Genomic DNA, 57671 nt, shown 5'->3' with positions numbered 1-57671 from the left:
GCTTCATCTTCGGTGCAGGTATCTTCCAGACACACGCCTCGAAATCGAATTCAGACCACTCCGCCTTTCTCAACTCGCCTGGTCGCACAAACAGGTGGGGGGAGATCTTCAGGGCCAGCCGGGATGTCATGAAGCCCTCGGTCGCCTCGATATCGCGAAGCAGCTTGCCAAATGCAAGGGGCTCTATGATCGCCGCGTGATGCTTGACCTTCGGTGAGGCGAGCGCGCCGGACAAACTGGCTGCTGGATTGGTCCTAGACCGGCTGGTGATGATGGCGAGGTTGAAAACCCTGCAGGCAAATTCGCACAGCCTCTTGGCAGTCTCGCGGGCACCGCGACGCTCGACGCGCTTGAGGATGGTCAACACTTCGAACGGCTCAATCTCCGTGATGGGGCGTTTGCCGAGTTCCGGCATCAGTTGCTTTGCCAGCCAGCGGTTTTTGACCATGGTCATCTTAGAGCGGCCGTCGCTCTCCTGGAGATCTAGGAATTCGTCGCATATGACGCCGAAGGTACTGGCCGCTGAAAGCTCGGCCTCGAGCTTTTGCCGCTTCTTTTCGGCGCCGGGATCGATGTCATCAGCCAGCAGCTTTCGGGCTTCGTCGCGTTTGCGACGCGCATCCTTGAGCGCGATGTCGGGATAAGTGCCCAGCATCAGGGTCTTCGCAATTCCGCCAAAGCGATACTTTAAGCGCCACAATTTACTGCCGGACGGCTTTAGAATCAGGAACAATCCGCCCGTATCGTAGAGCTTCGTATCCTTCTTCTGGGGCTTGGCATTTTTGATGGCGGAATTGGTAAGACTTATTTTGGGGGTCTCGGCCAATGGGGGTTTTCTTCGAGACCCCCAAAAAGAACCCCAAATGCTCCCGGAAGTGGTCGGAAGCCGTCGGATTTCGTCGGACGTCATTCCACCAAAGTATCAGATTTTATTGAAAAAATAAATCAATTCCGGACGTTATCGGAAGAGGCGCTGGTGCCGGCTACAAGAATTGAACTCGTGACCTGATGTTTACAAAACAACTGCTCTACCATCTGAGCTAAGCCGGCACTAGCGGATCGCCCTTATGCCGATGGCGGAGCGGCTTGTCCATATCCTGCGAGCGGATTTTTTTGAAGAAATAGCGATCATCCCTATATTTCAACCGCCAAAATGGTTTATGACCACGGCCTTCTCATCATTAGAGAGCTGAAAGAGCCTTATGTCCCGCATCCTGATCACCTCCGCGCTTCCCTATATCAACGGCATCAAGCACCTCGGCAATCTGGCCGGTTCCATGTTGCCGGCCGATGTGTTCGCCCGGTTCCAGCGCGCGCGTGGGCATGAGGTCTTATATATTTGCGCCACAGACGAGCACGGCACGCCGGCCGAGCTGGCTGCCGCCAAGGCCGGTCAGGACGTCCGCACCTATTGCGACGAGCAGCACCTGATCCAGAAAAACGCTGGCGAGGCCTTCGGGCTCAGCTATGACTGGTTTGGTCGCTCGTCCTCACCGGAGAATCGCCAGCTTACGCAAGCTTTTTGCGAGGCGCTGGATAAGAATGGCCTGATCGAAGAACGCGTCGACAAGATGGTCTACTCGATCGATGATGGCCGTTTTCTGCCGGATCGCTATGTCGAAGGCAGCTGTCCGCATTGCGGCTACGACAAGGCGCGTGGTGACCAGTGCGATAACTGCGGCCGTCTGCTGGACCCGACCGACCTGATCAATCCCTATTCGGCGGTTTCCGGTTCGCGTAATCTCGAAGTGCGTGACACCCGTCACCTTTACCTGTTGCAGACCAAGGTCGAGCCGCAATTGCGCGCATGGATCGCCGGTAAGTCTGAGTGGCCGCAACTGGCGCTCTCCATTGCCAACAAGCATCTTGAAGAAGGCCTGATCGACCGTGGCATCACGCGCGATCTGAAATGGGGGGTGCCGGTTACGAAAGATGGCAAGCCGCGTCCCGGTTTCGAGGACAAGGTGTTCTATGTCTGGTTCGATGCGCCGATCGAATATATCGGCTCGACCAAGGAATATTTCACCTCGCAAGGTAATCCGGACGGTTGGCAAAAGTGGTGGCGTCTCGATCAGGGCGCCGAGGATGTTCGCTATGTCGAATTCATGGGCAAGGACAATGTCGCCTTCCATACGGTCAGCTTCCCGGCCACAATTCTGGGCTCGGGCGAGCCATGGAAGATGGTCGATACGCTGAAGGCCTTCAACTGGCTCAACTGGTATGGCGGTAAGTTTTCGACCTCCATGAATCGCGGCGTCTTCATGGATCAGGCGCTGGAGATCCTGCCGGCCGATTACTGGCGCTGGTACCTGATCGCCAATGCGCCCGAAAGCTCGGATTCGTCGTTCACCTGGGAGCAGTTCCAGGCGACGATCAACAAGGATCTGGCCGATGTGCTCGGCAATTTTGTCAACCGTATCCTGAAGTTCACCGAATTGAAGTTTGACGGCGTGGTGCCGGAAGGCGGCGAGGCGGGACCGCTGGAAGAGAAGCTCTATGCCGATGTCTCGGCGCTTCTGGTCGAGGCGGCGGAAGCTTTCGAAGCTATGGAAATGCGCAAGGCCGCTCAAGCCGTGCGTCGCATATGGGTGCTGGGTAATGAATACCTGCAGGAAGCCGCGCCGTGGACGGCCTTCAAGACCGATACGGTACGGGCCGGCGTGATCGTGCGCCACGGCCTCAATCTGGTACGGCTTTACGCTGTTCTTGCGCAGCCGATCATTCCGTTTGCCGCACAAAGCATCGCGGACTGCGTGGGTGTTCAGTTGCCGCTGGCCTGGCCTTCGGATGACGCCAAAGCCGAACTGACCAAACTGGTGGCAGGGACGCAGGTTCAATCGGGCGAGGTGCTGTTCAAGAAGATCGACGACGATATGGTGGCCGAATGGACCGCACGCTTCGGCGGCAGCGAAACCTGACGACTTCTTAAGTTTACGAAGTGTGTTTTTATGGCTAGCTTCGAGGTGCGGCTTCAACCCTTCGAGGAATTGATCATGAATGATTGGAAAAATGTACTCTTCAGCGCTAAGGGCCGCATTCGCCGCCTGCATTATTGGTTATGGTCGCTGGGGATCAGTCTTGTCTTTGGTGTCGGCATAGGCGCCGTTGGGGGCGCAACGGGGGCTTTCAACAATCTGGAGCGTGGCGAGTTTCCGCCTCTGTTTGGGCTGGTGTACCTGATCAGTGTTGTGCTTCTGACATGGATCGGTGTTTGTCTGGTATCCAAGCGCTGGCATGACCGCAACAAATCGGGCTGGATGTATCTTATCCTGTTTATCCCGATTATCGGAGGTCTTTGGACCTTCATCGAGTGCGGTTTCATGGATGGAACGCAGGGACCGAATAAGTACGGTCCGTCCCCGAAAGGCATTGGTGGCTCACCAGACGTTTTTTAATGAGTTGACAAAGAGGGCTTGGCGGCCCTCTTTTTTATTTTCCAAATCCGGAGAAGAACTCTTTCCACCACACCACGACTTCATGCGTCATGACCGGCACACACTTGAGCGTGGCGTCGCAGTGGCCGAATTCCCAGATCTGGTGACCGCCTTCCCAGATCATCTTCAGCGCCACGAACAGCACAACCGCCACGCCGCCAAAGGCGATCCAGCGATACTTGTGCAGAACCTTGGCGATCAGGTTGGCGGCCACGCCCATGGCGGCGATGGAGAGCAACAGACCGAAGACGAGAATTTCAACATGGTGCTGCGCGGCGCCGGCAACCGCCAGCACGTTATCGAGCGACATGGAGATATCGGCCGCCAGGATCTGCAGGGTGGCGGACAGAAGGGTCTTGGTCTTTTTGGTTGATACTTGTTTGGGCTGGGTGTCGCGCTCGGCTTTCTCCGCGTCGGTCAGGTTGGCATTGCCGGCCATAATGAGCGCTTCGGCCTGCTCGGTCTCGTGGTGCTCGTGCAGTTCGCGCCACATCTTCCAGCACACCCACAAAAGCAGGATACCGCCGGCGAGCAACAGGCCGACCATGGCCAGCAACTGGACAGTGATCAGGACGAAGCCGACGCGCAGGATGACGGCGCCGATCAGGCCATAGATGATGGCGAGACGGCGCTTGTCGGCGGGCAGGCCGGCGGCGGCGATACCGACGGCCACGGCATTATCGCCCGCCATCACGACGTCGATGAAGATGACCTGCACAAGGGCCAGGCCTTGAGACAGCAGGACAGGATCGATAGTCATGAAAGAGGTCTCGAGCGCCACGGGATCACCTTAAAAAGAGCTGTTTACCCTAGATAAGGGATAGGCCGCGCATGTCAATTCTTACCGACGCGCGCAGACCTCATAAAGCGAAATCGAGGCGGCGTGACTGACATTGAGGCTCTCGAAACCGCCCGGCATGGGGATGCGCGCCAGATGATCGCAGTGTTCGGCCACAAGGCGGCGGATGCCTTCGCCTTCGGAGCCAAGCACCAGTACCAGCTTTTTCAGCGATTTGCCCCAGCCTTGCTGCGCCAGAAGCTCATGCAGGTTGAACGCGCCTTCGCCGGCAAGACCAACGCTGACATAGCCTTGCTCATTCAGGGCTTCCAGGGCACGAGAGAGGTTGGTGACGCGCGCAAAGGGCACCATGTCGATGGCGCCGGCCGCGGTCTTGGCCAGCACGCCTTGCAGGGGCGGGGAGTGGCGGTCCTGCATGACCAGCCCCTGCACGCCGAACGCGGCGGCCGAACGGAAAATGGCGCCAATATTCTGTGGATCGGTGACCTGATCGATCATGAGAATGACCTGAAGGCTATTCTTCGTGTCGCCCTCCATCAGGGTTTCCAGCGAATTGCCTTCCAGCACCGGCGCGTTCAGGGCGATGCCCTGATGCACCGCGCCTTGGGGCAAGAGACGCGAAATATCGCTCATCGGTAACACCGAGATGCGAATTTCTGAGCGCTTCGACCACGCCGGCGGCACCGATTTGCCGCGTTCCTCGCTTAAAAACAGCTTTAATTGGCTGGCGCGCGAAGAATTTTTCAGCGCTGCCTCTACCGCGTGAACGCCCCACAACCAGCCGTCATCACTGATCTTAGAACGTTGATTGTTATTGTGTTTTGGTCGCTTATCATCCTCGCGCCTGGCCACATGAGCAGGCTTGCCCGCAGGGGCTTTCGGCCTGTCCACAAAATTTTGTGACCTGTTTTTGCCTTTATGGGCTTTGGGGTCGTTGCGTTCACGAAAAGAGGACACTATAAGACGCGCTCCGATTTGAGGCCTTGAGAGGCTTTTAGATGATCTGGCGCAGTCCTTTAACGGCTAAACCTATTTATCCAAAAGTTTTTTTCACATTTGGGCTTGTCCTTTTTCGAAAGGTCGAGTTTAAGGCGTCCGGCAAATGACTTTGTGAGTGTTTGGGGGAATGTCCCGAGCGGCAAAGGGGGGGGACTGTAAATCCCCTGCGTAAGCTTCGCAGGTTCGAGTCCTGCTTCCCCCACCATCACTCACAGTCATTGTCAGACAGTCCTCACATCACAAGATATGAAGCGGCGCTCAAGCTTTGGGCGGCAATTCTTTAGCCCTTTTGGGCGGGTATAGCACAAAGGTAGTGCAGCAGCCTTCCAAGCTGAGGATGCCGGTTCGAGTCCGACTACCCGCTCCAAATACAAACCGCCCGAAAGGGCACCTGATTTTAACCCCTTGCCCGACTGGGCGATACGGAGCCTTAGACCTATGGCCAAGGAAAAATTCAACCGCTCGAAGCCTCACTGTAACATCGGCACCATTGGTCACGTTGACCATGGCAAGACGACTTTGACGGCCGCGATCACGATCACGCTTGCCAAGTCCGGCGGCGCGACGGCAAAGAACTATGCCGACATCGACGCTGCGCCAGAAGAAAAGGCCCGCGGCATCACGATCAACACGGCGCACGTCGAATACGAAACCGCCAACCGCCACTACGCCCACGTCGATTGCCCGGGCCACGCCGACTATGTGAAGAACATGATCACTGGTGCGGCTCAGATGGACGGCGCGATTCTGGTCGTTTCGGCCGCTGACGGCCCGATGCCGCAAACGCGCGAGCACATTCTGCTGGCCCGTCAGGTCGGCGTGCCTGCTCTGGTCGTTTACATGAACAAGGTTGACCTTGTTGACGACGAAGAACTGCTGGAACTGGTTGAAATGGAAGTTCGTGAGCTTCTGTCGTCCTATCAGTTCCCCGGCGACGATATCCCCATCACCAAGGGTTCGGCCAAGGCCGCGACCGATGGCGTGAACCCGGAAATCGGCGAACAGTCGATCCTGGCTCTGATGCAAACGGTTGACGAATACATCCCGCAGCCGGAGCGTCCGGTTGACCTGCCGTTCCTGATGCCGGTCGAAGACGTGTTCTCGATCTCGGGTCGTGGTACGGTTGTGACGGGCCGCGTCGAGCGCGGTATCGTTAAGGTCGGTGAAGAAGTCGAAATCGTCGGCATTCGTCCGGTTCAGAAGACGACCTGCACGGGCGTTGAAATGTTCCGCAAGCTGCTCGACCAGGGTCAAGCTGGTGACAACGTCGGCGTTCTGCTGCGCGGCACCAAGCGTGAAGACGTTGAGCGCGGCCAGGTTCTCTGCAAGCCCGGCTCGATCACGCCGCACACGAAGTTCGTGGCTGAAGCCTACATCCTCACCAAGGAAGAAGGCGGTCGTCACACGCCGTTCTTCACCAACTACCGTCCGCAATTCTACTTCCGTACCACCGACGTGACGGGCATCATCCGCCTGCGCGAAGGCGTGGAAATGATCATGCCTGGCGATAACGCCGAGCTGGACGTTGAACTGATCACCCCGATCGCCATGGAAGAGAAGCTGCGCTTCGCTATCCGTGAAGGTGGCCGCACCGTCGGCGCCGGCGTAGTCGCCAAGATCGTGGAATAGTTGAAGGCGAGGGGCCGCCGGCCCCTCGACCCCGATACACGACGGCGGTTAGATAACGACCGATAAAACCAAAAGAGACCTCCGGCTTTAGGGCCGGGGGTCTTTTTAGTTTTGCAGGCTGCTAATTAATCTCTGTCGCGTTATGGGATCAAAGGGCCGGCGGCCCTTTGCCTTCAATCTTACTCAAGACCGGCTCTACAACCTGATCCCAAATATCACCACCGGAACGCCCCATGGCGCCACCGTGATTGATGGTTTCCAGCGGGCCGTCTGACATGTAGATATGCAGCGGCACGTAGCGCATATTGAGCGGGCCTTCCTCGATCTGCACAGCCGGGAAATCCAGGCCGAATTTCGTCAGGTCGGGCTCCAGGCGCAGGTGCAGCGCTTCATCGAGATAACCGTCTGTGAAATCGAAATGGCTGCGCATCCGCCAACTCACCACATCGGAGACGTGCGGCAAGATGCGGCGGGTATTCTCGGCCGCCACGAAAGCCGGCAGGAACTGCGTGATCGGATCGTAGCCCCATTGCTGGAGCGCCACGGTGGCGTCCACTACACCATAAGGCGGAATCACCACCCAGGCATGGCCCAGAACGGCATCCTGGAAATCCTGAAAATCGTGCCGGTAAAACCCGCAGCACAGGCCACGGGGCAGGACTTCGAAAGTGGTCGAGCCGATCACGCTGAAACTCCAGATGCCAAGCCGGTCGAGCATCCGCGCCATCATGGTCGAGGCCTCGACGCAGCCGCCGTGCCAGTTGTCAGCCTCAAAGGCGGAAATGATCAGTTCGCACAGCTTGGGCACGACGGTTCGCACATGCGCCTCATAGGCTGCGTCACGCGGACGAAGCTGCACCCAGCGCGCATAGGATTCGCGCAAGCTGGTCGGATTGAGGCTTGAGGGCTGATCGTAAAAACCGAATTGCGAGGTATCGACGCCGGCCGCGCGCAACTCGGCATCGAGCTTATGAAACTCGTTGTCTGAGTTGGCCAGGGGAGAGGAGGGTTCCGGCCCTGACGCTTGCATACACTTGCCTTTTAAAGAGGGAATATGGCGGTTAGCCTGTTCGAAGGATGAAGTCCACCACGATCAGAAATCCATGCGGTTCGCTGCGACGATAAGTTCTGTTTGGAGATGAAATGGCTATAGGCGCAGGGCAGGTTTGGCGCTATGGTTTGCACATGCGAATACTTTTCATGTTGGCGGGTTTGTTGTTTGTCGGGCTGGGCATTGTCGGGGCCTTCCTGCCGGTCATGCCGAGCACGGTGTTTTTCATTATCGCCGCCGTTTTCTTCGCGCGCTCCAATCCGGCGTGGGAGGCGAAGATCATGAACCATCCGAAGATCGGCCCGCCGATCCGCGCCTTTCGTGAGCGCGGCGCCATCACCCAAAGCGCCAAGATCGCCGCCGTTTCGGCCATGGCGGTCAGTTCCGTCCTGTCGGGCTACCTTATGCGCCACCACGGCTATTGGGCTTTCGTGCCGGGTATGGTTTGTGCCCTATGCGCCGTCTTCATCCTGACGAGACCCTCCCAATAAGAAACCTGATCCGCAACCACAATCCGGAAACAAACGGCGCACGCTAAAAGGAAATTGGTCGTATCGGCTGCAACCGCTTGACGCAGGCGTCAGGCACGGACTAGCTTCGCCGCCTTGGCCTATGTTGGGAGCGCGCCTGTGAAATTCGTCCGTTTACCCCTGATCCTGATGGGATCGTTTTTGATGACCACCACCATGATGACGGGAGCCACGATGGCGCAGACACCAGTCGCCAGCGCGCAACAGGCCTATCTTACGCCAGAGCGCGTTTTCGCCGATCCGGCGCTTTCCGGTCCCGGCGCCGGCGGCGTCAAGCTATCGCCCGACGGCACTCTGTTGACCTGGCTGAAGCCCAAGGATAGCGATCATAACATTCAGGACCTGTGGGCCGTGCCTGTGAAGGGCGGCGAGCCGTTTCTCTTGGTCGACGCCAACAGCCTGTCCTCGGCGGACAAGGCGCTTTCCGAGGCCGAGAAGTCGCGCCGTGAGCGGATGCGCGTGTCGGCGCGTGGCGTCGTGGCCTACGAATGGTCGGAGAACAGCCAGTCGATCCTGCTGCCGCTCGATGGCGACATCTATCTCGTCGATCGCGCCAGCAAAAAGGTCAGCCGCCTGACCGAAACCGCCGGGGATGAGGTGGACGCCAAGCTTTCGCCCAAGGGCGGCGCGGTCGCCTTTGTCCGTGACCAGACCCTGTACCTCAAGGATCTGAAGGGGGGAACCGAGACTCAATTGTCGCCGAAGGGCGAGGGCACGACTACCTACGCTACGGCCGAGTTTATCGCCGAGGAAGAACTTGATCGTCACACCGGCTATTGGTGGAGCCCGCTGGCGACCCAGATCGTCTACCAGAAGACCGACGAAAGCGGCGTCGATATCGCCCAGCGCGTCGAGATCGGCGGCGAAGGCGTCAAGATTATTGATCAGCGTTATCCGTTTGCCGGCAAGCCTAACGCTGTGGTCGAACTGTACGTCAAGACGCTTGGCGGCGGCGATGTGAAGGTGGATCTCGGCAGCAATCCGGATATCTATCTGGCGCGGGTCAACTGGGCAAAGGATGGCAAGAGTTTCTACGTTCAGCGCCTGAGCCGCGACCAGCACACGCTGGACCTGCTTCAGGTCGATCCGGTGACTGGCGTTTCAAAAGTCATCCTGTCGGAGGAATCTGACACCTGGGTTGAACTGCACGATGATTTCCGTCTGCTGGCCGATGGCAGCTTCATCTGGTCGTCCGAGCGCGATGGCAACAAGCACGTCTATTCCTATGGCTCAGACGGCAAACTGATCCGTCAGGTGACACATGGCGACTGGCCGGTCGATAAACTGGCCGATATCAATGAAAAGACCGGCGAGCTATATTTCGAGGCCTCGAAGGAGACACCGATCGAGCACGGCCTGTACAAGGTCAGCTACAAGACGCCGGGTGAGCCGGTGGCCCTGACAAAGGCCGGCGGCTGGTGGGCGGCTTCGGTCTCCGGCGGCGGCGCGGCCTTTATCGGCAGCTATTCCGATCCGCAGACCCCGCCGCAAAGCGCGCTTTACGATGGCACGGGCAAGCGCCTGCGCTGGATCGAGGAAAACAAGCTCGATGCCAAACATCCCTATTATCCGTACAAGGACGCCTACAGCCAGCCGGAATTCGGCGAACTGACGGCGGCCGATGGCGAAAAGCTGGAATACTACCTCCTCAAGCCGCGCGGTTTCGACCCGGCGAAAAAGTATCCGGTCATCGTGTCGATTTACGGTGGTCCTGCGGCCAAGACGGTCAAGAAGACCTGGGTCTCGCCGGCCACGCGTCTGTGGCAGGAAGCCGGCTATATCGTCTTCTCGCTCGATAACCGCGGCACCCCCGGTCGTTCGGTCAAGTTTGGTCGCTCGATCTACAAGTCGTTTGGCGGGCCGGATATCGATGATCAGATCATGGGTGCCAACTGGCTGAAAACCCTGCCCTATGTCGATGCTGACCATATCGGCATCACCGGCTGGTCACAGGGCGGGTTCGTGACGCTGATGGCGATGACCGCCAAGGATACGCCGTTTGCTGCCGGCGCCGCGGGTGCGCCGCCGTCGCAATGGCAGCTTTATGATACCGCCTACACCGAGCGTTACATGTCGACGCCGCAGGATAATCCGAAAGGCTATGCCGGCGGCGATGTGCTGAACCGCATCGATAACCTCAAGCCCGGTGCGCTGATGCTGATGCACGGTATGGCCGATGACAATGTGCAACTCACCAACTCGACACGGGTGATGGCGGCCCTGCAAAAGAAGGGCGTACCGTTCGAACTGATGCTCTATCCGGGCGAGCGGCACGGCCTCAAGGGCAATGAACGCAATTTGCAGAAGTTCCGGCTGCAGCTTGATTTCTTCAATCGCAAGCTCAAAGCTCGTTCGTAAAACATATCAGGCGGGTCCTTCAGTGGCCCGCCTTTTTCATATCTGAGATTACAAACGCTTCATGACAGCTAATTAAGTTGTATCCGGCGTTCCCTGTGACCAAAATGTGTTCATAGCTTCCGGAGAGGAGGCACCACAAAGGAATGCGAGCATGAAAACTTTTGCCCTGATCACCACCGCTTCGGTCTGCGCCCTGGGCCTGATGGCCGCCAATGCTGCTTCGGCCCATACCGAGGTTGAACTGACCAACATCGCCGCCCGCGTTGTTGTGACGCCGGAAAATCGCGATGATGTCGAGTTGAAGGTCGTCTACGGCACGGCCAAGGTGCCGGTCATCATGGTGCGCACCAAGGGCAATACGCTGGTGGCCGATGGCAAGCTAAAAAGCCGCAATCTGAACTGCAAGGCCGGCGGTGTGACGATCGCCGGGCTGGGGCCGGTGGCCAATGCCGATCTGCCGACCGTCTATATCAAGGTGCCTCTCGACGCCAAGGTCTCGGCCGGCGGCGCCACCTACGGCACGGTTGGCGCCAGCAAGACGCTGGAATTCAGCGAAGGCGGTTGCGGTAACTGGCAGATTGCAAGTGTGGCAGGTCAGGCCCAGGTCAATATCGGCGGTTCCGGCGACATCAATCTGGTCGATACGGCCGACGCCGAAGTCAATATCGGTGGTTCTGGCAACTTTACCGCCAACTCGGTGGGTGCGCTTGAGGCCAATATCGGCGGCAATGGCGATATCGCCATCAATAAGGTCAATGGCCCGATCTCGGTCAATATCGGTGGTTCCGGCAATGTGAAGCTGGCCAGCGGAACGGCACCGAGCATGGAAGTCAATATCGCCGGCTCGGGTGATGTCCGCTTTGGCGGTGAAGCGAAGGGGCTTGAGGTCAATATCGTCGGTTCGGGCGATGTGCGAGTCCGGTCGGTGAGCGGCAATATCGAGAAGTCGATCATGGGCTCGGGTAATGTCATCGTCGGTCAATGGTAACTCCAAGCTGCATGAACATGCAGCTTGGCAAGGGCAAGGCCCGTCCGAGCTTATGCGAGGAGCCAAGCGGCGCTTGAGCTAAAAACAATGAATTTCTCCCACCGGATAAATCCTTGCTTTAGCCCTTTACAGGCTTAACCCCTGTGTTAACGATTTAGCCCGGCGGAGCGACCCTCTGCCGGGCTTGAAGTTTTTTGGGGGCGGAAAACGTGTTTGAGGAAGAGGTCAGGCGGCGCATACATTTTGCTCCTGAGCCCGCATGGGTCAAGATTTAGGATTTCAAGCGCCCGGCCACGCTCGATCAATCCAAGGCGCCCTACGGTTTCTATACCTGGCTGGTTGATGATCAGTCGCGACTCGATCTGCATCCGCACCGCTATAACCGCACCATCGAAGAGGTGGTGAACCTCTCGGCCATGAGCTATCTGGCCAATGTCACTCTGCCGTTCAATCCCTATTATGACGACCTGACCATCCACCATATCCGCATCCTGCGCGGCGATGAGGTGATCGAGGTCGACGTCAAATCACGCTATATCGTCATGCGCCGCGAGCGCAGTTTCGAACGTCTGGTGCTCGATGGCCGCTGGACCATGGCCATCACCCTGCCGGACGTGCGGGTGGGGGATATCATCGACACCGCCATGACGCTTGCCGGTGATCCGGCCTGCTTTCAGGGCGAATTTTCGGTACCGGTGATGTTGCAGAACGTCATCTACTGGGACAAGCGCCACGCCCGCCTGCTGGTCCCGCCGCAGCGCCAGATCTATATGCGGCCGTTTCCGCTCGGCTGGACCGAACCCAAGGTCAGCAAACTGGACGATGGCTACAGCGAAATCCTGTTCGAGGCCGAGCATATCCGTGAGTGCGACTACGAGTTCGACAGCCCCGGCTGGGTGATGCCGGTGCGCGGCGCCTATGCCTCCAGTATCGACAACTGGCCGCGCGTCGGCGATGTCATGCGCACCGGCTTTGAGGGCGATAACAACTATCCCGAAGGCCTGCTGGCGGTCATCCAGCAGATCGAGGCGGATCACGACAAGGTGGCCGATCGCATTGTCGCCGCCGTGCGCTGGGTGCAGGAAAGCATCCGTTACTTCGCCTTTTCGTTCGGGGAGGGCGGTTTTGTGCCGCGCACCCTGAAGGAGATCTATGCCGACCGCATCGGCGACTGCAAGGACGTGTCGAAAATGATCGCGGCCATGCTGACCAAGATGGGGGTGGAAAGCTGGCCGGCCCTGGTTGATACCAAGCGCGGCTTCGACCTGATCAACACCCAGCCGCGGCTGGGGTCCTTCAACCACTGTATCTCCATGTGCGTTCACGAAGGGCGCATGTACTGGTTCGAGGGCACGTCGGATGTGGCGCAGGGCGGCGATCTGGCCCATATGGCGCAGAATGATCTCGGCTACGCCCTGATCCTCAAGCCGGGCGGCGACCTGGTCCGTATGATGGACAAGCAGCCGGCGCTGGATTACGAGGTTCGAGAGGTTATCCATCTGCCCGAAAAGAAGGGTGAGGAGACCCTCATTGAGATCGACTACATCTATCGCGGTGCCCGCGCCGATGGCGTGCGACGCGAGTTGCGCCATCAGAGCCTGACAAGCTATGTCGAGGATCGCTGCGCCCTGTTCAGCTATATCTACGGTATGAACATGTGCGCTATCCCGCAGATGATCGACGATCGCGGCCTCAATGAAATCACCATTACCACCCTGGTCACGACCGATAACCCGTGGCACCGAGGCGGTGGCGACAAGGTCTTCTTCAGTCCGGAATCGGGTTTCGACTATGTGCTGGAAGAGCCGGAAGGCCACCGGCGCTTTCCGTTCGATATCGGCGATGTCCGCGAAGGCCGGATCACCACCCTGATCAAAACCGGCCTGACCCTGGTCTGGCCCGAAAAAGCGAAGGTATGGGATTTCGGCGGGCTTCGCCTCAGTTTCACACCACGGCAGACGGCCGAAGGCTATGAGGCGGTACGTGACTACACTGTCGTCAGGCCGTGGCTTTCCGCCGATGAGAAGATGGCGCTGGATCGCGCCTATAGCGAGATTGGCACCTATGATCGCATGAGTATCTGCGTGCCGGCGCAACCGGCGCTCTCATGGCTGCCGGGCTTTATCACCCGCGCTGCGATCTGGGGCGGTCTTCCGCTGGCGGGTGTCGCCATCTGGCTCATCGCCCGTTTACTGTAGGCGTTTGACACACCTGACATAATCTTCTTACATGGCGTCAAGAGGCGCACCAAGCGCCTCATGATAAGATCACGGGAGAAGATTATGACGCCAGTTAACCGCCGGTCGCTGTTGTTTACGGTTGCCGCCTCGTCTCTGGTCGCGGCCTGCGGCGGTGGAGGCGGGGGTGGCAGTTCCAGCGGTGGCGGTAGCAGTTCGTCTTCCTCTGCCTCCAGTTCATCCTCAATTCCGGGCCGTGTCTTGCCCGATCCGGCCAGCGCGCCGGCGCTGAAGACCTTTTTCGCCGGCAAGTTCAAAATCGGCATGGCGGCCGACTTCGGCACCGCCAATGAGACGGGCGCCAAAGCGGTTCTGCTCAAGCACGCCAACAGCCTCACCGCCGAGAGCGTCATGAAGGCCAGCCCGATCGGCGTCAGCCCCGGTGTTTATAATTTCGCGCCGGCCGATGATCTGATCGCTTTCGCTCAGGCGAATGGAATCGAGGTGCGGGGGCACGCGCTGGTGTGGCACCAGACGTCGCCGTCGTGGTTCTTCGATGGCGACCGCACGGATATGACCGCTTACAAGGCACTGGTGCGGGCACGTCTCGAAACCTACATTACCGACGTGGTCACCCACTTCAAAGGCAAGGTCTATTGCTGGGATGTGGTCAACGAGGCAACGCGCGATGATGCCTCGGGCACCTACCGTGACTCGGAGTGGTATCGTCTGTTCGGGTCTGATTTCATCGACTACGCTTTTCATGCAGCCCGCGCCGCTGATCCTGCGGTGCAGTTGTTCATCAATGACTATTCGACGGAAGATGCCGGCAAGCGCGGGCGTCTGATGACCATTGTTCAGGGCATGATCGATCGTGGTGTGCCTGTTGATGGCGTTGGGCATCAGATGCACATCAGTATCAGTTATCCATCGGCGGCGCAGGTCGAAGCCGCCCTGGCCGATGTCGAGGCCAAGGGATTGATCAACCACATCACCGAAATGGATGTATCGCTCTATAACGATCCGGGCAGTTGCTTTGATACACCATCGACCTGTCTGGCAGCGCTTGCGCCGGGCACGGCGGCCTATAATTCGGCGCTTCAGGCCCAGGCCTTGAAATACCGCGAACTCTTTACGGTGTTTGCTGCCCATGCCTCCGTCAAGTCGGTGACGACGTGGGGTATAACGGACAAGAGTACGTGGCTAAATACCTATCCGGTCACACGCGCGAACTGGCCCTTATTGTTCGATACCTCGGCTAATCCTAAGTCTGCCTTGTGGGCGATCGTTGATCCAGCGTTTGCGCCGTAATCAAAGCGCCGGCCATGATGACCTGGGGCACTGCCGGATTTGCTGTGAAAAATGCTGAATAATTGCTGCTTTGCCTGTTGCACGTTCGCCCAAGCACTGATAAACCGCACGCCTCCCATGGATGTGCCAAGGCTTACGCACTGGTCTTCCTTGAGAACTGCAGGGGTGTAGTTCAGCTGGTAGAGCGTCGGTCTCCAAAACCGGATGTCGTGGGTTCGAATCCCTCCGCCCCTGCCAATCTCCTTCGGAACGCATCCGAAAAGTGTCGTACAAATGACTTTGTGCACTCTTCTATGCGGGCCCCATAATTTGGAGGCTTGAAAATTCGTTTTCGAGCCTCATTTCTGTTGTTCGGAAGTCGCGCAATGCGGCGCTAACATAAGATAGGCGTTTTGACGGTGAAGAAACCAGAGACCAAGACAAAGACCGTTGAGCCGGGCCGCAAGGTCGCGATCGGCAAGATTGCACCGGCGGCTGCCAGTGGTAATGCCGCGACGGCGGATGCGGTCAAGACGCCGAAGAAGCCTTTCAATCCGGCGAAGTTCTTCAAGGAAGTTCAGAACGAGGCCAAGCGCATCACCTGGACGTCGCGCAAGGAAGTCTGGATCACCACCGTGATGGTGCTGATCATGGTCGTGCTGGCCGGTGTTTTCTTCTTTGTTATTGACGGCGCTCTCGGCTTCCTGACAAACTATGTCACCAAAATCGGCCAATAAGGACTAACTTACATGGCAAATCCTGCTCCCGCCGAAACGGCTGTCACGTCCAACCCGAACCACAAGTGGTACATCGTCCACGCCTATTCCAACTTCGAGAAGAAGGTGGCTGAGGCGCTGCGCGATCAGGCCAAGAGCCAGGGTCTGGAGGACAAGTTCTCGGAAATCCTCGTACCGACCGAAGAGGTCGTCGAGATTCGCCGTGGCCGCAAATTCAATTCTGAGCGCAAGTTCTTCCCCGGCTACGTGCTGGTGAAGATGCAGCTTTCCGATGAAGCCTATCACCTCGTCAAGAACACGCCGAAGGTCACCGGCTTCCTTGGTTCGGGCGCGAAGCCCATGCCGGTGTCGCAAAAGGAAGTCGATCGTATCCTTGGCAACTCGGCCGCCGCGGTTGAGCGTCCGAAGCCCGTCCTGTCGTTCGACATCGGCGAAAAGGTCAAGATTACGTCCGGCCACTTTGCCTCGTTCGATGGCGTTGTTGAGTTGGTCGATCAGGAACACGCCCGTCTGCGCGTTTCGGTGTCGATCTTCGGTCGCGCCACGCCGGTCGAACTGGAATACGCTCAGGTCGAGAAGACCGGCGTTTAATCCAGTCTGGATTATCTTTCAAAAAAAGCGCTCCGGTTTTCCGGAGCGTTTTTTTTATCATTTTGACGTCAGGTCGGGTCGGTCCAGATCCAGTTCGCTTTGCGGAATAAGCTCCGCCTTTGGCAGGGCCGTACCGATGGCGTCCCCCATCTTCTTGCGATCCCCGACGATGATAACGCTGGCAGCGGCGGGGGCGAGGTGGGTTTTGGCAAAGGCGCTGACCTGTGCCGGCGTGACAGCCGTAACCTTGGCCGTATAGCGCTGGATTTCGGTCAGATCGATACCGTAGAAGGCCAGGTCGCCCAGCACATTGGCCAGTCCGTCAGCGCTGCTTAAGGCGCGGCCATAGCCACCCATCAGCACCGATTTGCGCGCCGTCATCTCGTCCGCCCCGACAGGCTCGCTCCCCAGACGCGTCATCTCGGTCTTGATCAGGCCCACCACCTCGGCTGCCGATTTGTTCTTGGTCTGAGTGGCCGCCGTGAAACCACCAGTGGTTTGGCGTGGCGACAGGCCCGAACTTGCGCCATAGGAAAGCCCTCTCTTGATGCGGATTTCCTGATTGAGGCGCGCTGAATAACCACCGCCGAGCACCGTATTTGCCACCAGTCCGGGATAGTAGTCGACGGCCTTGCGTGAAATGGCTGTTTTGGCGACGAAAACCGCCGCCTGGCCGGTGCCTGGCAGATCGATGATGAGATCGCGCGGTGCGGCGGTCGGGGTGACGGCCGGCGCGGTCCGTGCGGCGCCGGCGGGTGCTTTCCAGTCGCCAAAGGTCTTGCGGGCGAGCGCGAACCCTTCCTCCGGCGTGATATCGCCGGTCAACACAAGCACGGCATTATCCGGACGCCAGGCCGAGTCATGGAAGCGCACGAGGTCGTCACGCCCGATCTTCGGCAGGGAATTCGGTGTGCCGCCGATGACGTGTCCCATCGGCGTGCCGGCGTAGAGCACCGGGGCGGAAATATAGCCCGCCAGGGTACTGGGGCGTTGATAATTGACTTTCAGGTCATCGAGCGTTTGCGTGCGTACCCGCTCGATCTCCTCGGCGCTGAAGGCCGGGTGTTGGGCGACGTCGGCCATGATATCGAGGGCCGGCACCAGGTTCGTCTTCACGACATTGAGGCGCAGCGATGATAACTCCCAGTCTGAACCGGCCGAAAGCTCGGTGCCGAGCGCCTCGCTTTGCACCGCGATGTCCTGCGACGAACGGGTAGCGGTACCTTCGGTTATGACATTGGCCATCAGGCTGGCGGTTCCGCCCTTGCCGGCCGGGTCGGACGAAGCGCCCGCCTTGGCCAGCAGTCGCACCGCGACCAGCGGCAGATCGGAACTATGGGCGACAATGACCTTGAGGCCATTGGGCAAAACCTGTTCGCTTGGCACCGGCAGTACCGGGTCGACGGCCTTGCCAAGTGGCGGCATCGCCTCACGTTGGTCGGCGGGACGCAGGGCATAGACCTCGCCGGTAAACTTGACACTGGCGACTGTCGGAACGATCGGCGTTGCTTCTGTTTCTCCCTTCGGGCGCTCGGACTCCGAAAGATAGCGAATGGTGGTCGAGCGGTTGGCCGCCAGATATTTACGCGCGGCCGCCTGAACATCGGCGGCCGTCACCGCCGACAGTTCGGCGACGGCGCTATTGGCGCGGGCGGCGTCACCCTCAATCAGCAGGGCGGCGCCAAGTGCAAACGCGCGATCATCGATGCTTTCACGATTGCGCACAGCGGCGGCGATGAGTTCCGTCTTGGCCTCTTCGAGTTCGCTGGCGGATACGGGCTTATCACGCAGTTCAGCGATCTGGGCGGCCAGCAAGGCTTCGCCTTCGGCGGGTGCCTTGCCATCCGACATGATGGCGCCGAAATAGATCAGACCGCCCTGCGCCGACATGTCGCCGTTTGACAGCACTTCAGTGGCGACCTGCTTGTCGTAGACGAGGCTGTTATAGAGCCGCGAAGACTTGCCGCTGGACATGATGGCATTGAGCACCTTCACGGCGGCGGCATCCTTGTCGGAAGCCTTAGGTCCAAGCCAGGTCATAACCACGGCGGGCAGAGGGACGTTGGGACCATAGGTGGTGACGGTTTTGGCGGCTGTACGTTCCGGTTCCACCGTCGTGACGCGGGGCAGGGGCGTCGACGGGTTTTTCAACTTGCCGAGATACTGATCGATCCAGAGATTGAGCTGGCTTTCGTCGAAATTGCCAACCACGATCAGGGCGGCGTTATCCGGGCGATAATAGGTGGCGTGGAAAGCGCGCACATCATCTATCGTCGCCGCGTCCAGTTCTTCGATCGAGCCGATGCCGGGGCGCTTGTAAGGATGCACAGCGTAAGAATATTGCGGAATATACAAGGAGAACAGGCGGCCATAGGGCTGGGCCAGCACCCCCTGGCGCAGTTCTTCCTTCACCACATCGCGCTCGGAGACGAAATTGGCCTGATCAACCACCAAGGCGCCAAGGCGTTGCGATTCCGCCCACAGAAGACGCTCCAGATGCTGGGCGGGCACCGTTTCAAAATAATTGGTGAGATCATCCCAGGTCGAGGCATTGTTGTTACCGCCGACGTCCTCGGTCAGGCGGTCCAGACTTTCGGGAGGCATGTCGCGGGTCGCCTTGAACATCAGGTGTTCGAACAGGTGGGCGAAACCTGAGCGACCGTTGGGATCGTCCTTGGAGCCGACGCCATACCACATCTGAATGGTGACGTTGGGCGTCGTGGTGTCGCGCGAATAGAAGACCTTCAAGCCGTTTGGCAAGGTGCGTGTTGTGTAAGGGATGGCCGGCACGTTTATCGGCGCTGTCGCGGGCGCCGCTTGCGCCGTGACCGTGGCCGGTATAGCCGCCATCAGCAGGGCGGCTATGGGCCAGGCAAGGGGCGAGCGGGATAGGTTGGTCATAAGCCTGGATTTCGTCATGTCTTGCCTGCTGGTGAAGGTTGAGAGTGGAACTATTCTCATGCCCGCGATATATGTAAAGACCCAAGTGCGGATAAGATTTGGCCTTATCTTGCAAGGGGATGGCTTGCCAAGCGGTATCAAACCCGCTATAGCGCCCGCTCTTCGTATCACAACGAGGATAAAACCGTGGGAGGAGAGATCCACACCACGGCTCACAATGTGCCTTTCCTTGGCACTCTAGGAGATATCTAATGGCTAAGAAAATCCTGGGCTATATCAAGCTCCAGGTGAAGGCCGGCTCTGCCACGCCTTCGCCCCCCATCGGTCCTGCACTGGGCCAACGCGGCGTTAACATCATGGGTTTCTGTAAGGAATTCAACGCCCGTACCGAAAACGTGGAAAAGGGTACGCCCCTGCCGACCATCATCACGGTCTATCAGGACAAGTCCTTTACCTTCGTCACGAAGACGCCGCCGGCGACCTTCTTCATCAAGCAAGCCCTGAACCTGAAGTCCGGTTCGAAGCTTCCCGGCCGCGAAGTCGCCGGTTCGATCACGCGCGGTCAGCTGCGCGATATCGCCGAAAAGAAGATGAAGGATTTGAGCGCAATCGACCTGGACGCCGCCACCCTGATCATTGAGGGTTCGGCACGTTCCATGGGCCTGAAGGTGGTGGATTAATATGACCAAAACTGCAAAACGCATTCAAGCCTGGAATGTCGACGTCAACAAGTCCTACGGTCTGACCGAAGCCCTCGGCGTGGTTAAGGCCAACGCCAAGGCGAAGTTCGACGAAACCGTTGAAATCTCCATCAATCTGGGCGTTGACCCACGTCACGCTGACCAGCAGGTCCGTGGCGTTGTCAACCTGCCGTCCGGCACCGGCAAGGACGTTCGCGTCGCCGTGTTCGCCAAGGACAAGAAAGCTGAAGAAGCTCTCGCTGCTGGCGCTGAAGTCGTTGGTGCCGAAGACCTGGTCGAAAAGATCATGGGCGGCTTCATGGATTTCGACCGCGTCATCGCGTCCCCGGACATGATGGCCCTGGTTGGTCGCCTCGGTAAGGTGCTTGGTCCCCGTGGCCTGATGCCGAACCCGAAGGTTGGCACCGTGACCCCGAACGTGGCTCAGGCCGTCAAGGACGCCAAGGGCGGCGCCGTTGAGTTCCGTGTCGAAAAGGCCGGTATCGTTCACGTCGGCGTCGGCAAGGTGAGCTTCACCACCGAAGCCCTCGAACTGAACGTCAAGGCTCTTGTTGATGCGCTGGTCAAGGCGCGTCCGTCGGGCGCCAAGGGCATGTACGTCAAGAAGATCGCTCTGTCTTCGACGATGGGCCCGGGCGTGAAGGTCGATACGGCCTCCGCTTCCTAAGCTGATCTTGCGACGGGGCGACCTGTTGTAAACATTTGAAAGCCGCTTCCGATCCGTCGGAGGCGGCTTTTTCTATGCCGAAGAGATTTCTAAATCAAAGCGAGTGTTCAAATTTGCAGGTCTTTGCAAAAAAGACGTGTGCAATATTACTTTTAATTCACTCGACTTGAATAAGCATTTATAGCATTTTTAGATCACGATATTTCGCCTTTGGATAACGTTGTTGTCTTTTTTAGTTTTCACGACATCTATAATTTAGGCGATGCTAGATAGTTTCAATTCTATATTTGAAACGCAGGGTTTATCTGAGTGAACTTCCTCTCCGGGTTGCCGCAGCTCAGGTAATGTGGGGGAGGGTGTAGGCGCACCTTCCCCTTTTTAGTATCCATCACCTGAAAACAGCAAACTCCTGGGCGGTTTGTGTAAACTGCGTCACAATATGCCTGTTTTGTCATTATTTACTCTGAACCGCAAAGTTCTGCTATAATCATAAAATCTGCATCCGCGCTCGAAGTCTCATCAGAATCAGCCCATCGTCTGGCTCTCTTATTTATGTAAGCGCAGGCTAGGGGCTGACATGTCCGTCTATGAAGCCATCTACAAGGTGATGCTGTCCGTTCCGAGCGGAACGGGTGAGATGCTGCCGCAGGTCAAGGACATCATTCGCACGACCGCCAGCCATAATCGCCAGGTCGTGCTGGCGTTTCCGCCAAAGGTTGGCGGCACCTTCATGCGCACCGCCTTGCTCCACCTGATGAGCAACAATTACCAGAGTTATCTGTCACGCGGCTCGTATGCCAATCTGGATCAGGCGCGCGATCTTTATTTCCCCACTGTGCTCAGCCAGCATATCATGCAAACGCCGCGTCCGTCTGCGGCGGTCATGCACCTGCATGTCTATCCCAATCGTCATGTCACCGACATGCTGGAAGCCTTCGACATTCCGGTGGTTCTGTCATCGCGTGATATTCTTGATACCCTGATCAGCAGCATCAATATGACCGATGATATGGAGATGGATCCCGACGTTTTTATCGATGATTCTATTATTACCAATGGCAAGCCGTTTCGTGAAATGTCCTCTGATGAGCGTCGCTACAGTGTGGTCCATTATGTGTCGCTGTGGTATGCGCGCTTCTATGGTCAATGGCTGCGCTATGACCGCGAATGTCGCGCCCAGGGCAAGCGCCCTCCGCTATGGCTGACCTATGAAGAACTCAAAGACGAGCCCCAGATGGTGCTGGCACGAATGGCGCGCCACGTTGATCCGAAGAACCACTATTCGGAAGACGACATCCGCAAGGCGCTGGCGCTGAGCATGATCGATAAGGAAGCCGTTCGCATCAACAAAGGGGTATCAGGACGCGGCAGCACCTACTTTACCCCTGAAGAGCAAAAAACGATCTTCGATATCGTCGGCAAGGCGGGCGAGGCCGATCTCATCCGCATGGGCGTCCTCAACGAAGACGCTCTGGCCAGGGTCGCCGCGTCGGCACGCAAAAAGGCGGAAGCTTAGGAGGCGCGGCTGAAGGTTTGTCGGTAGGCCGTGGGCGTCGTGCCCATCTGTTCGCGGAAATGATGGCGCAGATTGGTCGGTGTGCCGAAGCCGGTATGCTCGGCGATGCGCTCGATACTGACATCGCTGGTTTCCAGATGATCGCGCGCTTCGCATAGCCGCACATGCAGCAGCCACTTGGCCGGCGTCATGCCGGTGGCTTCGCTGAAGCGGCGCAGGAAAGTGCGCTCGCTCATGCCGGCGCGGCGGGCGAGATCGGGGATGCGGTGTTCCTGATGCAGGTTTTCACGCATATGATCGAGCAGGGGGCCAAGCCGGCCACTTTCATAATCAGTCGGCACGCTGCGCTCGATGAACTGGGCCTGACCACCATCGCGGTGCGGCGGCACGACCAGGCGACGCGCCACCTTATTGGCGGCCACCGGACCGAAATCGCGGCGGATCAGGTGCAGGCACAGGTCGATACCAGCAGCGCTGCCGGCCGAGGTCAGAATCTGCCCCTCATCGACATAGAGCACATCGGGGACGACCTGGATATCGGGATAGGCGGTCTTGACGTGATCGGTGTATTTCCAGTGCGTGGTGGCGCGTTTGCCGGTCAGCAGACCGCTGGCCGCCAGCACATAGACGCCTGAACAGATGGTCAGGATACGGGCGCCGCGTTTATGGGCCGAGAGCAGCATCTGAAGTCAGTTCGACGGGCACAGGGCGATCGACCGGCCAGCCCGGGATGATGACCGTGCCGGCGTCAGCGAAAGCTTCCAGTCCCGCATCGACCGCCACGCGAATACCGGCCGTGGTGCGCGCCGGCGCTCTTTCAAGGCTTGCAACTTGAAAGCTATACCAGTCGGAGCCCATTTCAGGGCGGTCAAGCCCGAACAGTTCGACGGCAATGCTGAACTCGAACAGAGGCATGCCATCAAAGGCGAGGAGGGCGACTTTGCGATTGAGTGCGGGTGTCTTTGGCATGATCTGTTTTATAGTTGTCATTTACGCCATCTTCAAGCGACAATCCACCGATGGCATGGTGAAGCGTCAACAGGAGACTTTACCATGCCAACCACCTATCCCGCCGCCACACCCGAAGATGTCATCACCGTCTACAGCGCCAGACTGGCCATGGAGACCGATTGCGCCGATGTTCATGCCGCCCTGTCACAAGGCGTGACCGATTTCGTTCTGCTTCATGCCGTGGGCACACTCGAAGCCTTCAACCGCCGCCATATCCCCGGTGCGCATCATTTGCCGCATCGCCAGCTTTCGGAGGCAGCTCTGGCAAAATGGCCAGGCGATAAACTGTTTGTCGTCTATTGCGCCGGACCGCATTGTAACGGCGCCGATCAGGCCATGCTGAAACTGGCCAAACTCGGGCGTCGTGCAAAGCTGATGATCGGCGGACTGACCGGCTGGGCCGACGAGGGCTTTGCCTTTGCGGAAAGCGCGTGATGCTGGAGCTGCGTCCGAATTGCGAGGGCTGCGACAGGGATCTTCCGCCCGACGCACGCGACGCCATGATCTGTACGTTTGAATGCACCTTTTGCAGCGCCTGCGTGGAAGCTATATTGCAGGGCGCCTGTCCGAACTGCGGTGGCGGCTTCGAGCGCCGTCCCATTCGTCCGGCGGGAAAGCTTGTGCTTTATCCGGCCTCGACGCAGCGCAGGGGCAACAAATCGCTTCTCGCCCCTTGATTTACGACAGCTTTGCTTGTAAAGGGCGCACCTCGGCTTGGAGAAGCGTACTCCGGCTTCGAGGACCTGGACGCCTAACAGCGCTCAGGCAGCGAAGCGGTAGCGCAACTTTAATGTCGTTCTGTCCGAGACTTTCGACGATCAGGGGTCGCCTGGTCATAATATCTGAGAGCCCTCAGGTTTCGAAATTAGACGGGACGCGAAACGCCATCGAAGTTTACCTGTCTTTCCTTAAGTGTGGAAGTCTGGTGCCTTTGGGTGATCAGCATCTCATCTCGACAGCGACTATAGCGTTTGGGGATTTCCTCAGGGGCTTATGTCATTTGTTTTGTCTTTCCGGATTTCCCCGGGAGACGTCACCCCATGGAGGCCAGCAATGGACCGCGCAAAAAAGGCTGAGTTGATCGAGGAGCTCAAGAGCGTCTTCGCCGATAACGCCACCGTGGTTGTTACCCAGTATACGGGTATGACCTTTGTGGAAATGTCTGATCTTCGTACCCGTCTTCGTAAAGAAGGCGCCGTGCTGAAGGTGTTTAAGAACCGTCTGGCTCAAAAGGCCCTGGCTGGCTCGGCTGGTGAAAAGGGCGATGCCCTCTTCAAAGGCCCTGTCGCTCTGGTCTATTCGGCTGATCCGGTTACCGCTGCGAAAATTTCGGCCCAATACGCCAAAGAAAATGACAAGCTCAAGATCATTGGCGGTCTGTTCGGTACGGAAGTTCTCACGGCTGACGGCGTCAAGGCTCTGGCCACGCTTCCGTCGCTCGACGAACTGCGCGGCAAGCTTGTCGGCCTGCTTCAGGCACCTGCGACCAAGATCGCCGGTATCCTGGTGGCGCCGGCTGGTCAATTGGCCCGCGTGGTCAAGGCCTACTCAGACAAAGCCGCTTAAACAAACTCATTCATTACACATATCCAACTCTAAACCTTTTAAGGAAATCACATGTCCAAGTTAGACCAATTGGTTGCCGACCTGTCGGCTCTGTCCGTTCTGGAAGCCGCTGAGCTCTCCAAGATGCTCGAAGAAAAGTGGGGCGTTTCCGCCGCTGCTCCGGTTGCCGTTGCTGCCGCCGGTGGCGCTGCTGCTGCTCCTGCCGAAGCTGCTGAAGAGCAAACCGAATTCACCGTCACCATCGTTGATGGCGGCGACAAGAAGATCAACGTGATCAAGGAAATCCGTGGCATCCGTGCCGATTTGGGCCTGAAGGAAGCTAAGGACCTGGTCGAAGGCGCTCCTGCCGTCGTGAAGGAAAACATTTCGAAGCAAGAAGCTGCCGACATCAAGAAGAAGCTTGAAGACGCCGGCGCCAAGGTCGAAGTGAAGTAATTTTGGCGTTTGCCAGAATTTAAAAGAACAGGCCCGGAAGTTCGCTTCCGGGCCTGTTTTTATGTGTTTCGAGGCCCAAGAATAAGCATCAGGCAATTCCTGCTTGACTCTTTCAAAATAATTCAGCCTTGCCCCTTTACAGATGGGGGTAAACGGGGTACGTGACGCTCCCCCTTAAGGCGTATTGCGCTTTGAACGGGGCCCGCATGCCGGCCTTATGCTCTTTCTGCCGGCGAAGGGACTGATCCGAACAGATGGATCACTTACAGCGTCTTTGGTCTAATTTTTCTACGGAAAATGGCGACTAAAAAAGAGCAGGCGCAAGGCAAATTTTTCGTCCCCGGAAATGGGACAAAACCCAAACCTTGAAGCCCCCGCAGTCTAACTGCATATCGACCACATATTTTAGCGTCCATGACGCCAAGGAAAAACGATGGCCTTATCGTTCACCCAGAAGAAGCGGATCCGTAAGTCATTCGGCCGTATCCCCGAAGCTATCCAGATGCCGAACCTCATCGAGGTGCAGCGCTCATCGTATGAGCAGTTCCTGCAGCGCGATGTCCGTCCGGCCAACCGTATCGATGACGGTTTGGAAGCTGTGTTCAAATCGGTGTTCCCGGTGAAGGACTTCAACGAACGCGCCACGCTGGAATACGTGTCGTATGAGTTCGAAGAGCCCAAGTACGATGTGGAAGAGTGCATCCAGCGCGACATCACCTATGCTGCGCCGCTGAAGGTCAAGCTCCGCTTGATCGTGTTTGAATCCGATGAAGAAACCGGCGCTCGTTCGGTAAAGGACATCAAGGAACAAGACGTCTATATGGGCGATATCCCGCTCATGACCGACAAGGGTACCTTCGTCGTCAACGGCACCGAGCGCGTCATCGTTTCGCAGATGCACCGTTCGCCGGGCGTCTTCTTCGATCACGACAAGGGCAAGACCCACTCCTCGGGCAAGCTCCTGTTCGGCGCCCGCGTCATTCCTTACCGTGGTTCGTGGCTCGACTTCGAGTTCGATGCCAAGGACGTCGTCTACGTCCGTATCGACCGTCGCCGCAAGCTGCCGGCCTCGTCCTTCCTCTATGCCCTGGGCATGGACGGCGAAGAAATCCTCACGACGTTCTACGATGTCGTGCCTTACGAAAAGCGCGAAGGCGGCTGGGTCACGCCTTACAAGCCTGAGCGCTGGCGCGGTGTGAAGCCGGAATTCGACCTGATCGACGCCGATACCGGCGAAGTGATCGCGGTTGCCGGCACCAAGATCTCCGCCCGTACCGCCAAGAAGCTGGGCGACACCGTCAAGTCACTGCTGCTGGCCGCCGATGCGCTGGTCGGCCGTTACCTGGCCCGCGACGCTGTCAACTTCACCACCGGCGAAATCTACGCCGAAGCCGGTGACGAACTCGACGCCGCCTCGATCAACGTTCTGGCCGAGCAGGGCTTCACGACCGTCGACGTGCTCGATATCGACCACGTCACCGTCGGGCCTTACATGCGCTCCACCCTGCGCGTCGACAAGAACAGCAGCCGTGAAGATGCTCTGTTCGACATCTACCGCGTCATGCGTCCGGGCGAGCCGCCCACGATCGAAGCCGCTGAAGCGATGTTCAACTCGCTGTTCTTCGACATGGAGCGCTACGACCTGTCGGCCGTTGGTCGCGTCAAGATGAACATGCGTCTTGAAGAGAACGTGGCGGATGACGTGCGCGTGCTGCGCAAGGACGACATCCTCCAGATCCTCAAGATCCTGGTCGGTCTGCGTGATGGCCGTGGCGAAATCGACGATATCGACAACCTCGGTAACCGTCGCGTCCGCTCCGTCGGCGAACTGCTGGAAAACCAGTACCGCGTCGGCCTGCTGCGTATGGAGCGCGCCATCAAGGAGCGCATGTCGTCGGTCGATATCGACACCGTCATGCCGCACGACCTGATCAACGCCAAGCCGGCAGCGGCTGCGGTGCGTGAATTCTTCGGTTCGTCGCAACTCTCGCAGTTCATGGACCAGACCAACCCGCTGTCGGAAATCACCCACAAGCGCCGCCTGTCGGCCTTGGGACCTGGTGGTCTGACGCGTGAGCGCGCCGGCTTTGAAGTCCGCGACGTTCACCCGACGCACTACGGCCGTATCTGCCCGATTGAAACGCCGGAAGGCCCGAACATTGGTCTGATCAACTCCCTGGCCACCCACGCCCGCGTCAACAAGTATGGCTTCATTGAATCGCCTTACCGCAAGGTGATCGACGGCCAGACGCAGGAAGAGGTCGTTTATATGTCGGCCATGGAAGAGTCGAAGCACGTCATCGCTCAGGCCAACATCACCCTGAAGGATGGCCACATCGTTGACGATCTGGTTCAGGGGCGTGTCAACGGCGAACCCGGTCTGCAAATGTCCGCCACCGTCGACTATATGGACGTGTCGCCGAAGCAGGTTGTGTCGGTCGCCGCCGCGCTGATCCCGTTCCTTGAAAACGACGACGCCAACCGCGCCCTCATGGGCTCGAACATGCAGCGTCAGGCCGTGCCGCTGGTGAAGGCCGATGCGCCTTTCGTCGGCACAGGTATGGAAGAAGTCGTGGCTCGCGATTCCGGCGCCACCGTTGCGGCCCGCCGCACCGGTGTGGTCGAGCAGATCGACGGTACGCGTATCGTTGTCCGCGCCACCGAAGAAGCCGATGCGAACAAGCCGGGCGTCGATATCTATCGCCTGTCGAAGTTCCAGCGTTCCAACCAGAACACCTGTATCAACCAGCGCCCTATCGTCCGCGTCGGCGACAAGGTGCAGGCCGGCGATATCATCGCAGACGGTCCCTCGACCGATCTTGGCGATCTGGCGCTTGGCCGCAACGTCCGCGTCGCGTTCATGCCGTGGAACGGTTACAACTTCGAAGACTCGATCCTGATCTCCGAGCGCATCGTGCGTGATGACATCTTCACCTCTATCCACCTGGAAGAGTTTGAAGTCATGGCCCGCGACACCAAGCTTGGGCCAGAAGAAATCACCCGCGACATCCCGAACGTCGGCGAAGAAGCCCTGCGCAACCTCGACGAAGCCGGCATTGTGGCCATCGGCGCCGAAGTCCAGCCGGGCGATATCCTGGTCGGCAAGGTGACCCCGAAGGGTGAAAGCCCGATGACGCCGGAAGAAAAGCTCCTGCGCGCCATCTTCGGTGAAAAGGCTTCCGACGTCCGCGACACCTCGCTCCGCCTGCCGCCCGGCGTTGCCGGTACGATCGTCGAAGTGCGTGTGTTCAACCGTCACGGCGTTGAAAAGGATGAACGCGCCCAGGCTATAGAGCGCGCCGAAATCGAACGCCTCGGCAAGGACCGCGATGACGAACTGTCGATCCTGGAACGCAATATCTACGGCCGCCTGAAGGAAATCCTGCTGGGCAAGGTCGCCATCTCCGGACCTAAGGGTATGGGCCGCGGTGAAGTGACCGAGGAAAAGCTGGCCGAAGTGTCCAAGGGCCTGTGGTGGCAGATCGCTCTCGAAGACGAGAAGATCATGTCCGAGCAGGAAGCCATGAAGCGCCAGTTCGAAGACGCCCGCAAGCGTCTCGACCGCCGCTTCGAGGACAAGGTCGAGAAGCTGCAACGCGGCGACGAACTGCCCCCAGGCGTCATGAAGATGGTCAAGGTGTTCGTGGCGGTGAAGCGCAAGCTGCAACCGGGCGACAAGATGGCCGGCCGTCACGGCAACAAGGGGGTTATCTCCAAGATCCTCCCGGTCGAAGACATGCCGTTCCTCGCCGATGGTGAGCACGTCGATATCGTTCTGAACCCGCTGGGCGTGCCTTCGCGCATGAACGTCGGTCAGATCTTCGAAACCCACCTGGGCTGGGCCTGTCACAACATCGGTCTGCAAATCGCGGCTCTGCTCGAAGACTGGCAGAACGGCGGCCAGAAGCAGGCGCTGATCGATCACCTGCGTGGCGTTTACGGTCCCGATCAGGAGCTTCCGGAAGAGGAAGAAGACCTGATCGACCTGGCGAAGAACCTGTCGCGCGGCGTGCCGATTGCGACACCGGTCTTTGACGGTGCCCACATCAACGACATCGAGGACATGCTTGAGTTTGCCGGTCTCGATCGTTCCGGTCAGTCGATCCTGTACGATGGTCTGACGGGTGAGCAGTTCAAGCGTCCGGTCACCGTGGGCATCATCTACATGCTCAAGCTGCACCACCTGGTCGACGACAAGATCCACGCCCGTTCCATCGGGCCATACTCGCTCGTTACCCAGCAGCCGCTGGGTGGTAAGGCGCAGTTCGGTGGTCAGCGCTTCGGGGAAATGGAAGTCTGGGCTCTGGAAGCTTACGGCGCAGCCTACACCCTGCAGGAAATGCTCACCGTCAAGTCCGACGACGTGGCGGGCCGCACCAAGGTTTACGAAGCGATCGTCCGCGGCGACGACAGCTTCGAGGCCGGTATCCCGGAAAGCTTCAACGTGCTGATCAAGGAAATGCGTTCCTTGGGTCTGAACGTCGAGCTGGAAAACGGGACGACATAAGGACGGCGAGGGGGCAAGGCCCCCTCGCGCTCCCGGCCTATAACCGGGGGGCGTTCCCTTCGCGTCTTTTGAATTTTTTCGGGCCAAGCGCCCACTTTGGAGTCACTGGAAATCATGAACCAGGAAGTCCTGAATATCTTTAATCCGGTCCAGGTCGCCCCGACCTTCGACCAGATCCGCATCACCCTGGCCTCGCCGGAAAAGATCCTGTCGTGGTCCTTCGGCGAGATCAAGAAGCCGGAAACCATCAACTATCGTACGTTCAAGCCTGAGCGCGACGGCCTGTTCTGCGCCCGTATCTTTGGCCCGACCAAGGATTACGAATGCCTGTGCGGCAAGTACAAGCGTATGAAGTACAAGGGCATTATCTGCGAAAAGTGCGGCGTCGAAGTCACCCTGAGCCGCGTTCGCCGCGAGCGTATGGGGCACATCGAACTCGCGTCTCCGGTCGCCCACATCTGGTTCCTGAAGTCGTTGCCGTCGCGTATCTCGATGATCCTCGACATGGCGCTGAAGGACGTGGAACGCGTTCTGTACTTTGAAAACTACATCGTCACCGAGCCCGGCCTGACATCGCTCAAGCTGCACCAGCTTCTGAACGAAGACGAGTATTACCGTTGCCAGGAAGAATTCGGCGATGACAGCTTCACCGCTGAAATCGGCGCCGAAGCCGTGCGCAACATGCTCATGGCCATGGATCTCGCCGCGATCGCCGACAAGCTTCGCGCCGATCTGATCGATAACACCTCGGAAATGAAGGCCAAGAAGTATACGAAGCGCCTCAAGCTCATCGAATCCTTCATGGAATCGGGCAACCGCCCCGAGTGGATGATCCTGACGGTCGTCCCGGTCATCCCGCCCGAACTGCGCCCGCTGGTGCCGCTCGATGGTGGCCGTTTCGCCACGTCCGACCTCAACGACCTCTATCGCCGCGTCATCAACCGGAACAACCGTTTGAAGCGCCTGATGGAACTGCGCGCGCCAGACATCATCATCCGCAACGAAAAGCGCATGTTGCAGGAATCGGTCGACGCCCTGTTCGACAACGGCCGTCGTGGCCGCGTCATCACCGGCGCCAACAAGCGCCCGCTGAAGTCGCTCGCCGACATGCTGAAGGGTAAGCAAGGCCGCTTCCGTCAGAACCTGCTCGGCAAGCGCGTGGATTATTCGGGTCGTTCGGTTATCACCGTCGGTCCGGAACTGAAGCTGCACGAGTGCGGTATCCCGAAGAAGATGGCGCTCGAACTCTTCAAGCCCTTCATCTACGCCCGCCTCGACGCCAAGGGCCTCTCCGGCACCGTCAAACAATCGAAGCGCATGGTCGAGCGCGAGCAGCCGCAAGTGTGGGATATCCTCGAAGAGGTCATCCGCGAACACCCGGTCATGCTCAACCGCGCGCCTACGCTCCACCGTCTCGGCATCCAGGCCTTCGAGCCCAAGCTGATCGAAGGTAAGGCCATCCAGCTTCACCCGCTCGTCTGTTCGGCCTTCAACGCCGACTTCGACGGCGACCAGATGGCTGTCCACGTCCCGCTCTCGCTGGAAGCCCAGCTTGAAGCCCGCGTGCTGATGATGTCGACCAACAACATCCTGTCGCCCGCCAACGGTCGCCCGATCATCGTGCCGTCGCAGGATATCGTGCTCGGTCTCTATTACCTGTCCCTCGTGAAGGACGGTGAACAGGGCGAAGGCATGGTGTTTGTGGACCTGAACGAAATCCAGCAGGCGCTGGATAACGGCTCGGTGTCGATGCACGCCAAGATCAAGTGCCGCTTCACCCAGATGGACGCTGACGGCGTCGTGCGCACCAAGGTGGTCGATACCACCGCCGGCCGCATGAAGATCGCCGCGCTTCTGCCGCGTAACGAAAACATCGGCCTCAAGGTCCTGGAAAAGACCCTGACCAAGAAGGAAATCGGCAATCTGATCGACGTGGTTTACCGCCACTGCGGCCAGAAGGCGACGGTGATCTTCGCCGACCAGATGATGGCTCTGGGCTTCAAGGAAGCTGCCCGCGCCGGTATCTCGTTCGGTAAGGACGATATCGTTATTCCGGAAACCAAGGTCGGTATCATCACCGAAACCCGCACCCTGGTTGAAGAATACGAGCAGCAATATGCCGACGGTCTGATCACCAAGGGTGAGAAGTACAACAAGGTCATCGACGCCTGGTCGAAGGCTACCGACCGCGTGTCGGACGAGATGATGAAGGAAATCAGCCGCAAGCACATGACCGCTGACGGCCGTGAAGCTGAAATCAACTCGATCTACATGATGGCCAACTCCGGCGCCCGTGGTTCGCAGGCCCAGATGAAGCAACTCGGTGGTATGCGCGGCCTGATGGCCAAGCCGTCCGGCGAAATCATCGAAACGCCGATTATTTCGAACTTCAAAGAGGGCCTGTCGGTTCTGGAATACTTCAACTCGACCCACGGCGCCCGTAAGGGCCTCGCGGATACCGCGCTGAAGACCGCTAACTCCGGTTACCTGACCCGCCGTCTCGTCGACGTGGCACAAGACTGTATCATCATGGAAACCGATTGCGGCACTACCCGTGGCATCACGCTGCGTGCGGTCGTCGAAGGCGGTGACGTGCTGGTCAGCCTCGGCCAGCGTGTCCTCGGCCGTACCACGGCGGAAGACATCCGCGACGTGGCGACCAAGGAGGTCGTCGTTGAAGCCGATACCTATATCGATGAAAACGTCGTCGATCTGATCGATAACTCTGGCGTCCAGTCGGTCAAGGTCCGCTCGGTCCTGACCTGTGAAGCCGAACAAGGCACCTGTGCCGCCTGTTACGGCCGCGATCTGGCCCGTGGCACCAAGGTGAACATGGGTGAAGCGGTCGGCGTTATCGCTGCCCAGTCGATCGGTGAACCCGGCACCCAGCTCACCATGCGTACCTTCCACATCGGTGGTACGGCTCAGGTGGCGGAAGCGTCGTTCTACGAAACCACCTCGGACGGCGTGGTCAAGCTGTCGGCGGCGCCTACCGTTAAGGGCACGCACGGCGACCTGATCTCGATGTCGCGTAACCTTATCATCACCATCTTCCACGATGGCAAGGATCGTGAAACCTATAAGGTTCCTTATGGTTCGCGTCTGCGCGTTGTCGAAGGCACCACGGTGAAGAAGGGCCAACGCCTGGTCGAATGGGATCCGTACACCACCCCGATCATCACCGAAGTCGGCGGCAAGGTCCGCTTCGAGGATCTGACCGACGGCCAGACCGTCCGCGAGGAAACCGACGAAGCAACCGGCATCTCCAACCGCGTGGTTATCGACTTCCGCTCGACGAGCAAGGTCGAAATCCGCCCGGCCATGGGTATTACCGACGACGCCGGCGCCTACAAGAAGCAATCGAGCGGCAGCGATGCCCGCTACCAGCTTCCGGTCGGCGCTATTCTCTCCGTCGGTAACGGCGACGAGGTCAAGCCGGGCGATATCGTTGCCCGTATCCCGACAGAAGGCGCTAAGACCCGCGACATCACCGGTGGTCTGCCGCGCGTCGCCGAACTCTTTGAAGCCCGTCGTCCGAAGGATTGCGCCGTCATCGCCGAAATGGATGGCCGCGTCGAATTTGGCCGCGACTACAAGAACAAGCGCCGCATCAAGATCACCCCCGATGGTGAAGGCGAAGCGGTCGAGTTCCTGATCCCGAAGGGCAAGCACATCTCGGTCCACGACGGTGATTACATCCAGAAGGGTGACTACATCATCGACGGCAACCCTGATCCGCACGATCTGCTGCGTATTCAGGGCGTTGAGGCTCTGGCCGAATACCTGGTCAACGAAGTGCAGGAAGTTTATCGTCTGCAAGGCGTGCCGATCAACGACAAGCACATCGAAGTCATCGTGCGTCAGATGCTGCAAAAGGTCGAAATCCTGGAAGCCGGCGATACCGGTCTGATCAAGGGCGACCATCTCGACAAGGCGGAAGTAGATATCGAGAACGCCAAGGCTGAAAAGCGCGGCGGTCGTGCGGCCCTCACGCAGCCGATCCTGCTTGGTATCACCAAGGCAAGCTTGCAAACCAAGTCGTTCATCTCGGCGGCTTCGTTCCAGGAAACCACGCGTGTCCTTACCGAAGCTTCGGTGCAGGGCAAGATCGATACCCTGGACGGCCTGAAGGAAAACGTCATCGTCGGTCGCCTGATCCCGGCCGGTACGGGCGCCTACCTCCGTCAGCTCCAGCGCGTCGCCATGAAGCGCGACGAGCAGTTGTCGCATCAGCGCGAAGAGGCCATGGAGCCTCTGCCCGCCGAAGTGCTTCTGGAAGCGCCGGCTGCTTCCGAGTAAGATCGGTAGCCTGATAAAAATCAAAGCCCCTGAGCCTCACGGTTCTGGGGCTTTTTTATGGCCTTGACTTAGTGTAACCCATAGGTTACGTGTAACCTATGGGTTATATTGGAGGTTAAGATGTCTGAGAGCGATGTGTTGCTTCGCAAGGCCGATAAAATGGTCGGTAATCGCTGTTTTATGTTGATGCTGAACGCGGTAAGCTATGCGGCCTGGATGACCGGTCTGGCGGTGAATACCGGGACCTCGGTGGGGCAGGAGGTCCCGTTTTGGGGATATTTGCAAACTGTGGGTATGGTTGGTTGGGTACTGAGCCTGATCGGCGTTGGCTGGACCATGCTCGATGCCTATCTGCATAGGGAGATCACCGTCCTCGTCGATGATGAGCGCACCAAGCATGTTACGGCCTGGGCCTTTGGCGCTGGCTATCTGCTGCTGCTGTTTCCACTGGCGGGTATATATACTGCCAGCTATTTCATGCCGGTGGATATTCGCTTTGTCATCCCCATTATGCTGGCGGTTGGCGTCGTCGGCCCCAATGTAACCTATGCCTTGCTATTTCGGAACTGACTGTGGGTAAACTCGGCAACCGCCTGAAAGACTACCGAGCCGCACGCAGCCTGACCCAGGCCGATCTGGCCGTCATGGCACAGGTGTCGCGCAAGACGATCAACACCATCGAGAATGAAGTCTTTGTCCCGTCCACGCTTCTGGCCCTGCGTCTGGCGCAGGTGCTGGAAGCAAAAGTCGAGGACCTGTTTTATCTGGAGGACGCATGAAACTGCGCACGTGGGGCCGCAAGCCCGATCCCCGCAAACTGGCGGCCAATCAAAAGCGCCGCCAATGGATGATCTATACCGCTATCTATGGCGGCAGCGCCGGTGTCTTTATGATGACCGTGGCAGCCTTGGTTCTTTCGCACTAAACCGCCTGACCGGCGGCCCAGCCCGATGACCAGGCCCACTGGAAATTATACCCGCCCAGCCAGCCGGTGACATCGACACATTCACCGATGAAATAAAGCCCCGGACATTTCAGACTTTCCAGGGTCTGCGATGACAGGCCTTCGGTATCGATACCGCCCAGCGTCACCTCGGCCGTGCGGTAGCCTTCGGTGCCATCGGGCATAAACGACCAGCGATTGACGGCATCGGCGAGGGTTTGCAAGGTGGCGTTGGAAAGCTCGGCCATCCGGTTTTCGGGCTGAACCTTGTGCCACTCGAGCAGGCGCTCGGAGAGGCGGCGCGGCAGCACCTCGGCCATCACCGTGCCGATCGTCTGCTTCGAGCGATCCTTGCGCTTGGCCTGCAAGTGCGCCAGCATATCGATATCCGGACGCAGATTGATCTCGACGGTCTGACCGGGTTTCCAGTAGCTGGAAATTTGCAGGATCGAAGGTCCGGAAAGACCCCGGTGGGTAAAGAGAAAGCCATCGTCAAAACTGGTCTTGCCACAGGTCACCCGGGCATTGAGCGATACGCCTGAAAGCCCTTCAATGGCGGCCAGTTTGTCACCCCCCAGCGTGAAGGGCACCAGACCGGCGCGCGTCTCGGTGATGCTGTGGCCGAACTGGCGGGCAATATCGTAGGCCAGACCTGTGGCGCCCATCTTGGGGATAGACAATCCGCCTGTGGCCACCACCAGCTTATCCGCCATCAGGACGCCGTTCGACGTGTCTATCTCGAAACCGTCAGGTGTCTTCGTCACGCCTTCGATGCTGACGCCGAGATAAAGCTCACCGCCGGACTCTTCCAGATCATCGAGCAGCATGTCGATGATGTCGCCCGCCGAGGTTTCGCAGAAAAGCTGGCCTTCGGTCTTCTCGAAATAGGGGATGCCATGCGCCACCACGCGATCAAGGAAATCCCACGGCGTGAAGCGTTTGAGCGCCGAAATGCAGAAATGCTCATTGTGCGACAGGAAGTTCTTCGGCGTGGCTTTCAGATGGGTGAAATTGCATTTGCCGCCGCCTGAAATACGGATCTTTTCGGCCGGCTTTTTGGCGTGATCGAGCAGGATGACGCTCTTGCCGCGCCGTGCCGCCTCGATGGCACACATCAGCCCTGCGGCGCCGGCGCCTATTATCACCACATCGTGTGTCTGGCTGGTCATGGTTTTCCTGAATATTCTGCGATCTTGACGCAAGGTCTGGCTTGCCGGGATGGTAACTTAACCTTAAGGTCAGCCCACGCTGTACCACAAAACAGGAAGCAAACATGTCCGATCTTGAAACCATCACCCAAAAAATCATCGCCGCTGTGGGCGAAAACTCCGGCCTCGGCAAGATCGTGAAAATCGATTTCGGCGATCTCGGCAAGATCCTGATCAATGCGGCCCAGGTGCCGAACGTGGTCAGCAACGACGATGGCCCGGCCGATACCACGGTCGCCATCTCCATCGACGATCTGAAAGCCATGGCCGCCGGTGCTCTCGATCCGATGATGGCCTTCATGACCGGCAAGATCAAGATTTAGGGCGACATGGGCATTGCGCAAAAGCTGCTGCCCCTCCTCAAAGGCTAGGGCAGGGTCGTAACGACCCTGCACCCGTTACGCGACGGTGTTAGATATGGGCTTGTCTGCCAAGGCGCAGACAAGCCCATTGTCGTTTCAACATGCTCTGCCGCGTTATGGGTGAAGGGCCCGCGGCCCTGCCTAGCCTGGGCCTTGGGTGTTGGGCTTGGCCTGACCGACGACGCGATCGGCGACGTAAGGGTTGTTCTGGCGCTCCAGGTTGAAGCTCGACATCGGGCCGTGACCGGGCACGAACTGTACATCACCGAGCGGCCATAGCTTGTGCGTGATCGAGTGGATCAGATCGGCATGATTGCCGCGTGGGAAGTCGGTGCGGCCGATAGAGCCCTTGAACAATACGTCGCCAACCTGCGCAAAGCCGCTGGGCGCGTGGTGAAAAATAACATGTCCGGGGGTGTGGCCGGGGCAATGGATCACATTCCAGGTCGTTTCACCGAGCGTGACGGTATCGCCGTCATGCAGCCAGCGGTCGGTCGTGAAACTGCGCATGTCGTCAATGCCATAGCGCTGCCCCATACTGGGGATGGAGTTCGATCCAGAACTGGTCGTCTTCGTGCGGCCCTTCGATGGGGGCGCCGGTGCGCTCCTTCAGTTCGGCGGCACCACCGGCATGATCGGCATGACCATGGGTGATCCAGATCTTGTCGACCGTCAGGCCGCGCCGCTTGATCTCATCAAGGATCGGATCGAGATCGCCGCCCGGATCGATGATCGCGGCCTTGTTTGTTTTCGTGCACCAGACCACGGTGCAGTTCTGCTGCAGCGGCGTGACGGGCGCTACGAACAGGCGGATCGGTGGTTCTTCGGACATAGTGACTCACAAAAGAAAAGGCTCAGACCGATGTACGATCTGAGCCTTATCCATTCAAGCTGTTGCCAGCTTATTTCTTGATATCGTCGACGCCGTGACCGAGAGCCTCGACAGGGCCTTCAAGTTCATCGTCTTCCGAGATGTCGATGCCCTTGGCGAGCTTCGAGTGCCAGAAGCCGTAACCCAAATAGATCACCACACCCACCAGAGCGTAGCAAACGAGGATGGTCAGCGGCAGGGTGTTGCCGCGATTGTAGTGATCGATCATCGGCGCGAAGTTCTGCCAGGCCAGGAACAGACAGGCCAGGATGCCGAGCACGGCGGTCACGATGCCGCCGGGTACCTTGAACGGGCGTTCCATTTCAGGGTGCTTGATGCGCAGATAGATGACCGACAGACACACGATCGAGAAGGCTACGGCGGTGCCGAGGCTGACGAGATCGCCCAGCAGCGAGATCGGCAGGAAGGAGGCCGCTATGGCGATCATAATTCCAAGCAGGATGGTGCCAAGCCAGGGCGTGCGGAATTTGCGGTAAATCTTGGCGAAGACAGCCGGCAGCAGGCCATCACGCGCCATAGTGTAGAAGATGCGCGTCTGGCCGAAGCACAGAACCAGCATGACCGAGCTGAGACCGGCGACGGCGCCGACCTTGATCAGCAGGCTGATGGCGTTCATCTGGCCGCTCGGCACGTAAGGCCACGGGAAGTTGGCCCAGGTCAGCGCCATACGGTCGATGGCGACGGCGATAGGCGCCGGGCTGGCCAGTTCGAGATAAGGCACCACGCCGGTCATGACGGCGGCGACGGCCATATAGATGATGGTGCAGAGGATCAGGGCGCCCAGGATACCGATGGGAACGTCGCGCTTGGGGTTCTTGGCTTCGGCGGCGGCGGTGGAGACGGCTTCAAAACCGACATAGGCGAAGAAGATGATAGCCGCGCCGCGGAAGATGCCGCCAACGCCGAATTCACCGGGATTGCCGGTTGCCTTGGGGATAAACGGGTGCCAGTTGGCCGGATTGATATAGGCAATGCCGACGGCGATGAAGGTGAAAAGCACGATGATCTTCAACACGACGATGGCGTTGTTGACGTTGGCCGATTCACTGACGCCCAGCACCAGCAGACAGGTGACGAGGGCGATACCTATGGCGGCGACCAGATTGAAGGTGCCGGTCATCGACATGGTGGTGTGGCCGGCATCATTGGTGACGGCCTGAACCAGCGGTGTCGCCCATTGCACGGCGGGGTGGGCCGCATCTCCGCCAATAATGGAGGGGAAGTGGACACCGAAATCACCGAGCAGGCTGACGACATAGCCGGACCAGCCGACCGCCACGGTGGAGGCGGCGATGCCGTATTCCAGCACCAGCAGCCAACCCATGACCCAGGCGGCGCTTTCACCCAGCGTGCCATAGGCGTAGGTATAGGCCGAACCGGACACCGGCATGGTGGAGGACAGTTCGGCGTAGCACAGTCCGGCCAGCGCACAGGCGATGCCGGCGACGATGAAGGACAGCATGATCGCCGGGCCGGCATTGGCGGACGCCACCTGGCCGGTCAGAACAAAAATGCCGGCGCCAATAATAGCGCCGACCCCAAGACTTATCAGATTAATAGGCCCAAGCGTGCGCTTGAGCGGGCTCTTCGCCGCTTCTGCCTGAATCTTCAGAATTGATTTTTTAAGCACAAGCTGGCTTAGGAAATTGGCCATATGACCCCTCGCAAATTTTATAATTATAGCGCTTAAGCCTTATGCACAAAGCGCAAACAGGCCCTGTGAGCGAGCCCCTGATCGTGACGCTATCGTCATATTGTCACTTTGGCAACGGCTTATTAAGCAAGCGCTTGCGACGGATAGCGTCAATGCGCGCAATTCGCGAATTTCGGGCCGGAGCGCGACGATCACGGCGAACGTCCGAGTTAAACTTGAGTTCTGGGGGCTTTCTGATACCAAGGCGCGATGTTACCCGTAACGGAAATCTATGCGCCGCTGAAAGACTGGCTGGTGGACCACACCACGGCCCTGATCATTGCGCCGCCAGGTGCGGGCAAGACCACGGGCATTCCTCTGGCTTTGCTCGATGCGCCTTGGCTAGCGGGCCAAACCCTTATCCTGCTGGAACCGCGCCGTCTGGCCGCTCGTGCTGCCGCTGCGCGTATGGCCGAAACCCTGGGCGAGCCGGTGGGCCAGACCGTTGGCTTTCGCGTACGTGGTGAAAGCAAGGTGTCGGCGAAAACGCGCATCGAGGTGGTGACCGAGGGCATTTTCTCGCGCAAAATTCTCGATGATCCGTCGCTTGAAGGCGTCGGTGCCGTTATCTTCGATGAATTTCACGAGCGCAGCCTCGATGCCGATCTGGGGCTGGCGTTTGCGCGTGATGCGCAAACTGTGCTGCGTGATGATCTGCGCCTTTTGGTCATGTCGGCCACACTCGATGGCGACCGCGTGCTCGGCTTGCTCGAAGGCGCGGGCCGCTTTGAATCGCAAGGGCGCACCTTCCCGATCGAGACCCACTATCTCGGCCGCGATCAGGCCCTGATGATGGAGCAGGATATCGCCCGCCATGTGGCGCGCCTGTCGACCAAGCTCAACGCCGACAAGGCCGAGACCCTGCTGGTTTTTTTACCCGGACAGGGCGAGATACATCGCGTGGTGCGTTTCCTCGAAGAGCGCGGCGTCGCGTCTCATATCGATATCTGCAAGCTCTACGGCGCCATGGATTTCAAGGATCAGGCCCATACCCTGGCGCGCAATGAAGCTGGTCATCCCAAGATCGTTCTGGCCACCGCCATCGCCGAAACCTCTCTGACGCTGGATCGTGTGTCCATGGTGGTCGATTGCGGGCTGTCGCGGCTTGGCCGTTTCGATGCGGCGCGCGGCACGATCCGCATGGTCACCGAGCGGGTATCCAGGGCTTCGGCTGATCAGAGGCGCGGACGGGCAGGGCGCACCCAGGCCGGCGACGCCTATCGCCTGTGGGACGCCGAGCAGGACCGCTCGCTGATCCCCTTTGCCAAGCCGGAAATTCTGGAGACCGATCTGTCGCAACTGGCGCTTTCCTTACGGTTATGGGGCGCGAAGTCGACCGAGGGGCTGGCCCTGCTCGATCATCCGCCAAAGGCTGCCATGGAAGAGGCCATGAAGCTGCTGCGTTCGCTGGATGCGCTCGATACGGCCGGCGATCTGACGGCGCATGGCAAGGCCATCGCGCACTTGCCGATGGCGCCGCGCCTGGCGCACATGCTGATCCGGGCGGCCGAAAACGGTGCGGCGGAACTGGGCGCCAATCTGGCGGTGCTCCTGTCGGAAAATGGCCTAGGCGGTAAATCGACCGATCTCGATACGCGGCTGGAAGCCTTGTCGCGCGATCGTTCACCCAAGATTTCGCAGGCGCGCACTCTGGCGCAAGGTTGGGCAAGGCAGGCGCAAGGCCTGATAAAATCGACAACAAAACAAAAGCTTGTCGGCAAGTTCTCACATCATCTTTTGGCCGAATGCTTTCCGGAGCGGATTGCCAAGGCGCGGGGCAAGGCCGGCGAATTCGTCATGGCCAATGGTCGCGGCGTCTATGTCGACGAACATGATTCCTTGGCGAGTCAACCCTATCTGGCGGTCGGTGATCTCGGCGGTGGCTCGAACCGCGACCGCATCCTGCTGGCGGCACCTCTGAGCGATATCGACATCCTGAGCCTGTTCGCCGACCGCCTCGACAAGGGCGTGGTGCTGGAGCGCAACAACGGCCGCTTCCGGGCCTTCGAACAGGTCAGGCTCGGTGCTGTGGTCCTGTCCAGCAAGCCGCTTGACAAGATACCGCCTGAACTCCTGCTTCATGCCGAGGCTGAAGAAATTCAGCAAAAGGGATTGAAAGCGCTGAACTTATCGGAGGGCGCGCAGGCCTTGCGCGCTCGTGTTGCCTTCCTGAAAGCGCAGGACGATAGCTGGCCGGATATGGGCGATGAGACTTTGCTCGGCACTCTGGAAACCTGGCTTGGGCCCTACGCCGCCGGTAAATCCATGTTGTCGCTTGGCGGCCATGTCATCCTGCAGGCGCTCAGCAATATCCTCGATTATGACCAGCAGCGCGCGCTCGATAAACTGGCGCCGGAAACCTGGCGTATGCCGACCGGCTCCAACATCCGCATTGACTACGAAGCCGAGGGTGGGCCGCGATTGGAGGTGCGCGTGCAGGAACTTTACGGCACCACCGTCCACCCGGCCATCGGGCCCAATCGCACGCCGATCACCCTGGCCCTGACCTCGCCGGCGCATCGTCCGATCCAGATTACCAGGGATCTGCCGGCGTTCTGGAGCGGTTCGTGGTCTGAGGTGCGCAGCGATATGAAGGGGCGCTATCCGCGTCATGTATGGCCGGAAAATCCGCGCGAGGCCGATCCGACGACGCGCGCCAAACCCAGAGGGACGTAATTACTCCGCGTAAACGAAATCCGATTAGGATCATGAGCGTATAAGAGTAAAACCGGAGCCGCCATGATTACCGTACACCACCTCGACAATTCTCGCTCGCAGCGCATTTTGTGGCTGCTGGAAGAACTGGGCCTGCCCTACGAGATCAAGGCCTATAAGCGCGACAAGAAGACCATGCTGGCGCCGCCAGAACTGAAGGCGGTTCATCCCCTCGGTAAATCGCCCGTCATTACCGATGGGGCCCGAACCCTTGCCGAAACCGGCGCCATAGTGGACTATCTGGTGTCGACCTACGGCGACGGCCGTCTGATCCCAACCGCCGGCAGCGAAGAGCGTTTCAGCTATACCTATTGGATGTATTATGCCGAAGGCTCGGCGATGACGCCGCTTTTGCTCAAGCTGATCACCAACAATATCCGCGAGCGCGCACCGTTGTTCATCCGGCCGATCGCCGCCGGAATCGCCAATAAACTCGACGCCACTCTGGTGACGCCCAATCTGACAGCCAATATAGATTTCTGGGAAGATACTCTGAGACAATCACCATGGTTTGCCGGCGCGGATTTTAGCGCGGCCGATATCATGATGAGTTTTCCGCTGGAAGCGGCAGCCAGTCGCGCCGGTGCGAACACAAAGCCGCATATCAAGGCGTGGCTGGCAAGCATACATGCGCGCCCGGCCTATCAGCAGGCGCTCAAGCGCGGTGGCCCTTACGCCTATGCTTAGATGGTTATGCAGCCGGCAAAGGCGACGCCGATGAACGGCAAAACGATAAGTTTCAGAATCAACTTCTTCATAACATTACTCCTTGGACCTGAGCGCAGGCTAAGCGGGCAGGGCCCTGATGTAAATGGAAAAGGCGCCGTTTTATCGGCGCCTTTATATCAGGATGAGACTTCCTGACCGTGATCTTAGTTGCGGGTATAGGTCAGGTGGTCCGCGCCGCTGCGATCGATGATGATGCAACCGGAGAGGCTGGTGGCCAGAACGGCGACGCACAGAAGCTTGATGGCGAGAGATTTCATGGATTTTCCCCTACAATAGAATGGACTAAAAAGATTTCGAGCTGGTCATAACATCGGCCGGCTTTTCCCCGGCGCTGGCCGGCGGTGACGTGTCGTAGTCGTGATCGGGCGCCACGTACATGATACAACCGCTGAGGGCTGAGGCAAGTGCGGCAAGGCAGGCGACCTTGATAAGAAGGTTTTTCATGGCGGGTCTTTCAAAGGGGTGCCGGATGCGCCCCTGATGGAATGAACTTATGCGAGCCTCTATGAACGGTATATGAACCATTTCCACCTTAATTCTTTTTAATAATCAGGCGGCTATTTCGTTTTCTTTGGTCTGTGTCTCTTTTGCCCAATAATTGGCCAGCGGCGTGCAGATCAGAAGCTGGAGCGGATGGTACAGCATGATCGGCAGCAGGATCAGTCCCAGCCCTGACGGATGACCCGCGAACAGCAGGGAGGCCATGGGCACGCCGGTGGCCAGGCTTTTCTTGGTTCCACAAAAAACCACGGCAGCGCGGAAGGCGGGTGCGATATGGAAGGTGTCGCAGGCTTTCCATAACAGCAATAGCACGAGGAAAAACAAGCCAAGCGTGGCGGCCATGACCAGCGCCAGCGTGGAAAGGCTGTTGCTGCTCCAGATGTGGCGGGCGAAAGAATCGCAGAACGAGGTATAAACCAACAGCAGAATGGTGCCGCGATCGGCGGTCTGCGCCCATTTTCGATGCTTTTCCAGCCAGGTGCCTATGAGCGGGCTCATGACCTGACCGATGAACAAAGGCAGGGCCAGCCATAGCATCAGGTCGATAAAGACGGCCATAATATCAAGATGTTGTCCGCTGCTTTTCAGCAAGAGGCTCATCCATAGTGGCGTGATGAAGATACCGATCAGGCTCGAAATCGTGGCGTTGAAAACCGCCACCGGCACATTGCCGCGCGCCGCGGCGGTCATGGCCACGGAAGACGAAACCGTCGACGGGATGGCGCACAGATAGAAGAAGCCGAGGCGCAGGTCCGGGCTGATCAGCGGGCCCGTCAGGGTTAGGAAGGCCAGCCCGATCAGGGGAAATAGCAGAAATGTCGCGCTCTGAATGATCAGGTGCAGACGCCAGCGCATCACGCCGTCCTTGAGCGCGGCGAACGACATCAGGGCGCCATTGAGGAAGAAGATCAACGCCACGCCAAGCTTGGTGACCAGTTCGGGATGAAGCGCACCGCCTTCCGCGCCGAAACTTGGGAACAGCGCCGCCAGTAAGATGGCCACCACCATGCCGGTGAGGAAGGGATCGAATTTAAACCTCACCTAGAGCCCTGCTGCCGCATAGATCATGATGCCGGTCGCTACCGACAGGTTGAGGCTGTCGGCGCGGCCCTTCATCGGGATCTTGACGTGGGTGTCGCAGACCGCAGCGATCTCCGGTGTCAGGCCGGATTGTTCGGTACCCATCAGCAGGAGCGTCGGGCGGACATAAGGGGCGGTGCGGTGATTATGCGTGGCGGTCAGAAGCGTGCCGACCACCGAGCCGGTCCAGCGCTTGCGATCAGCCACAAATTGCTCGCGTGTGCATCTGACGATCGGCAGGGCGAAGACCGAGCCCATAGTGGCGCGCACCGTTTCGACCGAGAACGGATCGACGCAATCGCCGATCAGGATGACCCCGCCTATGCCGGCCGCATCGGCGGTGCGGATAATAGTACCGAGATTGCCGGGATCGCGCACCTGTTCAAGCGCCACCCAGACATCGTTGGTTTGCGGATCGATATCCTCAAGCGTCCGGTTCACCTGCGCGAACACGGCTATGACCATTTGCGGATTATCTTTGCGCGATATCTTCTCAAGAATTTCGCGGGTTACTTCCAGAACCTCACCTTTTGCCTTAATCGTCTCGTCGATGGCGCGCTTGAGCAACGGATGGTAATCCGTGCCATTATCGCTCTTTGGGCCATAGACGAGAATTTGCGGCGCAAAGCCGAGATCAAGGGCATCGATGATGATCTTCAACCCTTCAGACAGGAACTGGCCGGTCGCCTCACGCTCCTTGCGCATATGCAGGGCGCGTATGTCCTTGATCGTCTGGTTGGTCAGCGAGGTGATCTGCTTGATCATTGCGCCATCCATCGCGCAAAGAAGCTGAGGCCGATCTCGCGCGGGGCAATATCCGCTGGCTTGACGCCCTTCAGTGGCTTCGAATCCTCGATCAGGGTCAGTTCGCCGTAATCGACGCGGCCGCCTTTGCCGGGACCGACGGCTTCGGCGACCAGATGCGCCAGAGCCGGGCCGGAGACACGCGCCGCATAGGCATTGAGCAACAGGAAAGACGCCTCGTCCGAGAGCAGTTGCGCGCACAGATGGATCATCTCGGGCAGGTCTTCAAACAGACGCCACACCTCGCCGGTCGGCCCGCGGCCATATTTCGGCGGGTCGAGAATGATACCTTCATATTTCGAACCGCGCTTGACCTCGCGCTGGACGTATTTACGCGCATCCTCACAGATCCAGCGGATCGGCGCATCGCTCATGCTGGACAGGGCGGCGTTATCACGCGCCCAGCCGATAGCCTTTTTCGAGGCGTCGACATGGGTGACCTTGGCGCCGGCTTCGGCCGCCACCAGACTGGCGACGCCGGTATAGCCGAACAGGTTGAGCACACGCGGGCTGTTGCGCTTGGAAATCGCTTCCTTTTGCCAGGCCCAGTTGGCGGCCTGTTCGGGGAAGAAGGCGAGGTGGCGGAAATTAGTGAACCGGCCATAGAACCTGGCCTTCTCCCAACCGAGCGCCCATTGCTCCGCCGGTTTGCGCGTGAAGCGCCAGTTGCCTTCGTCGTCCTCGCCATGGGGATCGAAAATGGCGTCGGCCTTATCCCAGAGTTGCGGGTATTTCGGCGCCCACCAGCATTGCGGTTCCGGGCGGATGACGAGATAGTCGCCGTAGCGTTCGAGCTTCTTGCCGTCACCGGAATCGACGAGGGCGTAATCAGCCCAGGCCTGGGTGCGCAGAGTGGTGGGGGTGTCGCTGATGATCATGTTCATGGCCATAAGCGCTGCGTTCGGCTACGTAAAGAGGGCGCGCTTCAAAAACAGGTGTAGATGGCGGGCTTTGGCAGGCGATCGGCGCGTGTTCGGTCTTGTCCCAATGGAAAGGACGGGTCGCCAGTTGATAGAGCGCGAAGGCGGCCGCCAGCGATTGCAGACACCAGTAGAACGGTGCGCCAAGGACATCGCGCCAAAGGGGTTTCAGGCCGGCGCGCCTTGCACCCAGCACCAGGGCCATCATGCCGCTTATAGCGCCGATGAGGAAGAGAGACAGGTCGCGCGAACCGAGCGGCGTCAGGACTTCGGCCGGATTGCCGATATATTGCACGATGCTCAGAAGCAGGGCGGCGATCACGAGGGCTGTGAAAGGCGCATAGAAAAGCGCCGCGCCAACGCTCACACCGACGCCGAGGAAGAGGCCTAACCAGGCGCGCGGACGAAAAGAGGTGTAGAAACGGGTATGTACCAGTAGGGTCTGCATGTAACCCTTGATCCAGCGTGTCCGTTGCGGAATCCAGGCAAGGGTATTGGAGGGTGGGGTCTCCAGGGTTGGAGAAGTGATGATGCCGCAGAGATAACCGTATTGCGCCAGCCTCATGCCCAGATCGGCATCCTCGGTGACATTATAGGCATCCCAGGCGCCCAGCCGCTTGAGAATAGCGGCTTTGAAATGGTTGCTCGTGCCACCAAGCGGAAAGGGCAGGTTGAGATGGTGCAGGGCCGGCAGTAGGACATCGAACTGCACGGCATATTCATAGGCGAAATGCCGGCCGATAAAGCTGGTGGCATCGACCGGCCGCAGCGGCGCCTGTATGCAGGCCAGCATAGCGCTTCCTCTGGCGAAGGCGCGGGCGGCTTCGCGAAGCTGATCGGCGCGCGGGCGGTCCTCGGCGTCATAGATGACAACCAGATCGCCGGTGGCAAGGCCAAGCGCATGGTTCAGCGCGCGCGGCTTGGTCCGCGGGGAGCCATCGGGCACTTCGATAATCTTCACATAGTCAGGCAGTCTTAGGGCGCGAAAAGCGGTAATTGTGGCGTGGTCGTCTTCTTCCAGGGCGAACAGGATTTCCAGCCGGTCGCGCGGGTAATCGAGATCGAGCATAGCTTTTAGCAGTTGCGGCACGATGTCGGCCTCTTTGTAGAGGGCGACGATCACGCTGTAATGGGGCAGGTTTTCGTTGGAGGCGTTGGTCAGGTGATCGGTATGTTCAGTCGCTTGAGGTGGCTTGGTAATGCAGGCGGCCAGTCGCAGAATGGCATTGCTCATAAAACAGGCCCAGCTCAGCCAGTACAGGCCGCCGAGCACGGTTGACGGCGCTCCTACACACAGGGCCGCAAAACCGGACACGAGGAGTATCAGTGCCCCTATCTGTTGCCAGGAGGGCCCGGAGCGTGCCGAAAGAGCGGACGCCTGAGGCTTAACGGGTTTGGTGACGCGCGGAGGAAAAACCTGCGGTTTAGCTGTTCCGGCCGACGCAAATCCTTATACATCCACTTCTGCTTGAAGGTTTCTATGATCACGCCCGCCGCCCCCGGATGTTTCACTTTAAAAGGAACAATGCCTTGCGGTATAAAGGCGCAGTTTTTCAACCGCGATAAAAGCAATTGGGGGTAGGTATTTCTAAATTTAAGATCGCTCTTGGGTTGATTTTTGGGGTTGTGTTTGCGTTGGCTACAGACCTGTCAGCGCAAACGCGTGTGCCACAGATCAGCAAAACGCCCGCAAAAGCGCTGCCCGCAAAAGCTCTGAAAGTCGTGTCCCTTGACCAGTGCGCCGACCAGTATGTGCTGGGCCTTGTGCCGCGTAACCAGATACTGGCGCTGTCCGATCGGGCGCGTCTGCACGACTCCAATTTCCGCGATCGTGCTGAGCATGTCCGGCGCATCCGGCCGCAACTCGAGAACCTGCTGGCGCTTAATCCGGACGTGGTGGTGCGCACCTGGGGCGGTGATGTCAACCTGATCAAGGCCCTGACGGATCGTCATATAAAAGTTTTGAATATCAATGACATCTATAGCTATGATCAGGCAAAGCCTGAGCTTTTGCGCATCGGTCAGGAACTCGATCAGGCGGCCAGCGCGCAGATAGAGGCGCGCCGCTTTGATCAGGCCATGGCCGCCATCCGGCAGGTCGGCAAAGGACGGAGCGTGCTTTATTACACACCCACAGGCTATAGCGCCGGGCCGGACACCATGGTCGGGGATATGTTGCGAAGACTGGGTTTCAGGCTGGAGACTCAGGATAAGGGTTTCTTCTACCTGTCGCCGGAGGTCATTCTGAGCCTGAAACCTGATATCTTTGCCCTGGGGTTTTATGAGGATCATTACGCCATGCGCCGGGTGCCGGGCCGTAATCCGCTTGTCCGTGCGCGCATCGCTTCGATGCCCAATTTCACCCTGCCGGTACAGATGATCAGTTGCAACGGCTGGTTCACAGCCTACGATCTGGCGGAGTTGTCGAAATCACCCCTGACCGGCTCAGGCGGTCTGAAGGCGGTGCCGTGATGCATGTGAGCCTGCGTAGTCTGAGCATCGGCCTGGGCGTAGCCATAGGCGTTTTACTGATCGTCCTGATGCTGTTCGGTGATGTGCCGCTCAGCGGCGTGATGTGGCTGGACGCTTTCATTCACTGGAATTCACTCGGTTCCGAAATCGTCTGGGGCATTCGTTTGCCGCGCAATCTCACCGGAATCGGTGTCGGCGCCATGCTTGGCATGAGCGGTGCCCTGATGCAGGGTTTGTTGCGTAATCCGCTGGCCGAGCCGGGTCTGCTCGGGGTATCGGCGGGCTCAGGACTGGGGGCGGCCTTGGCCATCGTCTTCGGGTTAGGTCTGACGCCGTTCGCGGTCGAGAGTTTCGCCCTGATCGGCGCCGCGGTCGTTGCCGTCATCCTGCTCATCTTCGTTCAGCGCTTCCCGCAGCGGCAGTCGCTCATCCTGCTCGGCGTCGGGCTGTCGGCGCTGTGCGGCGCCCTGATGGCACTGGTGTTCAACCTGTCGCCATCGCCTGTCACCACCGCCGAAATGCTGGGCTGGATGATGGGCTCGGTCGCCAACCGTAACTGGTTCGATGTGATGATGTGCGTGCTGGGGCTTGGCGCGGTCAGCGCCATGTCGCTGCAACTGGGCAAGGGCCTGCGCTTTCTGACGCTCGGCGAAGAAACCGCGCGTTCCATGGGCATCGACATGACCCGCCTGACGCAGGTCATCGTCATCGGTTCGTCCCTGCTGGCCGGCCTGTCGGTTTCGGTGGCCGGGGTGATAGGTTTTGTCGGGCTGGCCGCGCCGCATCTGGTGCGCGCCTTTGGTATCAAGGATCCGTATCTGCTGATCTGGCCCTCCGCCCTGACCGGCGCTCTGATGGTCATTGTCTCGGACGGCCTGATCCGCCTGATGCCGCCGACGGCCGATGTGCGTCTGGGCGTCCTGACCTCGCTGGTTGGCGCGCCTCTGTTCGCCATCCTCGCCTACAAGAGCGCCCGTTCATGGATGCAGGACTGATGTCGCAGCTTACCCTCACGAATGTCAGCGTCAAATTGGGCCAGGAGACCGTGGTGCACGATGTCTCGGCCGATCTGACCTCCGGCAAGCTCTATGTGCTGGTGGGGCCCAATGGCGCCGGCAAGACGACCCTCCTCAAGGCCATGGCCAGCCTGCTGCCGTTGAAAGATGGCTTGATCCGCTTCAACGGCGATGAGCTGGCCGGCCAGACGCCGGCGCGGCGCGCCGAAAGCATCGCCTATCTGCCGCAGGATCGCAGCATCGCCTGGGATCTGGCTTGTGTCGATGTCGCGGCCCTGGGCGCGCAGCACCTGACGCCAGATCTGGCGCGGCAAAAGTCTTTCGCGGAATTGCAGGCACTGGGTTTACAGGAGGTGTCGGATCGCGGCGTCTTCGGCCTCTCCGGCGGGCAGCGTGCGCGTGTGCTGCTGGCGCGGGTTCTGGTCAGTCCGGCGGAGGTGTTCCTGCTCGATGAGCCGCTGATCGCGCTCGATCCGGCGTGGCAAAGGCAGGTGCTGATCCGGCTCAAACAACGCGCCGAAGCCGGCCAGACCGTCATCCTCAGCCTGCATGATCTTCACCTGGCGGCGCAGTTCGCCGATCAGGTTCTGCTGATGCACAAGGGTAAGCTGGTGAGGATGGATACGCCCGAAAACATCTTTGTTCCCGAACTGTTATCCGAAGTGTTTAACCTGAAGGGCGAACTGGTATCGGGTGATGGCCAGCGCACCCTCCGGCTGGAAAGCTTACCTCTTCTTTAGGCCTCTTCTTTAGGCCTCTTCTTTAGTCCTTCTTCTTTTTCTTTTTTGTCTTCTTCGCCGGTGGGGCTTTCTTCTTCTTTTTCTCAGCCACGGCCTTCTTCCGGGTATCCTTGACGGGCTTGGCTGACGGCTTCGGATCCGCCACGGGCGCCATGACGCCACTGGCCGGTGTGGTCAGGGCGGCCGCGGCTGCCGGATTGGTAGTCTGTGCTTTCTGATAATCGAGATAGCCGATCGGCGCATCCGGCGACGGCGTGTCGCTGAATTCCGGCGTGTCGAACGCACCTATCGGGCCGGGGAAGCCGCGCTGGACATCGGCCATGGCGGTCAGGGGGGCGGTGCCACCGGCCAGTCGGGCACGATAGACACGCATGTTTTCCGTCACGCGCATCATGTAGTTGCGCGTTTCGGTGAAGGGGTGGCACTCGATAAACGACAGGGCGTCGGCCGTGGCGCCACGCGGATCGCCACAGTCGGCTACCCAGGTCTTCATCCGGCTCGGGCCGGCATTATAACCGGCTGCCGCCATGACGTAGGAGCCGTCGAAACGATCGACCAGTTCACCGAGGTGATAGGTGCCGAGCGTCATATTGTATTCCGGCTCGTAAAGCTGGGAGTCGCTGTAGCCCATATTGAGACGGTTGGCGACGGCACGCGCGGTGGACGGGATAAGCTGCATCATGCCGCGTGCGTTGGCGTGGGAGCGGACGCTCGGATCGAAGCTCAATTCCTGGCGGGTGATGGCCAGCACGAAGGCTTTTTCCGGTCCCGGTACATTGGGAACCGAGCGCAGCGGATAGGCGCGTTCGGGGATATAGAAACCGCGCTGCATCGAAACGCGCGCCACCTTCATGGCCATAAGTTGCAAGTCGTAAGCACCGACCAGATCGACCAGCAGGGCCTCTTCCTCGGCATTGGGCAGCACGTCATCGAGGTGAAGCACGATGGCGCGGAACAGGTCCAGTTCGCCGGTCGAACCGAGCAGACGCGCCGCCTTGATCAGGTCACGGCTCTCGAAGCGGTCGCGGTCCGCCTGGCTCGGCACCGGGTCCTTGCCAAGCGTGATGGTCTTGATGCCGGCTTTTTCAGCCGCCATCTGGCCATAGAAGGCATAGATATACTGGCCGCCCTGCGCATAATAACGCTGCGCCAGAGTGGCGTCGGCATCGACGCCGTTGGTTGCCGGACGGTTGCGCGCTTCATAGGCGCGGCCCAGCCAGTAGTTGGCGCGCCCTTGCGTGATGGGCGAGGTGCCGGCCGTGGCCAGTTCGTGAAAATGGCGGATGGCCGTGTCAGGGTCGTTCAATTTGATGAGCGCCACCCAGCCGGCGAAGAACTCGGCCTCGGCCTTGCTTTCCCCTGCCTCGAAACCGCCGCCCTTCATAGCGTCATAGGCGGCGCGATAATTGCGCGCCTTGAGGGCTGCTTTGAAATAGCCCCAGCGCAGCGAATAGAGCTGCGAGGCGGCGTCCGGGCTGGCCGAGGCCGGCGGCAGGTCGGCCAGCAGGGCGAAACCGAGCGGCTCCAGCCCCTTGCCGGCCAGATACTTGGCGCGGGCGAAGGCGAGGGTTGAATTATGCAGATCGCCGTTCAGGGCGTTCTGATAGAGGGAGTCGCCGCTGGCCGAACTGGTGCGCATGGCAATGACGGCGTTGGCGATATCGGCCTGATGCTGGCCGACATAAGCGGTCATGTCGCGGATCGCCTGCGAATTGCCGCTCTGGTAGTTGAGTTCGAGGCAGGTCAGGCGCGCCTGATGGTCATCCTGAGTGAGATAGGTGCTGAAGGCCTGATAGAAGTTGGCTTGCGGCAGGGCGTCGAACACCTTGGTGCGCCACCAGCTTTTGGCCAGGGCGCGCGCCTCTTCGGTGCGGGTCAGATTGCCATAGGCGGTGATCAGGGCGGTCGCGCCTTCGGTGGTTTGCGGCGGCGAGCCCTTGAACCAGTCGACGGTTTGCTGCGCGGTCATGCCCGACAGGCCGATCAGTTTTTCGGCGGCGATCTGGCGTTTCGCTTCGCGCGGCCAGCCCCACAGGTCGCGGCGGGCGGCATCGAGCGCGGCGAAGCTATAGATATTGCCGTCGTTGTTGATGATGGTCCAGGTGACGATCTTGCGCGCCACCGGGCTGCTCAAACCGGAGGCCAGCGAATCAGCCTGGGAGAAATTACGCGACTTGGCGGCCGAAAGCGCCTGCTGCAACAGGGCGGAATCGTTGCCGGACAGGGTGGAGGGAATATAGGGACGGGCGGTATCGGCCGGCGGTGCGGCTGCATCCTGCAAGGTATCGTCCTGCGCCGCCACCGGCTGCAGGGCGCCCAGAACTCAGGGCGCTGACCCCCATGGCGAGGGCGATTTTGCGGGCGAGGGTGGCGATGGTCTGTCGGTCAGGCTGGGTCATAAAATTCCTGTATCTGGCCAAAAGTTATGCATAGCCAGACTATAGATATAGTTTCTTTTTAGAAAGCCATTGCGACGATGGCTTTGCTTATCTATGGCTATTTTCATATAATCCAAAGCCGGAGATGGCCGAAAAGCCACAACTTTCCGTGTTTGCGGTGAGATGAGAGCCAGAAGACAAGATGACGATGACCGACAGAGCTGCACAACCCCTTTTCCGCGGCGTAATTACCGCTCTGGTGACGCCCTTCAAGGGTGGCGAGGTCGATTATGCGGCGCTGGAGAAACTGGTCGAGTTTCAGATCGCCGGCGGCGTGCACGGCATTGTGCCGGTGGGCACCACGGGCGAGACCTCGACCCTGACCATGGAAGAGCATCGCGCCGTCGTGAAGCTGTGCGTCGAAAAGGTGGCGGGGCGTATCAAGGTGATCGCCGGCGCCGGCTCGAACAATACCGCCGAGACGCTGGAACTGGCCCATCACGCCAAGGAGGTCGGCGCCGATGCCGTCCTGGTCGTCGCGCCCTATTATAACAAGCCGTCGCAGGAAGGCCTGTACCAGCACTTCAAGGCGCTGAATGACAATGTCCAGATTCCGGCCCTGCTGTACAATGTGCCCGGTCGTACCGTCGTGGATATGAGCAACGAGACCGTGGCGCGCCTCGCCAAACTGCCGAACATCGTCGGCATCAAGGATGCTACCGGTGATCTGGAACGGATCAGCCAGATGCGTCTGATGATTGAAGGCGACTTCTCCTATATCTCCGGCGATGACCCGACCCTGCTCGGCTATCTGGCGCACGGCGGTCACGGTGTCATTTCGGTGACCTCGAACGTCGCGCCGGCGCAGGTGGTGGCCATGTATGAGGCGGTCGTCCAGAACGCTTATGAGGCAGCGCTGCAGTGGCAGGACAAGCTGATTACACTGCACAAGGTTTTGTTCGCCGATTCCTCACCGTCGCCCACCAAGTACGCCATGAGCCGCCTTGGTCTCTGCAGTGATGAGGTGCGTCTACCGATCGTCGCCTGTTCGCAAGCCGTGCGCCCGCTGGTTGATCAGGCCATGGCTCTTGCCGGGTTGCCGCTGGCGGGGCAGGAACGGGTCACCGCCTAATGGATGTTATCAGCACCTATAAGGTGATCGCCGATAACCGTCGGGCGAAGTTCGATTATTTCCTCGAACAGAATACCGAGGCGGGGATCGCCCTGACCGGCACCGAGGTCAAGGCGCTGCGTCAGGGACGGGCTAATATTGCTAAATCCTATGTTAGCATCGAGAATGGCGACGAACTGTGCCTAATCAATGCCGATATCCCGATCTACGGCCACGCCAACCGCTTTAATCACGAGCCGCGCCGGCCGCGCAAACTGCTGCTCCATCGGAAAGAAATCAGCCGTTTCATGGTGGCCATCCAGCGCGAAGGCATGACGATCATCCCGACCAAGCTGTTCTTCAACGACAAGGGCCTGGTGAAGCTGGAAATCGCCCTCGCCAAGGGCAAGAAGCTGCACGACAAGCGTGAAGCCAGCGCCGACCGCGACTGGGCGCGCGATAAAGCCCGCCTGATGCGGGATAAGGGGTAGTTTTTTGCCACGGATGGCCGCAAGTGGCCTCACGGATGATGCGCAAGCGCATCTGCACGGATATAGGCACGGATTTCCGGATGACCTTGATTCGTTAGGGATTGTGCCTAGTCCTTTTGGACGGCAAAGCCGCCATTCTAAAATCAAAGGTGTGAGCTGATATTCAAAATATCAGTGCCTTTATCCGTGTAGATGTGAGCGTGCTCACATCATCCGTGAGGCCGCTTGCGGCCATCCGTGGTTAAGTCTTTTCTTACACAACACCCGGAAAAGCGCCGCCGTCGATCAGCAGGCTTTGCCCGGTGATATAACCGGCCTGCGCCGAGCATAAAAACGCACAGGCCGCGCCGAATTCTGACGGTTCGCCAAACCGTTTCGCTGGGATGCCTGCCTCGCTCTCGGCCTTGACCGTAGCGATATCTACCCCGCGATCGGCAGCCTTCTTGCTCAAACCGCTGGTCTGGCGCGCAGTATCGAACGAACCCGGCAGCAGAAAGTTGATCGTCACATTGGCGTGCGCCACGCTGCGCGCCACGCCGGCCAGAAAACCGGTCAGGCCAAGGCGGGCGCCGCTTGACAGATCAAGACCGCTCAAGGGCATCTTTACCGACCCCGAGGTGATGTTGACGATGCGACCGAAACCACGCGCCACCATACCGTCGATCACCTTCTGCACCAGTTCGATTGGCGTCACCATATTGCAGGTCACGCCTTCCAGCATGGCGGCGCGGTCAATCTGGCGGAAGTCGCGGAAGGGCGGACCGCCATTGTTATTGACCAGAATATCGACCTGCGGCACCGCGCTTATCAGCGCGCTTTGCGTTGCCGCCAGACTGACATCACCGGCCACCGTGATGATGATAGCGCCCGTCGCGGCGCGTATTTCCTCCGCCACCGCTTCCAGCTTGTCCGCGTCGCGGCCGTTAATCACCACCGTGCAGCCGGCTTTCGCCAGTTCGAGCGCGCAGGCCTTGCCCAGTCCCTGACTGGAGGCGCACACAAGCGCGTAACGTCCGCTGATACCGAGATCCATCGTCAAACCTTAGGGGGAAAGGGCGGGCAAGATGCACCTGCGCCGATAAGCCATCAAATCGTGTCGTCGTCATCATCCTCGGTGCCGAGGAATTTCGGCGGATTGGCGTGGCTGGAACGTGGACGACCGACAACAGTGGCGAGATCGGCCAGATCGACAAAGGTATCGGCCTGACGGCGCAGTTCGTCGGAGGTCATGGGCGGCGACGACTTGACGGTGGAAACGACGGTGACGCGCGCGCCCTTACGCTGTACGGACTCGATCAGGCGGCGGAAGTCACCATCGCCGGAGAACAGCACCAGATGGTCGGCGTGTTCGGCCATTTCCATCATGTCACAGGCGATTTCGATATCCATGTCACCGCGCCAGCGCTTGCGGCCTTGCGCATCGGTATATTCCCGGGCCGATTTGGTGATCAGGGAAAAGCCGTTGTAATCGAGCCAGTCGACAAGCGGGCGGATCGGCGAGTAATCGTCGCCCTCGACCAGGGCGGTATAATAGTAGGCGCGGATCAGAATGCCGCGCTTTTTGAATTCATCGAGCAGCTTGCGATAGTCGATGTCGAAATTGAGCGCCTTGGCGGCCGAATAGAGGTTGGCACCATCAATAAAAAGCGCGATACGGTCGGTGGGATAAAAGCTCATAGTGAAATAATTCCACGAGAATGTGCGGTTAAAATGGCGGGAAGCGTCAGCAATACGGCGATTTTTGTCGCCTATGGTTCAAACCTGTCGGCGGGTCAACAGACTGCATCGCAAGCTTTCGCGCGCCTTGTCAAGGATTTGGAAGCGCGTGGATTAATTGTGAACAAAATTTCTCGTCTGTGGTCGTCGCAGGCCTGGCCGGATCCGAGCGATCCGCCCTATCTAAATGCCGTCTTGCAAATTGCAACTGATTTGCAACCAAATGATTTAATGCAGCTTTTGCACGGGGTAGAAGAAGATTCCGGGCGTGTGCGTGATGGCCGCCTGAACACGCCGCGCGTGCTGGATCTCGATTTAATCGCCTATGGCGACGTGGTGCTGGAAGGCGAAAACGGGCTGGTCCTGCCGCATCCGCGCGCCGCCGAGCGCGCCTTCGTCATGGGGCCGCTGGCCGAGATCGCGACGGACTGGGTGCATCCAGTTAATGGACTGACGGCGCAAGACCTCTATGCAAGCGCCACCGTTGCCCGGGACGCCTATCCTTTGGATGTCGCGAGCTGAGCTTCTGCCTCGCGCCGCGTTGCGCGCTGGTCGATCCAGATATAGAGGCCGACCCCGGTCAGAACCAGCAGGGTGCCGATGATATCCGACGGGCTGATGTGCTGGTTGAGGATCAGCGCGCTCATGGCCAGAGTGAAGATCGGATTGATGAAGCTGATCACGGCATTGGCCTGTGACGAGATGCGGCTGAGCGCAAAATTGGTCAGGTAGCTCGGCAGGACAGTGGCGCCGATCGCCAGTCCGATCACCAGAGTCAGCAGTGGCGGCGTCATGTGGATGTCGCTGATCTTGTGCACCAGCAGGAAGTGCGTGCCGGTGGCGATGGCGGCGCCGCTCATCGCCCACGAGGTAAATAGTGATGGCCCCATGCGCTTGATCAATGGCTTGGCCAGCAGCAGGTACATGGCAAACGCCACCGACGACACCATGCACCACAGGGCGCCGACCACGATGGCCGAGCCGTGCGCGTTCAGGTCGGTGATGAAGACCATCGCCAGCCCGGCGTAGCTGATCGCAAACGCCCATACGGCCTTCAGGCGGAAAGGCTGCTTGAAGAACATAGCGCCGAACAGAATGACGAAGAGGGGGTAGGTGAAGAGGATCAGGCGCTCGAATTGCGGCGATAGGGTCGTCAGGCTCTCGAAATCGGTATAGCTGGCCAGCCAGTAGCCAAGCGCGCCGACCAGCAGCGTGCGGATATACAGTCCCGGCTGTCGGTCGATCGGCGGCAGGGTGTTGGTGCCTTTGGATCTGGCGCGCAGGAAGGTCAGGATGCCGAAGACGACGAAGAACGGCGTGGCGATCGACAGGCGCAGCGCCATCAGGGCTGAGGCGTCGATATCGTAGGCATAGGCCAGCTTGATCCAGATGCCCTTGCTGGCGAAAAGGAACGCGCCCAGCATGGCCAGGATATAGCCGCCCCAGATCAATAACCACGGGGCTGAAAGCGGGCTTTTCTGTATGGGCTGGTCGGACATCTGGGCCTTTGCGGGCGCCTTTGTGTCTCTCAGGCGCCCCGTAAAACGGGTAGGGGCGCGATCGTTCGGATCAGTCGCCTAGGAGGCCTTGCGCGAAGCGGACTTGACGCCAAGTGACTTGACGTTAAGCGATTGGCACGCCCAAATAAGCTTGGACATGATGTCAATATGGATGAGCGCGAAGGCGTTGGCGAAGCTGGTGATCATGGGCGGGC

The 57671-nt window shown here is 59.1% G+C and carries 50 protein-coding genes, 4 tRNA genes and 1 pseudogene (2 of these 55 cut by a window edge); 35 read left to right on the top strand and 20 right to left on the bottom strand.

Annotation, left to right across the window (positions count from 1 at the left end):
* A protein-coding gene (locus ABQ278_RS10365; protein WP_349319523.1) for an integrase arm-type DNA-binding domain-containing protein crosses the window boundary here: on the bottom strand, nucleotides 1-826 show its 5' portion. The gene continues 593 nt to the left of window position 1, outside the view; the window shows 826 of its 1419 coding nt (coding positions 1-826); it begins with the start codon at nucleotides 824-826; its stop codon lies beyond the left edge, outside the window.
* A gap of 148 nt (nucleotides 827-974) precedes the next feature.
* A tRNA-Thr gene (locus ABQ278_RS10360) sits at nucleotides 975-1050 on the bottom strand.
* A gap of 152 nt (nucleotides 1051-1202) precedes the next feature.
* On the opposite strand from ABQ278_RS10360, the gene metG reads away from it, so the two are divergent.
* Both metG and ABQ278_RS10350 read left to right on the top strand, forming a co-directional pair.
* Nucleotides 1203-2918, top strand: a complete 1716-nt coding sequence (metG, locus tag ABQ278_RS10355; RefSeq protein WP_349319522.1) for a methionine--tRNA ligase — start codon at nucleotides 1203-1205, stop codon at nucleotides 2916-2918.
* Nucleotides 2919-2948: 30 nt separating this feature from the next.
* Nucleotides 2949-3395, top strand: a complete 447-nt coding sequence (locus tag ABQ278_RS10350; RefSeq protein WP_349319521.1) for a DUF805 domain-containing protein — start codon at nucleotides 2949-2951, stop codon at nucleotides 3393-3395.
* A 34-nt stretch (nucleotides 3396-3429) separates the two neighbouring features.
* On the opposite strand, the gene ABQ278_RS10345 is transcribed toward ABQ278_RS10350, so the two are convergent.
* Nucleotides 3430-4194, bottom strand: a complete 765-nt coding sequence (locus ABQ278_RS10345) for a YjbE family putative metal transport protein (protein ID WP_349319520.1) — start codon at nucleotides 4192-4194, stop codon at nucleotides 3430-3432.
* An 81-nt stretch (nucleotides 4195-4275) separates the two neighbouring features.
* Complete coding sequence (gene rlmB, locus ABQ278_RS10340) at nucleotides 4276-5010, bottom strand: 23S rRNA (guanosine(2251)-2'-O)-methyltransferase RlmB (protein ID WP_349319519.1); 735 nt, start codon at nucleotides 5008-5010, stop codon at nucleotides 4276-4278.
* A 343-nt stretch (nucleotides 5011-5353) separates the two neighbouring features.
* On the opposite strand from rlmB, the gene ABQ278_RS10335 reads away from it, so the two are divergent.
* The 3 genes from ABQ278_RS10335 (at nucleotide 5354) to tuf (ending at nucleotide 6861) form a co-directional block, all read left to right on the top strand.
* Nucleotides 5354-5437: transfer RNA gene (locus tag ABQ278_RS10335), tRNA-Tyr, on the top strand.
* Between the two features lie 88 nt (nucleotides 5438-5525).
* Nucleotides 5526-5599 (top strand) — tRNA-Gly (locus ABQ278_RS10330).
* A gap of 71 nt (nucleotides 5600-5670) precedes the next feature.
* Nucleotides 5671-6861, top strand: a complete 1191-nt coding sequence (gene tuf, locus ABQ278_RS10325; protein WP_349319518.1) for an elongation factor Tu — start codon at nucleotides 5671-5673, stop codon at nucleotides 6859-6861.
* A 148-nt stretch (nucleotides 6862-7009) separates the two neighbouring features.
* Here tuf and ABQ278_RS10320 read toward each other — a convergent pair whose 3' ends face one another.
* Nucleotides 7010-7891 carry a hypothetical protein gene (locus ABQ278_RS10320; protein ID WP_349319517.1) on the bottom strand — a complete coding sequence of 294 codons (882 nt, stop codon included), beginning with the start codon at nucleotides 7889-7891 and terminating at the stop codon, nucleotides 7010-7012.
* A 155-nt stretch (nucleotides 7892-8046) separates the two neighbouring features.
* Between ABQ278_RS10320 and ABQ278_RS10315 the strand changes: the two genes are divergently transcribed.
* From ABQ278_RS10315 to nusG, 8 genes are all read left to right on the top strand, one after another.
* Nucleotides 8047-8403 carry a YbaN family protein gene (locus tag ABQ278_RS10315; RefSeq protein WP_349319516.1) on the top strand — a complete coding sequence of 119 codons (357 nt, stop codon included), beginning with the start codon at nucleotides 8047-8049 and terminating at the stop codon, nucleotides 8401-8403.
* Between the two features lie 195 nt (nucleotides 8404-8598).
* Complete coding sequence (locus tag ABQ278_RS10310) at nucleotides 8599-10800, top strand: DPP IV N-terminal domain-containing protein (RefSeq protein WP_349322143.1); 2202 nt, start codon at nucleotides 8599-8601, stop codon at nucleotides 10798-10800.
* A gap of 151 nt (nucleotides 10801-10951) precedes the next feature.
* A complete protein-coding gene (locus ABQ278_RS10305) occupies nucleotides 10952-11788 on the top strand; it encodes a GIN domain-containing protein (protein ID WP_349319515.1) in 837 nt (278 codons plus the stop codon).
* A 401-nt stretch (nucleotides 11789-12189) separates the two neighbouring features.
* Nucleotides 12190-13986 carry a DUF3857 domain-containing protein gene (locus ABQ278_RS10300; RefSeq protein ID WP_349319514.1) on the top strand — a complete coding sequence of 599 codons (1797 nt, stop codon included), beginning with the start codon at nucleotides 12190-12192 and terminating at the stop codon, nucleotides 13984-13986.
* 84 nt (nucleotides 13987-14070) lie between these two features.
* Nucleotides 14071-15276: an endo-1,4-beta-xylanase gene (locus ABQ278_RS10295; RefSeq protein ID WP_349319513.1), complete on the top strand. Its 1206-nt coding sequence runs from the start codon at nucleotides 14071-14073 to the stop codon at nucleotides 15274-15276.
* Between the two features lie 161 nt (nucleotides 15277-15437).
* Nucleotides 15438-15513, top strand: a tRNA-Trp gene (locus tag ABQ278_RS10290).
* A 161-nt stretch (nucleotides 15514-15674) separates the two neighbouring features.
* Nucleotides 15675-15992, top strand: a complete 318-nt coding sequence (secE, locus tag ABQ278_RS10285) for a preprotein translocase subunit SecE (RefSeq protein ID WP_162149114.1) — start codon at nucleotides 15675-15677, stop codon at nucleotides 15990-15992.
* A 12-nt stretch (nucleotides 15993-16004) separates the two neighbouring features.
* A complete protein-coding gene (gene nusG / locus ABQ278_RS10280) occupies nucleotides 16005-16583 on the top strand; it encodes a transcription termination/antitermination protein NusG (protein ID WP_349319512.1) in 579 nt (192 codons plus the stop codon).
* A 57-nt stretch (nucleotides 16584-16640) separates the two neighbouring features.
* On the opposite strand, the gene ABQ278_RS10275 is transcribed toward nusG, so the two are convergent.
* A complete protein-coding gene (locus ABQ278_RS10275; RefSeq protein WP_349322142.1) occupies nucleotides 16641-19433 on the bottom strand; it encodes a pitrilysin family protein in 2793 nt (930 codons plus the stop codon).
* Between the two features lie 302 nt (nucleotides 19434-19735).
* Between ABQ278_RS10275 and rplK the strand changes: the two genes are divergently transcribed.
* The 3 genes from rplK to ABQ278_RS10260 all read left to right on the top strand — a co-directional run bounded on the left by rplK (nucleotide 19736) and on the right by ABQ278_RS10260 (nucleotide 22368).
* Complete coding sequence (gene rplK / locus ABQ278_RS10270) at nucleotides 19736-20164, top strand: 50S ribosomal protein L11 (protein WP_018080329.1); 429 nt, start codon at nucleotides 19736-19738, stop codon at nucleotides 20162-20164.
* 1 nt (nucleotide 20165) lies between these two features.
* Nucleotides 20166-20852, top strand: a complete 687-nt coding sequence (gene rplA, locus ABQ278_RS10265) for a 50S ribosomal protein L1 (protein WP_349319511.1) — start codon at nucleotides 20166-20168, stop codon at nucleotides 20850-20852.
* A gap of 577 nt (nucleotides 20853-21429) precedes the next feature.
* Entirely contained in the window at nucleotides 21430-22368 is a 939-nt protein-coding gene (locus tag ABQ278_RS10260; RefSeq protein WP_349319510.1) for a hypothetical protein, read from the top strand.
* Here the strand turns inward: ABQ278_RS10260 and ABQ278_RS10255 are convergent.
* Both ABQ278_RS10255 and ABQ278_RS10250 read right to left on the bottom strand, forming a co-directional pair.
* On the bottom strand, nucleotides 22365-23051 hold the full coding sequence (locus ABQ278_RS10255; protein WP_349319509.1) for a helix-turn-helix domain-containing protein: 687 nt from the start codon (nucleotides 23049-23051) through the stop codon (nucleotides 22365-22367). The genes ABQ278_RS10260 and ABQ278_RS10255 overlap by 4 nt on opposite strands.
* Nucleotides 23032-23358, bottom strand: a complete 327-nt coding sequence (locus ABQ278_RS10250; protein WP_349319508.1) for a hypothetical protein — start codon at nucleotides 23356-23358, stop codon at nucleotides 23032-23034. The genes ABQ278_RS10255 and ABQ278_RS10250 overlap by 20 nt, the downstream gene beginning before the upstream one ends.
* Before the next feature lie 63 nt (nucleotides 23359-23421).
* Between ABQ278_RS10250 and ABQ278_RS10245 the strand changes: the two genes are divergently transcribed.
* From ABQ278_RS10245 to ABQ278_RS10205, 9 genes are all read left to right on the top strand, one after another.
* Nucleotides 23422-23814: a rhodanese-like domain-containing protein gene (locus ABQ278_RS10245; protein ID WP_349319507.1), complete on the top strand. Its 393-nt coding sequence runs from the start codon at nucleotides 23422-23424 to the stop codon at nucleotides 23812-23814.
* The gene (locus ABQ278_RS10240) at nucleotides 23814-24056 is read left to right on the top strand and encodes a DUF1272 domain-containing protein (RefSeq protein WP_349322141.1); all 243 of its coding nucleotides are present in this window, start codon (nucleotides 23814-23816) and stop codon (nucleotides 24054-24056) included. The genes ABQ278_RS10245 and ABQ278_RS10240 overlap by 1 nt, the downstream gene beginning before the upstream one ends.
* A gap of 376 nt (nucleotides 24057-24432) precedes the next feature.
* Nucleotides 24433-24945: a 50S ribosomal protein L10 gene (rplJ, locus tag ABQ278_RS10235; protein ID WP_349319506.1), complete on the top strand. Its 513-nt coding sequence runs from the start codon at nucleotides 24433-24435 to the stop codon at nucleotides 24943-24945.
* A 51-nt stretch (nucleotides 24946-24996) separates the two neighbouring features.
* Nucleotides 24997-25380: a 50S ribosomal protein L7/L12 gene (rplL, locus tag ABQ278_RS10230; RefSeq protein ID WP_018080322.1), complete on the top strand. Its 384-nt coding sequence runs from the start codon at nucleotides 24997-24999 to the stop codon at nucleotides 25378-25380.
* Nucleotides 25381-25813: 433 nt separating this feature from the next.
* On the top strand, nucleotides 25814-29887 hold the full coding sequence (gene rpoB / locus ABQ278_RS10225; protein WP_349319505.1) for a DNA-directed RNA polymerase subunit beta: 4074 nt from the start codon (nucleotides 25814-25816) through the stop codon (nucleotides 29885-29887).
* Nucleotides 29888-30001: 114 nt separating this feature from the next.
* Nucleotides 30002-34186, top strand: a complete 4185-nt coding sequence (gene rpoC / locus ABQ278_RS10220; RefSeq protein WP_349319504.1) for a DNA-directed RNA polymerase subunit beta' — start codon at nucleotides 30002-30004, stop codon at nucleotides 34184-34186.
* A 120-nt stretch (nucleotides 34187-34306) separates the two neighbouring features.
* Nucleotides 34307-34756 (top strand): hypothetical protein, encoded by a 450-nt coding sequence (locus ABQ278_RS10215; RefSeq protein ID WP_349319503.1) that lies wholly within the window; start codon nucleotides 34307-34309, stop codon nucleotides 34754-34756.
* A 2-nt stretch (nucleotides 34757-34758) separates the two neighbouring features.
* Complete coding sequence (locus tag ABQ278_RS10210) at nucleotides 34759-34965, top strand: helix-turn-helix transcriptional regulator (RefSeq protein WP_349319502.1); 207 nt, start codon at nucleotides 34759-34761, stop codon at nucleotides 34963-34965.
* Nucleotides 34962-35111 (top strand): hypothetical protein, encoded by a 150-nt coding sequence (locus ABQ278_RS10205; RefSeq protein ID WP_349319501.1) that lies wholly within the window; start codon nucleotides 34962-34964, stop codon nucleotides 35109-35111. The genes ABQ278_RS10210 and ABQ278_RS10205 overlap by 4 nt, the downstream gene beginning before the upstream one ends.
* Here ABQ278_RS10205 and ABQ278_RS10200 read toward each other — a convergent pair.
* Nucleotides 35108-36298, bottom strand: coding sequence for an NAD(P)/FAD-dependent oxidoreductase (locus tag ABQ278_RS10200; protein WP_349319500.1), 1191 nt, complete (start codon nucleotides 36296-36298; stop codon nucleotides 35108-35110). The two genes, ABQ278_RS10205 and ABQ278_RS10200, sit on opposite strands and share 4 nt — an antisense overlap.
* 104 nt (nucleotides 36299-36402) lie before the next feature.
* Between ABQ278_RS10200 and ABQ278_RS10195 the strand changes: the two genes are divergently transcribed.
* Nucleotides 36403-36660 carry an SCP2 sterol-binding domain-containing protein gene (locus tag ABQ278_RS10195; protein ID WP_349319499.1) on the top strand — a complete coding sequence of 86 codons (258 nt, stop codon included), beginning with the start codon at nucleotides 36403-36405 and terminating at the stop codon, nucleotides 36658-36660.
* Nucleotides 36661-36840: 180 nt separating this feature from the next.
* Here the strand turns inward: ABQ278_RS10195 and ABQ278_RS10190 are convergent.
* Nucleotides 36841-37531: pseudogene (locus ABQ278_RS10190) on the bottom strand (MBL fold metallo-hydrolase).
* 70 nt (nucleotides 37532-37601) lie between these two features.
* Nucleotides 37602-39245, bottom strand: a complete 1644-nt coding sequence (locus tag ABQ278_RS10185) for an amino acid permease (protein WP_349319498.1) — start codon at nucleotides 39243-39245, stop codon at nucleotides 37602-37604.
* A gap of 249 nt (nucleotides 39246-39494) precedes the next feature.
* Here ABQ278_RS10185 and hrpB point away from each other — a divergent pair, with 249 nt between their 5' ends.
* Entirely contained in the window at nucleotides 39495-41960 is a 2466-nt protein-coding gene (gene hrpB, locus ABQ278_RS10180) for an ATP-dependent helicase HrpB (RefSeq protein WP_349319497.1), read from the top strand.
* A 63-nt stretch (nucleotides 41961-42023) separates the two neighbouring features.
* Nucleotides 42024-42686, top strand: coding sequence for a glutathione S-transferase (locus ABQ278_RS10175; RefSeq protein ID WP_349319496.1), 663 nt, complete (start codon nucleotides 42024-42026; stop codon nucleotides 42684-42686).
* Between the two features lie 324 nt (nucleotides 42687-43010).
* On the opposite strand, the gene ABQ278_RS10170 is transcribed toward ABQ278_RS10175, so the two are convergent.
* The 5 genes from ABQ278_RS10170 to ABQ278_RS10150 all read right to left on the bottom strand — a co-directional run bounded on the left by ABQ278_RS10170 (nucleotide 43011) and on the right by ABQ278_RS10150 (nucleotide 47348).
* A complete protein-coding gene (locus ABQ278_RS10170) occupies nucleotides 43011-43172 on the bottom strand; it encodes a hypothetical protein (protein WP_018080307.1) in 162 nt (53 codons plus the stop codon).
* Nucleotides 43173-43277: 105 nt separating this feature from the next.
* Nucleotides 43278-44270, bottom strand: a complete 993-nt coding sequence (locus ABQ278_RS10165; protein ID WP_349319495.1) for a bile acid:sodium symporter family protein — start codon at nucleotides 44268-44270, stop codon at nucleotides 43278-43280.
* Nucleotides 44271-45074 (bottom strand): RNA methyltransferase, encoded by an 804-nt coding sequence (locus tag ABQ278_RS10160; protein ID WP_349319494.1) that lies wholly within the window; start codon nucleotides 45072-45074, stop codon nucleotides 44271-44273.
* Nucleotides 45071-45997 (bottom strand): class I SAM-dependent methyltransferase, encoded by a 927-nt coding sequence (locus ABQ278_RS10155; RefSeq protein ID WP_349319493.1) that lies wholly within the window; start codon nucleotides 45995-45997, stop codon nucleotides 45071-45073. Before ABQ278_RS10155 ends, ABQ278_RS10160 begins: the two co-directional genes overlap by 4 nt.
* The gene (locus tag ABQ278_RS10150) at nucleotides 45942-47348 is read right to left on the bottom strand and encodes a glycosyltransferase family 2 protein (RefSeq protein ID WP_349319492.1); all 1407 of its coding nucleotides are present in this window, start codon (nucleotides 47346-47348) and stop codon (nucleotides 45942-45944) included. The genes ABQ278_RS10155 and ABQ278_RS10150 overlap by 56 nt, the downstream gene beginning before the upstream one ends.
* 407 nt (nucleotides 47349-47755) lie before the next feature.
* Between ABQ278_RS10150 and ABQ278_RS10145 the strand changes: the two genes are divergently transcribed.
* Genes ABQ278_RS10145 through ABQ278_RS10135 form a run of 3 tightly spaced genes read left to right on the top strand, consistent with a single transcriptional unit; the run spans nucleotide 47756 to nucleotide 50261 of the window.
* Entirely contained in the window at nucleotides 47756-48505 is a 750-nt protein-coding gene (locus tag ABQ278_RS10145; RefSeq protein ID WP_349319491.1) for an ABC transporter substrate-binding protein, read from the top strand.
* Nucleotides 48505-49500 carry an iron ABC transporter permease gene (locus ABQ278_RS10140; protein ID WP_349322140.1) on the top strand — a complete coding sequence of 332 codons (996 nt, stop codon included), beginning with the start codon at nucleotides 48505-48507 and terminating at the stop codon, nucleotides 49498-49500. The genes ABQ278_RS10145 and ABQ278_RS10140 overlap by 1 nt, the downstream gene beginning before the upstream one ends.
* Nucleotides 49500-50261 (top strand): ABC transporter ATP-binding protein, encoded by a 762-nt coding sequence (locus ABQ278_RS10135; RefSeq protein WP_349319490.1) that lies wholly within the window; start codon nucleotides 49500-49502, stop codon nucleotides 50259-50261. The genes ABQ278_RS10140 and ABQ278_RS10135 overlap by 1 nt, the downstream gene beginning before the upstream one ends.
* Nucleotides 50262-50283: 22 nt before the next feature.
* Here ABQ278_RS10135 and ABQ278_RS10130 read toward each other — a convergent pair whose 3' ends face one another.
* Nucleotides 50284-52542 carry a lytic transglycosylase domain-containing protein gene (locus ABQ278_RS10130; protein WP_349319489.1) on the bottom strand — a complete coding sequence of 753 codons (2259 nt, stop codon included), beginning with the start codon at nucleotides 52540-52542 and terminating at the stop codon, nucleotides 50284-50286.
* Between the two features lie 305 nt (nucleotides 52543-52847).
* On the opposite strand from ABQ278_RS10130, the gene dapA reads away from it, so the two are divergent.
* Entirely contained in the window at nucleotides 52848-53771 is a 924-nt protein-coding gene (dapA, locus tag ABQ278_RS10125) for a 4-hydroxy-tetrahydrodipicolinate synthase (protein WP_349322139.1), read from the top strand.
* Nucleotides 53771-54241 (top strand): SsrA-binding protein SmpB, encoded by a 471-nt coding sequence (smpB, locus tag ABQ278_RS10120; RefSeq protein ID WP_349319488.1) that lies wholly within the window; start codon nucleotides 53771-53773, stop codon nucleotides 54239-54241. Before dapA ends, smpB begins: the two co-directional genes overlap by 1 nt.
* 253 nt (nucleotides 54242-54494) lie before the next feature.
* Here smpB and ABQ278_RS10115 read toward each other — a convergent pair whose 3' ends face one another.
* Both ABQ278_RS10115 and ABQ278_RS10110 read right to left on the bottom strand, forming a co-directional pair.
* On the bottom strand, nucleotides 54495-55274 hold the full coding sequence (locus tag ABQ278_RS10115; RefSeq protein WP_349319487.1) for an SDR family oxidoreductase: 780 nt from the start codon (nucleotides 55272-55274) through the stop codon (nucleotides 54495-54497).
* Nucleotides 55275-55327: 53 nt separating this feature from the next.
* A complete protein-coding gene (locus ABQ278_RS10110) occupies nucleotides 55328-55918 on the bottom strand; it encodes an NYN domain-containing protein (RefSeq protein ID WP_018080293.1) in 591 nt (196 codons plus the stop codon).
* A 33-nt stretch (nucleotides 55919-55951) separates the two neighbouring features.
* Here ABQ278_RS10110 and folK point away from each other — a divergent pair, with 33 nt between their 5' ends.
* Nucleotides 55952-56479, top strand: coding sequence for a 2-amino-4-hydroxy-6-hydroxymethyldihydropteridine diphosphokinase (gene folK / locus ABQ278_RS10105; RefSeq protein WP_349319486.1), 528 nt, complete (start codon nucleotides 55952-55954; stop codon nucleotides 56477-56479).
* Here folK and ABQ278_RS10100 read toward each other — a convergent pair.
* Nucleotides 56455-57456 (bottom strand): DMT family transporter, encoded by a 1002-nt coding sequence (locus ABQ278_RS10100; RefSeq protein ID WP_349319485.1) that lies wholly within the window; start codon nucleotides 57454-57456, stop codon nucleotides 56455-56457. The genes folK and ABQ278_RS10100 overlap by 25 nt on opposite strands.
* A 157-nt stretch (nucleotides 57457-57613) precedes the next feature.
* On the opposite strand from ABQ278_RS10100, the gene ABQ278_RS10095 reads away from it, so the two are divergent.
* Nucleotides 57614-57671, top strand: the 5' portion of a protein-coding gene (locus ABQ278_RS10095; protein WP_349319484.1) for a thermonuclease family protein. 518 nt of this gene lie beyond the right edge of the window; 58 of the gene's 576 nt are visible here — the first part of the coding sequence; it begins with the start codon at nucleotides 57614-57616; its stop codon lies off the right edge, out of view.

Source organism: Asticcacaulis sp. MM231 (assembly GCF_964186625.1).
GTDB lineage: Bacteria > Pseudomonadota > Alphaproteobacteria > Caulobacterales > Caulobacteraceae > Asticcacaulis.
Note: the sequence above shows the minus strand (reverse complement) of the source record. Positions and strands in the feature narration are given on the sequence as shown.

Coding starts and splice junctions, on each gene's coding strand:
- metG (WP_349319522.1), top strand. CDS start 1,203: ATGTCCCGCATCCTGATCACCTCCGCGCTTCCCTATATCAACGGCATC.
- ABQ278_RS10350 (WP_349319521.1), top strand. CDS start 2,949: ATGGCTAGCTTCGAGGTGCGGCTTCAACCCTTCGAGGAATTGATCATG.
- ABQ278_RS10345 (WP_349319520.1), bottom strand. CDS start 4,194: ATGACTATCGATCCTGTCCTGCTGTCTCAAGGCCTGGCCCTTGTGCAG.
- tuf (WP_349319518.1), top strand. CDS start 5,671: ATGGCCAAGGAAAAATTCAACCGCTCGAAGCCTCACTGTAACATCGGC.
- ABQ278_RS10320 (WP_349319517.1), bottom strand. CDS start 7,891: ATGCAAGCGTCAGGGCCGGAACCCTCCTCTCCCCTGGCCAACTCAGAC.
- ABQ278_RS10315 (WP_349319516.1), top strand. CDS start 8,047: ATGCGAATACTTTTCATGTTGGCGGGTTTGTTGTTTGTCGGGCTGGGC.
- ABQ278_RS10310 (WP_349322143.1), top strand. CDS start 8,599: ATGATGACGGGAGCCACGATGGCGCAGACACCAGTCGCCAGCGCGCAA.
- ABQ278_RS10305 (WP_349319515.1), top strand. CDS start 10,952: ATGAAAACTTTTGCCCTGATCACCACCGCTTCGGTCTGCGCCCTGGGC.
- ABQ278_RS10295 (WP_349319513.1), top strand. CDS start 14,071: ATGACGCCAGTTAACCGCCGGTCGCTGTTGTTTACGGTTGCCGCCTCG.
- nusG (WP_349319512.1), top strand. CDS start 16,005: ATGGCAAATCCTGCTCCCGCCGAAACGGCTGTCACGTCCAACCCGAAC.
- ABQ278_RS10275 (WP_349322142.1), bottom strand. CDS start 19,433: ATGGCGGCTATACCGGCCACGGTCACGGCGCAAGCGGCGCCCGCGACA.
- rplK (WP_018080329.1), top strand. CDS start 19,736: ATGGCTAAGAAAATCCTGGGCTATATCAAGCTCCAGGTGAAGGCCGGC.
- rplA (WP_349319511.1), top strand. CDS start 20,166: ATGACCAAAACTGCAAAACGCATTCAAGCCTGGAATGTCGACGTCAAC.
- ABQ278_RS10260 (WP_349319510.1), top strand. CDS start 21,430: ATGTCCGTCTATGAAGCCATCTACAAGGTGATGCTGTCCGTTCCGAGC.
- ABQ278_RS10255 (WP_349319509.1), bottom strand. CDS start 23,051: ATGCTGCTCTCGGCCCATAAACGCGGCGCCCGTATCCTGACCATCTGT.
- ABQ278_RS10250 (WP_349319508.1), bottom strand. CDS start 23,358: ATGACAACTATAAAACAGATCATGCCAAAGACACCCGCACTCAATCGC.
- ABQ278_RS10245 (WP_349319507.1), top strand. CDS start 23,422: ATGCCAACCACCTATCCCGCCGCCACACCCGAAGATGTCATCACCGTC.
- ABQ278_RS10240 (WP_349322141.1), top strand. CDS start 23,814: ATGCTGGAGCTGCGTCCGAATTGCGAGGGCTGCGACAGGGATCTTCCG.
- rplJ (WP_349319506.1), top strand. CDS start 24,433: ATGGACCGCGCAAAAAAGGCTGAGTTGATCGAGGAGCTCAAGAGCGTC.
- rplL (WP_018080322.1), top strand. CDS start 24,997: ATGTCCAAGTTAGACCAATTGGTTGCCGACCTGTCGGCTCTGTCCGTT.
- rpoB (WP_349319505.1), top strand. CDS start 25,814: ATGGCCTTATCGTTCACCCAGAAGAAGCGGATCCGTAAGTCATTCGGC.
- rpoC (WP_349319504.1), top strand. CDS start 30,002: ATGAACCAGGAAGTCCTGAATATCTTTAATCCGGTCCAGGTCGCCCCG.
- ABQ278_RS10215 (WP_349319503.1), top strand. CDS start 34,307: ATGTCTGAGAGCGATGTGTTGCTTCGCAAGGCCGATAAAATGGTCGGT.
- ABQ278_RS10205 (WP_349319501.1), top strand. CDS start 34,962: ATGAAACTGCGCACGTGGGGCCGCAAGCCCGATCCCCGCAAACTGGCG.
- ABQ278_RS10200 (WP_349319500.1), bottom strand. CDS start 36,298: ATGACCAGCCAGACACACGATGTGGTGATAATAGGCGCCGGCGCCGCA.
- ABQ278_RS10195 (WP_349319499.1), top strand. CDS start 36,403: ATGTCCGATCTTGAAACCATCACCCAAAAAATCATCGCCGCTGTGGGC.
- ABQ278_RS10185 (WP_349319498.1), bottom strand. CDS start 39,245: ATGGCCAATTTCCTAAGCCAGCTTGTGCTTAAAAAATCAATTCTGAAG.
- hrpB (WP_349319497.1), top strand. CDS start 39,495: ATGTTACCCGTAACGGAAATCTATGCGCCGCTGAAAGACTGGCTGGTG.
- ABQ278_RS10175 (WP_349319496.1), top strand. CDS start 42,024: ATGATTACCGTACACCACCTCGACAATTCTCGCTCGCAGCGCATTTTG.
- ABQ278_RS10170 (WP_018080307.1), bottom strand. CDS start 43,172: ATGAAAAACCTTCTTATCAAGGTCGCCTGCCTTGCCGCACTTGCCTCA.
- ABQ278_RS10160 (WP_349319494.1), bottom strand. CDS start 45,074: ATGATCAAGCAGATCACCTCGCTGACCAACCAGACGATCAAGGACATA.
- ABQ278_RS10155 (WP_349319493.1), bottom strand. CDS start 45,997: ATGAACATGATCATCAGCGACACCCCCACCACTCTGCGCACCCAGGCC.
- ABQ278_RS10140 (WP_349322140.1), top strand. CDS start 48,505: ATGCATGTGAGCCTGCGTAGTCTGAGCATCGGCCTGGGCGTAGCCATA.
- ABQ278_RS10135 (WP_349319490.1), top strand. CDS start 49,500: ATGTCGCAGCTTACCCTCACGAATGTCAGCGTCAAATTGGGCCAGGAG.
- dapA (WP_349322139.1), top strand. CDS start 52,848: ATGACCGACAGAGCTGCACAACCCCTTTTCCGCGGCGTAATTACCGCT.
- smpB (WP_349319488.1), top strand. CDS start 53,771: ATGGATGTTATCAGCACCTATAAGGTGATCGCCGATAACCGTCGGGCG.
- ABQ278_RS10115 (WP_349319487.1), bottom strand. CDS start 55,274: ATGGATCTCGGTATCAGCGGACGTTACGCGCTTGTGTGCGCCTCCAGT.
- ABQ278_RS10110 (WP_018080293.1), bottom strand. CDS start 55,918: ATGAGCTTTTATCCCACCGACCGTATCGCGCTTTTTATTGATGGTGCC.
- folK (WP_349319486.1), top strand. CDS start 55,952: ATGGCGGGAAGCGTCAGCAATACGGCGATTTTTGTCGCCTATGGTTCA.
- ABQ278_RS10100 (WP_349319485.1), bottom strand. CDS start 57,456: ATGTCCGACCAGCCCATACAGAAAAGCCCGCTTTCAGCCCCGTGGTTA.